A 57,671-nucleotide genomic window follows, 5' to 3' on the forward strand; every position below is an offset into this window, starting at 1 on the left:
GGCCGGGGACGGGGCGCCGGAGGGAAGCGTGCTGGTCACCGAGCTGCAGACGGCCGGGCGGGGGCGGCTGGGACGGACCTGGACGGCGCCGCCGCGGTCGGGGCTGATGTTCTCGATGCTGCTGCGGCCGCGGGTGCCGGTGCCGATGCTGGGATGGGCGCCCTTGCTGACGGGCGTGGCCGTCGCGACCGCCGTCCGGCGTATGACCGCGTGGTCGCAAGAGGGTGAGCGGTTCCTCGGCGAGGGCGGCGACGCGGCCGTGGACGCGCGGCTCAAGTGGCCGAACGACCTGGTGGCCGGGGAGCGGAAGCTGGCCGGGATCCTCGCGGAGAAGATCGACGACGGGCTCGTCGTCGGGGTGGGGCTGAACGTCGGCCTGCGCGAGTCGGAGCTGCCGGTGGACACCGCGACCTCGCTGGCCATCGAGGGGGCGCCGCTGAGCGACCGGGCGCCGCTGCTGCGCGCGGTCCTGCGCGAGTTCGCGACCTGGTACCGGGAATGGACGGCGCTCGGCGGTGATCCGGAGAGCAGCGGCCTGCGTACCGCGTACAAGGACCTGTGCGCCACGCTCGGCCGCCGGGTGCGGGTCGAGCTGCCCGGCGAGGAGAGGCTGACCGGTACGGCACGGGACGTGGACGGATCGGGGCGGCTGGTGGTCGCCGGGACGGACGGGGACCGCGTGGTCGCCGCGGGCGACGTGGTGCACGTCCGGTGAACGGGGAACGTGGATCTGAGGTCCGGACGTTGATCGTGTTGCTGATCTGCAACGATATGTCCCGGTACCGATCCATGGCGCCGGCGTCCCTGGCCGGGGACGGCGGCGGACTGAGGGGCGGATGATGTCGGCCGGACTGCCGGATCCGAAGGAGATCGAAGAGCTCCTGCTCGGGGGCGAGCTGCGCTACACCCGTGTCGACGCCGTGCGGCTGTCGGGGGTGTCGCGGGAGTTCTCCGGCAGGATCTGGCGCGCGTTCGGCTACCCGTCGATGCCGGACGAGACCGTCGCCTACACCGACGGCGACGTCGCGGCCCTCGACCGCCTCCGCCGCCTCGTGGACGACGGCATCCTCGACGAGGACGGGGTCGTCCGCCTGGTCCGGGCGTTCGGGCAGACGATGACGCGCCTCGCCGAATGGCAGGTCAGCCTGCTGCGGAGCATGCTCCCGCAGGACATGAACGAGCCGCCGTCCGCGGAGGCGGTGGAGACGATCGTGGACATCGCCGAGAAGCACATCGGCGAGTTCGAGCCGCTGGTCGTGCACGCCTGGCGGCGGCAGCTCGCGGCGGCCGGGACGCGGGCGCTGGGCGCGGCGGCGACCCGGGAGAACGGCGACCCGGCGGGCCGGCCGATGACCACGGTCGGGTTCGCGGACATGGTGTCGTTCACGCAGGTCAGCCGGGAGCTGGAGGAGATCGAGCTGGCCCGGGTGGTGGAGTGGTTCGAGGAGACCGCCGCCGACATCGTCGCCTCGCTGGGCGGGCGGCTGGTGAAGACGCTCGGCGACGAGGTGCTGTTCAGCGCGGAGACGCCGGAGATCGGCGCGGAGATCGCGCTGACGGTGGCGTCGGCCATCCAGGACGAGACCGAGGTCCCGGACGTGCGGGTCGGGGCCGCCTACGGGCCGGTGCTGCCGCTGATGGGCGACGTGTTCGGCACGACCGTCAACCTCGCCGCCCGGCTGACCTCGCTGGCCCGCCCCGGCTCGGTCGTGATCGACGCCGAGCTGGCGGCCCGGCTGGACGGCCGGCCGGACTACGAGGTGACGCGGATCGTGCGGCGTCCGGTCCGCGGCCTCGGCATCATCCAGCCGTACGTGCTGCGCCGTGATCGCAGGCCGAGGCCCGCGGAGCCGGAGACGCCGTAGCGGCTCAGACGGGTTTGGGGCCGTCGTCGCCGGGCGAGCCGGTGAGCCGCTGCTTGTAGTTCTGCTCGCCGAGCTCCTGGACGAGGCTCAGCTCGGTCTCCAGGTAGTCGATGTGCTCCTCCTCGTCGGCGAGGATGTCCTCGAAGATCCGGGCGGAGGTGATGTCTCCCCGCGAGCGCATCAGGTCGATGCCGGGCCGCAGCCGGGCGACCGCCTCCAGTTCGATGGCGAGGTCGGCCTCGAGCTGCTCGACGATGGTCTGCCCGATCCGCAGGGTGCCGAGCTTCTGGTAGTTCGGCAGGCCCTCCAGGAACAGGATCCTGTCGGTGAGCCGCTCCGCGTGCCGCATCTCGTCGAACGACTCGTCGCGGGTGTGCTTGGCGATGCGGGTGAAGCCCCAGTTCTCCTGCATCTTCGAGTGCAGGAAGTACTGGTTGATCGCCGTGAGTTCCGCGGTGAGCTGGTCGTTCAGCAGCGCGATGATGTCCTTGTCGCCTTCCATGCCCCCATGCTTGCACGACCACCCTGTTCCGGACAGCACTAACCCCCGCGATGGCGGCTTCCGCCCTGGTCGGCGGCGCCATGCGGGTGTCCGGGTCCGGATCAGGCGGCGGTCTGCGGAGCGGCGCCCCCTTCGCTGGTCTCGGGGCCGGGGGTCTCGGGAGCCTCGGGGACGGCGGTCAGCGTGGCCGGGCCGCCGGTGAGGGCGTCCGCGAGTTCGCTCGCGGTGCGGTACTCGCTGACCATCGTGTGGATGCGCTTGGTGCACATGCCGCATCCCGGCTTGAAGCCGCAGGCGGCCTTGACCTCTTTGGCGGTCGTGCAACCGTCCGCCATGCAGCCGTGAACGTCGTCCTCGGTGACGACGTTGCAGATGCACACGTACATCGGCTGGCGGACCTTCCGTGCGGCTACCGTTGCTCCATATGCCTGACCAGGGAGCTTAGGGCACCCTCATTAAGGTTAGGCTCCCCTAAAGTAGCTCAGGAATGTTCGATCTGGCCAGAGCCCTCCCATTCGGGACCGGTGTGATCTAAACCTCACGGGGAAGGGCATGGGCTGTGCGTCGCCGCGCCCGCACACCGGTCCCGTGCGCACGGCGGCGCCGCGGGACTGGAGGGTCGGGACGGTGGCGCAGATCTGGCCGGGGGAGGCCTACCCCCTCGGGGCGCGGTTCGACGGCGCGGGGACGAACTTCGCCGTCTTCTCCGAGGTGGCCGAGCAGGTCGAGTTGTGCCTGTTCGACGGGCCGGCGGGCGACGGCGAGGAGACGCGGCTCGCGCTCCCGGAGGTGGACGCCTTCGTGTGGCACGGGTACCTGCCGGGCGTGATGCCGGGGCGGCGGTACGGCCTCCGGGTGCACGGACCGTACGAGCCGCGCCGCGGCCTGCGCTGCAACCCCGCGAAACTGCTCCTCGACCCGTACGCGCAGGCGATCGAGGGGACGGTCGACTGGGACGAGTCCTGCTTCGGCTACGACTTCGGCGACCCGTGGTCGAGGAACGACGCCGACTCGGCGGGGCACACGATGCGGTCGGTGGTCGTCAGCCCGTACTTCGACTGGGGCGACGACCGGCCGCCGCGCATCCCGTACCACGAGACGGTGATCTACGAGGCGCACGTCAAGGGCCTCACCGCGAGGCATCCGGACATCCCGCCGGCGCTGCGCGGCACCTACGCCGGGCTGGCCCACCCGGTGATCATCGACCACCTGCGCTCGCTCGGGGTGACGGCGGTCGAGCTGATGCCCGTCCACCAGTTCGTCCACGACGACGCGCTGACGGGCCGCGGGCTGCGCAACTACTGGGGCTACAACACCATCGGCTTCTTCGCGCCGCACAACGAGTACTCGTCCTCCGGGCAGCGGGGCGAGCAGGTGCTGGAGTTCAAGGCGATGGTGAAGGCGCTGCACGGGGCGGGCATCGAGGTGATCCTCGACGTCGTCTACAACCACACCGCCGAGGGCAACCACCTGGGGCCGACGCTGTCGTTCCGCGGCATCGACAACCCCTCGTACTACCGGCTCACCGAGGACGACCCCCGCTACTACATGGACACGACGGGCACGGGGAACAGCCTGCTGATGCGGAGCCCGCACGTTCTGCAGCTGATCATGGACTCGCTGCGGTTCTGGGTGACCGAGATGCACGTGGACGGGTTCCGCTTCGACCTCGCGGCGACGCTGGCCCGCGAGCTGCACGCGGTCGACCGGCTGTCGGCGTTCTTCGACCTCGTCCAGCAGGACCCGGTCGTCTCGCAGGTGAAGCTGATCGCCGAGCCGTGGGACGTCGGCGAGGGTGGCTACCAGGTCGGCAACTTCCCGCCGCTGTGGACGGAGTGGAACGGCCAGTACCGCGACACGGTCCGGGACTTCTGGCGCGGGGAGCCGGGCGCGCTGCCCGACTTCGCGTCCCGGCTGACGGGCTCGTCCGACCTGTACGCCGACGACGGCCGCCGCCCGATCGCCTCGATCAACTTCGTGACCTGCCACGACGGGTTCACGCTGAACGACCTGGTCTCCTACGACAGGAAGCACAACGAGGCCAACGGCGAGGGCGACCGGGACGGCACCGACGACAACCGGTCGTGGAACTGCGGCCATGAGGGGCCGACCGACGACCTGGACGTCGTCTCCCTGCGCGAGAGGCAGAAGCGCAACTTCCTGACCACGCTGTTCCTTTCGCAGGGTGTGCCGATGCTGCTGCACGGCGACGAGATCGGCCGGACGCAGGACGGCAACAACAACGCCTACTGCCAGGACAACGAACTCTCCTGGGTCGACTGGACGGGCCTGAGCGAAGACCGGCCCCGGACGTCCGGCCGCTCCAGGCCCGGCCATGACGAGCGCGGGTTCATGCTCGACTTCGTCCGGCAGCTGTCCACGCTGCGCACCGAGCATCCGGTGTTCCGGAGGCGGCGCTTCTTCCTCGGCGACCAGCGGACGAAGAAGGCCCGCCGCTCGGCGAACGCCAGGCCCGGGGGGAAGGCGAGACCCGAGGATTTGCCCGACCTGGTCTGGTTCACCCCGGACGGCACGGACATGGGCGACCGCGACTGGTCCGCCGGCTTCAGCAAGTCGCTGAACGTGTTCCTGAACGGCGACGCGATCGGGGAGCCCGACCCCAGGGGACGGCAGGTCAGGGACGACTCGTTCCTCCTGCTGATCAACGCGCACGACGGGGGTCTGGCGTTCACGCTTCCGCCCGCCGCATACGGGCAGATGTGGATGAAGGTGCTCGACACCGCGGACCCGCTGCTCCCCGAGGAGGAGTCGCCCGTCGTCAAGGCCCGCGAGATCGTCCAGGTCGCCGACCGCTCGATCCAGGTTCTGCGCCGTGTATGAGGAGATCGACGAGGCGGAGGCCGCACCCGCCCCCGAGGAACCGCTCCCCGACGACCCCCCTGATGAGGAGACCGTGTCCGAGGAACACCAGGCCGAAGAGAACCTGTCCGGAGCGCCCGTCCCCGCCGACGACGGTTCCGGCGCGCCTCCGTCCGGCACCTACCGGCTCCAGCTCCGCGGGACGCCGGAGGAGCGCTTCGGATTCGCCGAGGCCGCCGCGCTGGCCCCCTATCTCGCGTCGCTCGGCGTGTCCCACGTCTACCTGTCGCCCGTCCTCCAGGCCGCCCCCGGGTCCACGCACGGCTACGACGTGGTCGACCACTTCCGCCTGGCGGACGAGCTGGGCGGCGCCGAGGCGTTCGGGGCCATGGCCGCCCGGTTCCGGGCGCACGGGCTGCGGGTGCTGGTCGACGTCGTCCCGAACCACATGGCGATCCCGGAGCCGAGGGAACTGAACATGCCGTTCGGCTCGGTCGCCGCGGAGGGGCGGGGATCGCCGTACGCGACGTGGTTCGACATCGACTGGGAGGCGGGCGGCGGCCGCGTCGTCCTGCCCGGCGAGGGCGAGCCCAACTACCGCCGCTTCTTCGACATCTCCGGGTTGATCGGGGTGCGCCAGGAGGACCCCGAGGTCTTCGAACGCACGCACGCCCTGCTGCTCGGCCTGGTGGAGGAGGGCATGGTGCACGGCCTGCGCGTCGACCATCCGGACGGGCTCGCGGACCCGCGCGGCTATCTGCGGCGGCTGTCGGAGGCGGCCCCGGGCGCCTGGCTGCCGGTCGAGAAGATCACCGAGGGGGAGGAGCGGCTGCCGCCGGACTGGCCGTGCGCGGGCACCACCGGGTACGACTCGCTCGGCATGGTCGGCGGCCTGTTCCTCGACCCGGCCGGGGGGAAGCCGCTCACCGACCATTACGTATCGTTCACCGGCGGCCCGCGTGACTTCGAGGACGTGAAGCATGAGGCCCGCCGCCACGCCGCGACCCACAGCTTGAAGCCCGAGATGGACCGGCTTCTGCGCGTCCTCCACCGTGTCGTGGGCGAACCCCGTCCCGGCCTGGAGCGGGCCTTGGTCGAACTGCTCGTCGCCATGCCCGTCTACCGTGCCTACGTCGTGCCGGGGGAGGACGCGCCTCAGGCGGCCGTGGACGTCCTGGAGGAGTCCGCTCGCCGTGCACGAGCGCATCTCCCAGAGGAGGCGCACGACGACCTGAAGACCATCGTGGACCTCGCCCTCGGGCGGGGTGAGCAGACCGCCGCCGAGTTCATCGTGCGGTTCCAGCAGACGTCGGCCCCGCTCGCGGCCAAGGGCGTGGAGGACACGGCCTTCTACCGGTGGAACCGCATGGCCGTGCTGAACGAGGTCGGCGGCGACCCGGGGCGGTTCTCCGTGACCCCGCAGGACTTCCACGCGCACTGCATCCGGCTCGCCCGCGACTGGCCCTTCACGATGACGACGCTGTCCACGCACGACACCAAGCGCGAGGAGGACGTGCGCGCCTCGCTGGCGGTCCTGTCGGAACTGCCGGGCGAGTGGGCGGAGGCCGTGGACCGCTGGCGGCACTGGGGTTCCGGTGGACAGGGCGGTTCCGGTGGACAGGGAGGTCCCGGTGAGTCGCCCTTGGAACCCGACCTCGAATACCTGCTGTGGCAGACGATCGTCGGCGCGTGGCCGATCACCGCCGGCCGCCTGGAGGAGTTCCTCACCAAGGCGATGCGCGAGGCCAAGACCCGCACCTCGTGGACCGCCCAGGACCCCGCCTACGAGGAGGCCGTCCTCGCCTACGCGCGCGGCGTGCTGGCCGACCCTGACCTCATCACCGACCTGGCCGCGTTCGTGTCGAAGCTGGCTCCCCACGCCCGCGTGAACTCGCTCGGGCAGAAGCTCGTCCAGCTGGCCATGCCGGGCGTCCCGGACGTCTACCAGGGCTGCGAGATGGCCGGCCTGGCGCTGGTCGACCCCGACAACCGCCGGCCGGTCGACTACGGGCGCCGCCGGGAGCACCTCCAGCGGCTGGACACCGGCCGGCTGCCGAAGGAGGCCGACGACGAGAAGCTGCTGGTCACCTCGCGGACGCTGCGGCTGCGCCGGGCGCACCCGGAGTGGTTCGGCCCGGGGGCCGGGCACGAGCCGGTCGCCGCCCGCGGCCCCGCGGCCGAGCACGTGGTCGGGTTCGCCCGCGGCGACGCGGTCGCGCTGGCCACCCGGCTGCCCGCGGGGCTGGAGCGCCGCGGCGGCTGGGACCGGACCAGGGTCGACGTCGTCCGGCAGGGCTGGCGGGACGTGCTGACCGGCTGCACGCACATGGGCCCGATCCTGGACGCCGCACGCGTCTTCGAGCACCTGCCCGTCGCGCTGCTCGTCCCGAGGGAAATCGATCGGTGACCATGGGGTTCGAGGTGTGGGCACCCGCCGCCGGCCGCGCGGACGTCGTGGCGGAAGGCACCCGGCATCCCATGGAGCCACTGGGCGGACGTCCGGGCTGGTGGGGGGCCGAGGTCACGGGCCCGGCACACGGGACCGACTACGGCTTCGCCCTGGACGGTGCGGACGAGGTCCTGCCCGACCCGCGCTCACCATGGCAGCCGAACGGCGTCCACGGCCGGAGCCGCGTCTACGACCACGACCGGTTCGCATGGACGGACCAGCACTGGCATGGACGCCCGCTCCCCGGAAGCGTCCTGTACGAGCTGCACGTAGGCACCTTCACGCCGGAAGGGACGTTCGACGCCGCCGCCGAGCGTCTGGACCATCTGGTGGCGCTGGGCGTAGACGCGGTGGAGCTTCTGCCCGTCGCCGCATTCCCCGGTCACCACGGATGGGGGTACGACGGTGTCCATCTGTGGGCGCCGCATGAGCCGTACGGCGGTCCGGACGGGTTGAAGCGCTTCGTCGACGCCGCCCATGCGCGCGGTCTGGCGGTCGTCCTGGACGTCGTCTACAACCACCTGGGGCCGGACGGGAACCGCTTGGCCGCCTACGGGCCGTACTTCACCGGCGCCCACACCACGCCATGGGGCGACGCGGTGAACTTCGACCAGGAGGGCTCGGACGAGGTCCGGGCGTTCGTCGTCGAGAACGCGCTGATGTGGCTGCGCGACTACCACTTCGACGGGCTCCGCCTCGACGCCGTCCACGCCATCACCGACCACAGCGCCGTGCACATTCTGGAGGAGCTTGCACAGTCGGTGGCGGGCCTCTCCGCGACCCTTGGGCGCACTCTGTTCCTCATCGCGGAATCCGATCTGAACGACCCGCGCCTGGTGACGTCCAGAGAGGCGGGCGGATACGGGCTCGACGCGCAGTGGAGCGACGACTTCCATCACGCCCTGCACGCCGCGCTCACCGGCGAGCGCCAGGGCTACTACTGCGACTTCGGCTCCCTGGGAACGCTCAAGAAGGCACTCACGAACGTCTTCGTCCATGACGGGACCATGTCGACCTACCGGGGACGGCACCACGGGCGCCTTGTCGACACGCAGAGGCTCCCGGCACACCGCTTCCTCGGCTTTCTGCAGAACCACGACCAGGTGGGCAACCGGGCTGCGGGCGACCGGATCGGCACCGTCCTGGCGTCCTCGGAGATCTCCCCGTCGATGCTCAAGGTCGGCGCGGCGCTGCTCCTGCTCGCCCCCTTCACGCCCATGCTGTTCATGGGCGAGGAGTGGGGCGCGTCCACCCCGTGGTGCTACTTCACCGACCACCAGGACCCCGAGCTCGCCCGCGCGGTGAGCGAGGGACGCCGGCGCGAGTTCGCGCGGCACGGCTGGAGCGGCGGAGTTCCCGATCCACAGGCTGTGGACACTTTCCGGCGCTCCATCCTCGACTGGTCGGAGTGCGACCGTCCTCACCATCGCGACCTGCTCGAATGGCATCGGGCCCTGCTCGCGCTGCGCCGGTCCCGGCCGGATCTGAACGATCCCCGCCTGTCCGAGACGGCCGTCGAGGTGGACGAGGGAAAGATGCGCTGGCTGATGATGTGGCGCGGTCCGGTGTGCGTCGCGGCGAACTTCGGCTCTCTCCCGGTGGTGCTCCCGGTGGTGAAGGCTCCGGGGAGGGCCCGCCCCCGGCTGCTGCTCGCCTCGGATCCGGCAATAAGCCTGGACGCGGACACCTCGGGCGAATCCGCATCGGGCTCCGTGGGGCTGCCGGGGGCCGCCGTGGCCGTGTTCGAGTGACCGCGCGGGCCCCGTCGGCCGGGCGTGATGAGAAGTGCATCCCGATTAAGTCTGATAAGACGTATTCGCGGATGTACTACGAGTGGCAAACCGCAGGTCAAGAGCGCGGCGCACGCCGGGCAATGTTCAAGAATCGTCATACGATCGGTCCATGACCTCAGTACTGCTCGCCGAGGACGACACGTCCATCTCCGAGCCTCTCGCCCGCGCGCTGCGTCGCGAGGGGTACACCGTCGAAGTCAGCCTGGACGGCCCGCAGGCCCTGGAACGGGCGCTCGGCGGTGGCGTGGACCTGATCGTCCTAGATCTCGGCCTGCCCGAACTGGACGGCCTTGAGGTGGCCCGCAGGGTACGGGCCGAAGGCCACGGCGTGCCCATCCTGATCCTCACCGCCCGGGCCGACGAGGTCGACACCGTCGTCGGGCTCGACGCGGGCGCCGACGACTACGTGACCAAGCCGTTCCGGCTGGCCGAGCTGCTCGCCCGGGTGCGGGCGCTGCTGCGCCGGGGCAGCACCGAGACGCCGATCGTCCAGGGGGTGCGGATCGACGCCGAGTCGCGCCGCGCCTGGATGGGCGAACACGAGCTCCAGCTGACCACCAAGGAGTTCGACCTGCTCCGCGTCCTCGTGAGGGACGCGGGCAAGGTCGTGACCCGCGAACAGATCATGCGCGAGGTGTGGGACACCAACTGGTGGGGTTCCACCAAGACGCTCGACATGCACATTTCCTGGCTGCGCCGCAAGCTCGGCGACGACGCCGGCAGCCCCCGCTACATCACGACGGTGCGGGGCGTCGGCTTCCGGTTCGAACGCGGCGACTAGCTCCGGCCGCCACGGCCGCGCGACACGACCCGGGGCCTTCCCGAGGGGCCCCGGGCGCGATGCCGCATGTTCCGTGGCCCCACCCTCGAAGGAGCCCTGATGAGGCGCCGACTCCTCCTGTCGACGCTCGCGGTGGCGGTGGTCGCGATCCTTTTGCTCGGCATACCCCTCGCCTACACCGCGCACAAGCTCGTCTACGACGGCGCCGCCCGGTCCCTGGACCGTGAGGCGTCCTCCATCGCCGGCGGTGTCGGCCTCGACCTGGAGAGGCACCGGCCGGTCACCGGCGACGTCATCGCGCGGGAGTATCCGGAGCGGCACATCTCGATCACCATGCCGGACGGCCGGACGCTCACCGCCGGTCCCGGCAGGGCGGAGCGGTCGCTCAGCGCCACCGCGTCCCAAGGCGGGGTACGGGTGCGGGTGTCGCGCCCCGAGGCCGCGATCCGGGCCGACGCGCTGCGGCTGCTGCTGCTCATCGCCAGCCTCGCCCTGCTCGGCGTCGCCGTCACCGTCGGCCTGGCGATGGTGCAGGCCCGCAAGCTGACCCTGCCGCTGGTCGACCTCGCCGAGACCGCCGACCGGCTCGGCAGCGGCAACGCCAGGCCGCGCCGCCGCCGCTACGGCATCCCGGAGGCCGACCGGGTCGCCGAGGTCCTGGACCGCAGCGCCGTCCGGATCGCCGACCTGCTGGCCAACAGCCGCGAGTTCGCCTCCGACGCCAGCCACCAGCTCCGCACGCCGCTGACCGCGCTGTCCATGCGGCTGGAGGAGATGATCGAGGCGGCCGACTACCCGGACGTCGTCCGGGAGGAGGGCGCCGCCGCCGTCGCGCAGGCCGAACGGCTCGTCGCGGTCGTCGAGCAGCTGCTGTCGCGCGCCAAGCACGACCGGACGGGCACCGCGGCCGCGTCGTCCATCGACGAGATCATCGCCCAGCAGGTCGAGGAGTGGCGGCCCATCTTCGGCCGGGACGGCCGGGACGTGCGGGTCGTCGGGGAGCGGAGCCTGGTCGCCATGACCAACTCCGAGGGCCTCTCCCAGATCGTCGCGACGCTGCTGGACAACTCGCTGATGCACGGCGCCGGCACCGTCACCATCCGCACCAAGCCGACCCTGAACCACGTGGTGGTCGAGGTGGGCGACGAGGGCACCGGGATACCGCCCGAGCTGGTCCCGCGGATCTTCGAACGGAGCGTCAGCGGCGGCCGCGGCACCGGGCTCGGGCTGTACCTGGCCCGCTCCCTGGCCACGGTGGACGGAGGACGGCTGGAGTTGTTCCAGGCGCGGCCGGCGGTGTTCGGCGTCACGCTCCGCCAGGCCGCCGAGGTGCGTCTCGCGGCGCAACCGGTCGTGATGGGACCCGCCTGACCGGCGGGCCCGGATCCGGGCTCTAGATCTCGGCGTAGTCCTCGGCGGCGCGGGAGCCGAGAGGGCGGCCGAGGCGCGCGGACGGGGCCTCGTGGCCGTTCGCCCGGTGGACGCCGGGCCCCTCCGTGGTCAAAGCGTCCGGGATGGGCGTGTCCTCGGCGGGCGTGTCCTCGGCCGGCGTGCCGGGCGCCTCCGGCAGCCCGGACGCGGGGTCGACGCGCGGCGCGCTCGCGGGCAGGAACACCCACTTCTTGTACGACCAGAAGCGGAACAGTGACGCCACGCCGGTACCGATGATCAGTGCGGCGTTGTAGGAGAGCGGGCCGGACAGCCCCAGCACGTAGTGCGTGAAGCCGATGAACAGCTCGGTGATCACGAGCCCGACGCCGTTCAGCGCGAAGAACAGCACGTATTCGCGGCCGAGCCCGGTGCGGTCGCGGTGCCGGAACGTCCAGTAGCGGTTGGCCAGGTACGAGAACGTCGTCGCGATCAGCGTGGCGACGCCGTTGGACGTCAGTGGCCCCACCCCCATGCCGGTGTGGAGGACGTTGCCGATCGCGAGCGTGATGACGAACGCGATCGCGCCCACGCTGCCGAACTTGGCGAGTTCGCGCACGAGATGCTCGAACCGCCGGTGGAGATTGGCGACCAGGCTCACGAAGGGGAACCGTCCTTCCGGACTTCGGCTGTTCGCCACGACACGAGCGTGGCGGCTGTGGCGGGGGTATGACGAGAATAGACGCCCGTGGCCTCTGGGACGTCCGAACATGAACGTTTCACTTCGCCAGTGCGTTCCTTGCCCATTGTCCGATACCCCACACACGGGTACGACGCAGGGCGCGGATGACGGGTTCGCGCGGATCGCCCGATAGCCTTCTGACGTGACAGAACGAGCGCAGCGCCGGGAGGCGCCCGTCGTCGGGATGGCGGGCGGTGGACAGCTGGCCCGGATGACGCAGCAGGCCGCGATCGGGCTCGGCGTGTCGCTCCGCGTGCTCGCCGGGGCGCCGGACGAGTCGGCGGCCAGGGTCGTCTCCGGCGTCCGGGTCGGCGACGACCGCTCCCTGGACGATCTGCTGGCGTTCGCCAAGGGCTGCGACGTCGTGACGTTCGACCACGAGCACGTCCCGGGTCCGCACATCCGGGAGCTTGAGGCTTCGGGTGTGCCGTGCCGTCCCGGATCCGCGGCCCTGGCCCACGCCCAGGACAAGCTCGTCATGCGCGACCGGCTCAGCGCGATGGGCGTCCCGTGCCCCGCCTACGCGCATGTGCCGCCGTCCGCGCCCCTGGCGTTCCTGGAGGCGTTCGCCCGCGAGCACGGCTGGCCCGTGGTCCTCAAGGCGACCCGCGGCGGCTATGACGGCAAGGGCGTCTGGATCGTCGGGGACCTCGACCGCGAGGCGCACGCCCTCGTCCAGCGGCTGCTGTCGGAGGGCGTCGACCTGATCGCCGAGCGGCACGTCCCGTTCCGGCGGGAGCTGGCGGCGCTCGTCGCGCGCTCCCCGCACGGGCAGGGGGCCGCGTACCCGATCGTGGAGACCGTCCAGGAGGGCGGCATCTGCACGGAGGTGATCTCACCGGCGCCCGGCCTGGACGAGGACACCGCGGCCGAGGCGCAGCGGCTCGCGCTGACCGTCGCGGGCGAACTCGGCGTCGTCGGCCTTCTCGCGGTCGAGCTGTTCGAGACCGATGACGGGCTGCTGGTGAACGAGCTGGCCATGCGTCCCCACAACTCCGGGCACTGGACGATCGAGGGCGCCCGGACGTCGCAGTTCGAGCAGCACCTGCGTGCCGTCCTCGACCTGCCCCTCGGCTCCACCGAACCCACCGCCCCGTACACGGTCATGGCCAACGTGCTCGGCGGCGACGACCCGGACGTCTACTCCCGCTACTTCCACGTGATGGCCCACGACCCGGGCGTCAAGGTGCACATGTACGGCAAGGAGTCGCGTCCGGGCCGCAAGATCGGCCATGTGACCGCGCTCGGCGACGACGTCGCGGAGACGCGCGAGCGCGCCCGCCATGCCGCCGGCTACCTGCGGTGGGGAACCGATATGAAGGAGCACAAAGAATGAGCGAAGCGAACCGGGGGGTGTGGGGGGTCGTCCCCCCACGGAGGCGCGCATGAGCGAGCCGGTGGTCGGCGTGGTGATGGGCAGCGACTCGGACTGGCCGGTGATGGAGGGCGCCGCGCGGGCGCTCACCGAGTTCGGCGTCCCCTACGAGGCCGACGTCGTCTCCGCGCACCGGATGCCGCACGACATGATCAACTACGGGGAGACCGCGGCGGCCCGCGGGCTCAGCGTGATCATCGCGGGTGCGGGCGGGGCCGCGCATCTGCCGGGCATGCTGGCCTCGGTCACGCCGCTGCCGGTGATCGGGGTGCCCGTCCCGCTGAAGCACCTGGACGGGATGGACTCGCTGCTGTCGATCGTCCAGATGCCCGCCGGGGTGCCCGTCGCCACGGTCGCGGTCGGGGCCGCCCGCAACGCCGGGCTGCTGGCCGTCCGCATCCTGGCCGCGTCCGACGACGACCTCCGGGCCAAGATGAAGGTCTTCCAGCAGGACCTCTACGGTCAGGCCAAGGCGAAGGGCGCGCGGCTCCGCGAGAGCCTCTGAGGGGCCGTCAGCGCCGCAGGGCCCACTCGACCGCCGGGCAGCGGTCCATGACGACGTCGAGCCCGGCGTCCAGCGCGCGCCGGGCCGCCGCCTCGTCGATCACCTGGAGCGGCAGCCAGACCGCCTTCGCGCCCGCCGCGATCGCCTCGTCCACCGCCTGCCCGGCGTGCTCGGCGCGCCGGTAGACGCCCACCACGTCCACGGAGGACGCGTCCGGCACCTCGGCCAGGGACGCGTAGCCCTTCTCGCCGAGGACGTCCCGCGCCGCGGGATGGACGGGGATGATCCGCTTGCCGCGCTGCTGCATCAGCCTGGCCTGGTCGTAGACCTCGCGTGCCGGGTTGTCGCCGAGCCCGACGAACGCCCACGTCCTGGACTCGTTCAGCAGCCGGCGGATGACGCCCTGATCGGCGAACACATCAGACATGCCCACGACAACAGCGCCTGCGGCCCGTTCCTTCCCCGGTTCAGGGGCGTCCGAGGGCCCGGTAGTTCCAGTCGGCCGCGCGCCAGCGCTCCGGGTCCAGGGCGTTGCGCCCGTCCACGATGTTGCGTTCGGCGACGGCCTCGCCGAGCGCGAGCGGGTCCATGTCCCGGAACTCCGCCCACTCGGTCAGCAGCAGCACGACGTGGGCGCCGTGCGCCGCCGACATCGCCGACTCGCCGTACTCCAGCGAAGGCTGGGCGCGGCGGGCGTTGCGCATGGCCTGCGGGTCGTACACCGTCACCGCGGCGCCCTGCGCGCGTATGGACGCGGCCACGTCCAGCGCGGGGGAGTCGCGGACGTCGTCGGAGTTCGGCTTGAACGACGCGCCCAGCACCCCGACCGTCCGCCCGGCGAACGAGCCGCCGAGCATCTGCCGGGCGAGGTCCACCATCCGGATCCGCCGCCGGATGTTGATCTCGTCGACCTCGCGCAGGAACGTCAGCGCCTGGTCGGCGCCCAGCTCCCCGGCGCGGGCCATGAACGCGCGGATGTCCTTCGGGAGGCAGCCGCCGCCGAAGCCGAGGCCGGGTCCGAGGAACTTGCCGCCGATCCGGTCGTCGTAGGACAGCGCCTCCGAGAGCTTGGTCACATCGGCGTGCGCCGCCTCGCAGACCTCCGCCATCGCGTTGATGAAGGAGATCTTGGTGGCGAGGAACGCGTTCGCCGACACCTTGACCAGCTCGGCGGTCGGGTAGTCGCTGGTGATGAACGGGGTGCCGGCGGCGATCATCGTCCGGTAGATCTCCCGCAGCACCTTCTCCGCGTGCCCGGCCGCGCCCTGGTCGGCGGGCAGCCCGGCGACGATCCGGTCCGGGTGCAGGGTGTCCTGGACGGCGAAGCCCTCGCGCAGGAACTCGGGGTTCCACGCCAGCAGGGCGTCGTCGCCCACCGGCGCGAGCCGCGCCATCGTCTCGGCCAGCCGCGCGGCCGTCCCGACCGGCACGGTGGACTTGCCGACGACGAGGCACGGCCGGTGCAGCAGCGGTGCGAGCGTGACGATCGCGTCGTCCACGTAGGTGAGGTCGGCGGCGTACTCCCCGGACTTCTGCGGGGTGCCGACGCACAGGAAGTGCACCTCGCCGAACTCCGCGGCCTCCGTGTAGGACGAGGTGAAGCGCAGCCGCCCGCTCTCCAGCCCCCGGCGCAGCACGGGCTCCAGACCCGGCTCGAAGAACGGCAGGTCACCGGCCGAGAGCCGGGCGATCCGCTCCTCGTCCACGTCGAGACCGAGCACTTCGAAGCCGAGATCGGCCATGCAGGCCGCGTGGGTGGCGCCGAGATAACCCGTTCCGATGACCGTCAGCCGGTTGGACAAGGCCCGCTCCTCTCGCTCCGCTCTCGCCGACTCGCGGCCTCTACTCCAAGGTGCCCGCAAGGGGCCGCTCCGTACGCCGGCCGCCTTGCAGTACCGGCCGGTAGTTTCCGGGTCGCGTGATGCACGGTCCCGAATCGTACGGGGAGGCGGGTGCGGATGGGGCGCCGGAGGCGATCGCGATCGCGGAAGGGCCGTTCCGTGACCCGGCCTGGGGACGGGCGGCGGCGCCCGTCCCCAGCGGCCTCGGTCAGCTGTGGGAGATCTCGAGCATCAGCTTGCCGTCCGCGCCCCTGTGCGGGTGGAGGGTGAGCCCGTTGAAGTTCGCGGTCGTGTGGTGGCCGTCCGTCGGCATGCTGGTGACGGCCCGCGACTTCCCGTTGCGGACGGTGAAGGTCACGCGCGTGCCCTTGAGCTCGACGCCGATCGACTCCGCCCCGTGGCCCTTGTCGAGGGTGATCGTCTGGCCGTCCTTGATCTCGATCTTGCAGTCCGCGTCGCGGCACTCCTCCAGCGCGGCGTCCGCCTTCACGTCCTCGTCCTGCGCGGCGGGCTCCTTGCCGGGCGCGGCCGTGCCGGACGGCGAGGCGGGCGTCGAGGCCGGCGACGAGGGCGACGCGGCCGCCGGGGGCGACTCCGCGGGCGCCAGGGCGGACGGCTCCGGCGCCGGCGGTGGCGCGGCGGGTGCGGCGTTCGCGGCGGTGATGCCGCCGGCGAGGGCGAGCGCGGAGGCGGCCGTGGCGAGCAGGGCGAGGATCCTTGTCGACATCCTGTGAACTCCTGATGAGTGACTACTCTCGGTCACCCTGTTGTTACCCACAGCATTCGATCAAGAACGTGGTGTCACCCGGAAGGGCGCTCGTCGACGAGGAGCGTCTGCCACGCCCGGCCGAAAACGCCGGACGCGTCGGCGAGCGACGCCTCGCACAGGGCGCTGCCGCCGGGGCTCGCGTCCAGGGACGCGGCCATGCACAGCCACGCGCCGGCCGGGTCGCGGTGCAGCGCGACGGTCAGGTCCGTGTTGATGATCAGCCACTTGGACAGATCGAGCTGGCTTCCGATGCCGGACGCGCTGTCCGCCAGCGTCAGGGCGCGCACCAGCGGAGTGTCGGACTCGCCGGGAACCAGCGGGATCCGGGGCCGTGCCCAGGTGGTGCCGGGGCCCGGCTCACCGAAGGTGCCGTGGACGATCCGCCACTCCATCGCGGACAGGTAGCCGCCGACGTGGACGCCCGGCCAGTCCGGGAACCGCGGGGTCGTCCCGGGCAGGGGCGGTGGAGCCGGAGCGTGGACGACGGGCTCCAGGTGGGGCGGGGCCTCCATGATCCGCCAGGCGGTGGCGCGGACGACGGTGCGGCCCTCGTGGGTCATCTCCGCTTCGAGAAGCGTGATCCGCCTGCCGGGACGGACGACGCGGACGGAGATGTCCAGCACCGCCACCGGGACGGGGCCCAGCAGCTCGACCGTGACCCGCGCGATCCGGGTCCCCGGGACGGGGCCGTGCCGCTCGAAGGCCCGTCCGATCAGGCCCGAGACGGGGCCGCCGTGCTGGAAGCCCGGCGACCAGGGTCCGGCGGTGGCGGGCGTGGCGGCGAACCGCCCGTCGCCGAGCGGCTCGTAGAAACTCCCGGCGGCAGCGCCCTCGGTCATGGGACTCTCCTCCTGGCTAGAACAAAATTCTAGGGCTAGAACAAAATTCTAGCCAGGGAGTCAACCGCAGAGCTTCTGGGTGGCGCTGTCGGTCTCCAGGCCCGTGGACGGCGACGGGCTCGGCGAGGCGGTCGTGACCTCGACCTTCTTCACGCCGTCCCAGTTCGCGCCGACCATGACCTGCACGCCCGTCCCGAGGGAGTTCACCTTCTTGAGCTTGGCGCCCGGGATCGCGGCGGCCAGGGTCTTCGCGGAGTCCTCGCGGTCGGGCCCGTACCGGACCTGCGTCTTCTGGAGGCCCCGGCGCGCCACGCCAGGGGGGACGGTGACGTCGAAGCCGATGTCCTCCAGTTGCCCGCCCGCCTTCGTCGCGAGACCGGGTGTGCCGATCGCGTTCAGGACGCGGACGGAGATGTCCTCCGGCGGCACCGTCAGCTCGTTCTCGGGCTTCTGGCTCGGCGTCGCGCTCGGCTTCTTGGCCGGCTCCGCGAGCGGCTGGTCCCGCCGGATCTTGGTGAACAGGTCCTGGGCCTTGCCCCGGTCCCACCGGACGGTCGACTGGGGTGCCGTGGCGTTCCACAGGACGGACTGGTGGTCGGGGTCGGCGAGGGGGATCTTCGCGAACGTCATGTCGTCGGTCGACAGGTTCTTCATCTGGTCGGCCAGCTCGGGCAGGTCGTCGGCGAGTTCGTCGTCGACCCGCACCGACTTCAGCGCCGCGTTCAGGAACTTCGTCGACTTAACCGGGTCGCCGAGCGTCTTGGTCGACAGCGCCTGCTTCAGCATCGCCGCCATGAACTGCTGCTGCCGGTCGATGCGCCCGAGGTCGCTGCCGCCCGTCAGCGTGTAGCGGGCGCGGGCGAACGCCAGCGCCTTCATCCCGTCGACGTGCGAGGTGCCCGCCGGGAGCTTCAGCCCGCTCTTGACGTCGTCGATCGGCTGCTCGGTGCACACGTCCACGCCGCCGAGCGCGTCCACCATGTGCACGAACCCGTAGAAGTTCACCTCGACGTAGTGGTCGATCGACAGGCCCGTCGCCTTCTTGACGGTGCTGACCGCGAGGTCGGGCCCGCCGAACTGGTACGCCCAGGTCAGCTTCCCCGGACGGGACGGTACCTTCGCCCCCTTCTCCCCCTCCGAGCCGTTCGACTCGTGCGACGGGATCGTGACGAGGGAGTCGCGGGGCAGGTTCACGATCGACACGCGCTTGTGGTCGCGGGAGATGTGCAGGAGCAGCATGGTGTCGGACCGCTCGCCCTCGTGGTGCCCGAGCTTGGCCGCCTTCTGCTGCGCCTTCGTCAGCCCGTCGCGGCGGTCGACCCCCGCGACGAGGATCGTCATCTCGCCCTCCGAGTCGCCGTCGCCGAGGCCGCCGACCGACACCTTGTCGATCACGCCGGTCACGTAGTTCTGGAACGCCCAGGCGCCGCCCGAGGTGAGCAGCACGAACGCCGACATCGTCGCGGTCACCGTCAGGAACCGCTTCTGCCGCCGCGCGCTCACCGCGGCCCGCGGGCTCAGCCCCCGGCCGGGCCGGCGCGGGCCGCGCGGGCTCTCCACCGGCACCCGCGGCGCGGGCATCCCGTCGATGGTCACGCCCTCGATGTCGCCGTCGTCACCGTCGCCCGCCGCCGCGTGGGAGCCCGGACGCGGCCGGAAGTAGCGCTCCAGCGGATCGGCCCCCGGCGAGCCGGCGTCGCCGCGACCTGAGTCGTGCCCGTCTGTCATTGCGGCCGCCGCCTCCCGATGTCCTCGTTCCGACGCGAGTCGACACCACTCTAAAGTGGGGGACACCCGTCCGTCGGCTACCTGGACCTCGTGTCCTTGGAGTAACGTGGCGCCGGTCTCGACCACACCCCGGCGGCCCGCACGCGAACTGGGTGGCGTGGGCTGCGTCAGACGAGCGAGCAAGAGAGGAATGGGGCGCTCATTCCGGTCCCCGGGCCGGGGCGCCCACGAGCCCACATGAATCCGTCTCCCCATTTCCAGCGCGTCACGAACCAGGAAACCCAGTACGCCGTGAAGCCCCGTTCCGACTCCGGTGAACGCACCTGGCCCGCCGTCTCGGTGGTGATGCCGGTCCTCAACGAGCAGCGCCATCTGACCGAGGCCGTGCGCGGCATCCTGTCCCAGGACTATCCCGGCGAGCTCGAACTCGTGCTCGCCGTCGGGCCGTGCCGCGACCGCACCGAAGAGATCGCCCAGCGCCTCACCGCCGAGGACCCGCGCGTCCTGATGGTCGCCAACCCGACGGGACGCACCCCGCAGGGCCTCAACATCGCGATCAAGGCGTCGCAGTACTCGATCATCGTCCGGGTGGACGGGCACTCGCTGCTGCCGGCGGACTACGTCCGCGCCGCCGTCGAGACGATGGAGGAGACCGGCGCCGACAACGTCGGCGGGATCATGGCGGCCGAGGGCGTCACCCCGTTCGAGAAGGCCGTGGCGCGGGCGATGACGTCCAAGCTCGGCGTCGGCAACGCCCGCTTCCACACCGGCGGCGAGGCGGGCGAGGTCGAGACCGTCTACCTCGGGACGTTCCGGCGCAGCGCGCTCGACCGCGTCGGCGGCTACGACGAGACGTTCGTCCGCGCCCAGGACTGGGAGATGAACCACCGCATCCGCGAGACCGGCGGCCGGATCTTCTTCACCCCGCGGATGCGGGTCACCTACCGCCCGCGCCCCAACCTGCGGGCCCTCGCGAAGCAGTACTTCCACACCGGCCGCTGGCGCCGCGTCGTCGGGCGCGAGCACCAGGGCACCCTCAACCTGCGCTACCTCGCGCCGCCGATCGCCGTCGTCGCGATCACCGCGGGCACGGTCGCCGGGCTGTTCGGGTTCTGGCCCGGCTGGCTGCTGCCCGGCGGGTACGCGGCCGCGATGGTCGCGGGCGCCGCCGTGGAGGGACGGGGGCTGCCCCTGTCCGCCTGGCTGCGGCTCCCGCTCGTCTTCGCCACCATGCACCTGACCTGGGGCGTCGGCTTCCTGACCAGCCCCCCGCGGCTCGGCCAGCCGACACCGGTCAAACCCGGCCAATCCGTCCACTAGCGGCGCTGAGCGGGAAACCACCTGCGACCCCCTGCCGTCCCACGTCGTGTCAGGGTTAGGTTGGGCGGACCGCTGCCGCCCGGCTCGGTTTTGGAGGTGGCCATGTCCAACGGAGCACGTCACGGCCTCGGCGTCCTGGTCGGCGTGGTCGTGACGCCGATCATCGCCGCCTGCCTGATGTACGGCGCGAACAAGCTCGGCATGAGCGTGCGGACGTTCAGGTTCGAGGGGGGCGACCGCTGGCTCGGCGCGGCGGTGATCCTGGTGGCGGCCGTGCTGACGGGCCTGCTGGCCGGTTCGCGGTTGTCGCCCGTCGCCTCGCTCGTCCCCGGCGTGGTGTACTCGCTGATCGGAGCGCTGTGGATCGTCTCGCCGCGATGGACGTTCAGCAACACCGGGCGTGACGTACTGCCCTCCGAACTCGACCGTGGCTACCTGCTGCTCGGCCCCTACGGCATCTTCCTGCTGCTCGGCATCGCCCTCCTGGTCGCGTCCGTCGCGCCGTCGCGCTGGAAGGCGTCCAGCGCGACCGGAGCCGGGCCGCGCTTCGGCGGGACGCCGCCGCCCGCACCGATGGGGCCGCCTCCCATGCACGGCGCCCAGCCGCCCATGGGGGCGCACCAGCCGCACCAGCCGCCGCAGGCGCCTCCCGGGCCGGGACAGAGCCCGCCGTGGCAGGGCGCGCCCCAGTACGGGCAGCCGCCCGCTCAGCAGGGCACGGCCAACCCGCCTCCGCCGCCGTCCGGTCCTCCCGCCGCGCCCGCGGCTCCCGCGCCGCCCGCCGACGACAGGCCGGAGTCGTCCCCCCGAGGCGGCTCGAACGACGACAACCCTGGTGAATGGACCCAGGTGTACGGCGGCAACCGCCCGCAGTGAGCCGCCGGCTCGACGATCAGCGGTCGTCCGCGGCGGCGAGGTGCTCGGCGACCACGACGTCGAGCGGCTGGGTGACCTTGAGGTTGCGCTCGCTGCCCGCGACCACCCGGATCGGCACGTCCGGCAGGTAGCGGTGCACGATGCCGCAGTCGTCGGTGGCGCGCAGCGCCGGATCGGCGGCCGCCAGCTCGTACGCCTTGCGGATCGTGCCGAGGCGGAAGCCCTGCGGGGTCTGGAAGCGGCTCATCGTCTCGCGCGGCGGCATGGCGGCGACCACGCCGTCCTCGACGACCACCATCGTCTCGGACGCGGGCAGGCCGACGGCGACGGCCTCGTGGCCGTCCAGGGCGTCCAGGACGCGGCCGATCACATCGTGGTCCACGAAGGGGCGGGCGGCGTCGTGGAACAGGACCCGGGCGTCGGCGGGACGCCCGGACAGCGCGCGCAGCGCCGCGACCGTGGACGCGGTGCGCGTGTCGCCGCCCTCGATGACGGCCGCCGTCTTGCGGAACGGCGCGGCGATCGCGGCGGCCTCGCGCAGGTGCCCGGCCGCCATCACGACCACGACCTCGCCGATGTCCGGATGCGAGTCGAACGCGCCGATCGCGTGCGCCAGGATCGGGCGCCCGCCGACGTCGACGAGCTGCTTGGGGCGTCCCGCGCCCATGCGCTCGCCGGTCCCTCCGGCAAGGACCACCGCAACGGTCGGCGTCGCCATTCCACCTCGACTTCCAGGACACACGGTCACCGGGCAACTACGCTGTGCACCTGCCCGTGATTCCCGAACGGCCGGAGGGCCCCGATGGATCAGGCGCTCCGGTGCGACCGTCCGGTCACGCTCAACGTACCGGACCACCCCGCGAACATCCGCCCGGACCGAGAGGCGGTCGAAGCCGTGGACGACGGCCGCGCCGGCGCAGGCCTCATCGGCGCGGGCCTCATCGACGCCTGCGTGGTCGGCCCGTGCGCGCCGTCCGTCGCGCGGTGGGCCGCCCGGCGCGGGCTCACACCGGACGCCGTCTCGGCGCTCTCGCTGGTCGCCGCGATGCTGGCGGCGGTCTGGTTCTCCGCCGGCACGCGCGGCGGGCTGGTCACCGGGGCCCTGCTGCTGTGCGTGTCGTTCGTCCTCGGCGAGGTGGCCCAGGGGCGGGTGGACGGGGAGGGCGCCCACCGGAGCGGCTCGTCCGGCGGCTGGGCCGCCGGTCTCCTCGACCGTGTCAAGGAGACCGGTGCCTACGCGGGGCTGGCGGCCGGGGCCGCCGCGGGGAACCTGTGGTGGGCGGCGCTGGGGGCCGTCGTGCTGCTGTCCGTCCGCGACACGGCCGAGGCGTCGTTCTCGGCAAGCGGCGCCTACCCGGCGAGGAGAGCACCAGGGGGGAGCGAGGCCGGGCCGTCCCGCCGGGACGTGTTCCTGCGGCGGGCCGGGCGCAGTCTCGCGCTGCCGTTCGGCGAGAGGGTCGCGCTGATCGCGGTCGTCGCCGCCCTCGGCGGCCCCCGGCCGGTGTTCGCGGTGCTTCTGACCTGGGGGTCGATCGTCGCCGCCGTCATGCTCGTGCGACGCCTGGCGAGGTCCTTCGCGTGACGGCCGGCACTCTGCGGGGGTACCGCGACGACGGCCCGGCGAGCCGCGCGCTCGGCCGGATGGCGCGGGGACGGCTCGCGCCGCTGCCCGCCGCCGTCGCGGCGGCGGCCCTGACCGGCGTCCTGCTGGCCCTGCCGCCGCGGGGCGGGCCGGCTCCCGCCCTGTTCGCCCCGGTCATCGCCCTGCTGCTGGCCGGGCCCGCGTCCGCGCACCCGCACGACGGGCGCCTGGACTGGCTCGCACCGCCCATTTCGCGCGGGATCGAGTATGGTTACCTCGCCGTGCTGGGGTTCGCGCAGGCGGTTTCGGCGCCGCTCGTCTACGTGCTGATCGCGGTTCTCGCGCTCCACCACCACGACATCGTGTACCGCACCCGCCAGGGGCGCCGGCCGCGGGAGTGGGTCCTGCGCGCCGGGCTCGGCTGGGAGGGCCGGATGCTGTTCGCGGCCGTCGCGGGCCTTTCCGGTCTGCTCCCGTTCGCGTACGCGGCGCTGGCCGCCTACCTTGGCGTGTTGTTCGGCGCCGAGGGCGTCGTCGCGTGGGCGCGCGGTCGCGGCAGCGGCGTGATGGTCGACCTGAAGGAAGAGGAAGCATGATCGGCATGGTGCTGGCGGCAGGGGCGGGCCGGAGGCTGCGGCCCTACACCGACACCCTCCCCAAGGCCCTGGTCCCCGTGGACGGTGAGACCACCATCCTCGACATCGCCCTGGGCAACCTCGCCGAGGTCGGCCTGAACGACGTCGTCATCGTCGTCGGGTACTGCGCGGGCGCCGTCGAGGAGCGCAAGGCCGCACTCGAGGAGCGGTACGGCGTGAACATCACGCTGGTTCACAACGACAAGGCCGAGGAGTGGAACAACGCCTACTCCATGTGGCTGGCTCGGGAGCATTTCTCCAAGGGCGTCCTCATGGTCAACGGCGACACGGTCCATCCGGTGAGCGTCGAGAAGACGCTACTGGCCGCCCGTGGGCCGGACATCCTCCTCGCCGTGGACAATGTGAAAACTCTCGCCGACGAGGAGATGAAGGTCATCCTCGACGGGGAGGACCACCTGAAGACCATCACCAAGCTGATGGACCCGTCCACCGCCGGCGGCGAGTACATCGGCGCCACGCTGATCGAGCCCGCAGCCGCGGAACCGCTGGCCGACGCCCTCAAGGCCACCTGGGAGCGCGACCCCGACCTCTACTACGAGGACGGCTACCAGGAGCACGTGAACCGCGGCGGCCGCATCGGCGTCGCGCCGATCGGCGAGGTCGACTGGGTCGAGGTCGACAACCACGACGATCTGGAGAAGGCCCGCCGGATCGCCAAGGGCTACTAGCCCGCCCCCGACAGCGCGGACGACGAGGAGGCCCATGCCCCTGCTGACGCGGATGCTGAACGCGCCGCTCTCCATCGATGTGCGGCGCGGCGCGGTCGCCGCCCTCGGCGACCTGCTCGCCGACAGGCGCATCGCCACCGAGGGACGCGTGGCGATCGCGGTCGGCCCCGGCCAGGGCGACCAGATCGCCGACCACGTCCGGCCTTCCCTGTCGGCCTGCGAGGTGTTCCAGGTGGCGGGCGGCACCGTGGACGCGGCCGTCGATCTGGCCGGCAAGCTGCGCGCCGGATCCTACGAGGCCGTCGTCGGGATCGGCGGCGGCCGGACGATCGACGCGACCAAGTACGCGGCGACGCTGTCGGGCATCCCGATGGTGTCGGTCGCCACGAACCTGTCCCACGACGGGATCTGCTCCCCGGTCGCCTCGCTCACCCACGACAACGGCAAGGGCTCGTTCGGCGTCGTGATGCCGCTCGCCATGGTCGTCGACCTCGACTACGTGCGCGCCGCGCCCGAACGGCTCGTCCGCGCCGGAGTCGGCGACGTGCTGAGCAACTTCTCCGCCGTGGACGACTGGCTCCTCGCCGCCGCCGAGTGCGGCGAGCGGGTCGACCGGATGGCGCTGACCGTCGCGCGGACCGCCGCCGAGGCGCTGCTGCACCAGCCGCAGTCGATCGAGTCCGACCGGTTCCTGACCGTGCTGGCCGAGAGCCTGGTCCTGTCGGGGATGTCGATGGCGTTCGCGGGCGACTCCCGTCCCGCGAGCGGCGGCGACCACGAGATCCTGCACGCCATAGACCACCTCTACCCGGACACCGCGAACCACGGCGAGCTCGCCGGGATCGGCACCGCGTTCTGCTACCACCTGCGCGCCACCCACCTCGGGGAGGGCGCCGACCGGCTGGAGGAGATCATGACGTGCCTCGGCCGGCACGGCCTGCCGCGCCTGCCCGGCGACGTCGGGCTGTCGGTCGAGCAGTTCGCCGACGCCGTCCTGTACGCCCCGCGGACCCGGCCGGGCCGCTATACGATCTTGGAGTACCTGGGCCTCGACAAGGGTCAGACTCTCAAGGCGGTGGAACAGTATGTCCAGGCCCATGGAGGCTGAGTCCCCCCGGCGAGACCGCCCCCCGGAGCCCGCAGCCGACGAGCACCGGCCGCACCGCAAGGGCGCCTCCGTCGCCGACGTGCGCCGCTACGGCCAGCCGCCCGGCCTGAAGGACCGGCGCAACGAGGAGCACTGGGCCGGACGCCTCTACATGCGCGACCTGTCCCCGTACTTCGCGTGGGCCGCGCTGCGCCTCGGGTTCAGCCCCAACCAGCTCACCTACCTGATGATGGCGAGCGGGGTGCTCGCCGGCGTCGTGGTGTCGCTGCCCGTGTCGGGCACCGCCGCGCTGTGGACGGCGCTCGGCGGCGCCGCGCTCATCCAGGTGTACCTGCTGCTCGACTGCGTGGACGGCGAGGTCGCCCGCTACCTGCGGCGGACCTCGGTCGCCGGGGTGTTCCTGGACAGGATCGGCCACTACCTGTCGGAGGTCGCCCTCCTGATCGGCCTCGGCTTCGCCGCCCAGGGCGGCTGGGAGAGCGGCGGCTGGGTCGAGCTCGGCCTCCTCGCCGCCCTCGGCGCCGCGCTGATCAAGGCGGAGACCGACAACGTCGTCGTCGCCCGCGCCAAGTCGGGCCTGCCCGCCGACCCGGCCGGCGGCGACCGCGCGCTGCGCCCCCGCTCCTCCGGCATCGCCCTCGCCCGGCAGGCGGCGTCGATGCTGCGCTTCCACCGCATCATCGGCGCGGTCGAGCTCTCGCTGCTGATCCTCGCGGCCGCCGTGATCGACACCGTCCTCGGCGGCGACTCCCCGGCAGCGATGCGCGTCCTCATGGCCGCGGTCGCCGCCGTCGCGGTCGTCCAGACCGTCCTGCACCTGGTCAGCATCCTCGCGTCGCGGAGGCTGAAGTGACCTCAAGCCTGGACGAGGACTCCTTGGACGGGGACTCGGTGGACCCGCTCGAACAGCCCCCCGGCACTCGCGCGGACGGCGGCGTCGCGCTCAGCGTCGTGGTCCTGACCATGGGCAACCGCCCGGAGGAACTGGCCCGCGCGGTGCGCAGCGCCTTCGACCAGGAACACGTCGGCGTCGAGGTCGTCCTGGTCGGCAACGGCGTCGCGGGCGACTGGCGTCCGGGCGACGACCCCGTCTTCGACGACGAGCGCGTGACCCTGCTCCGCCTGCCGAAGAACGTCGGGATCCCCGCCGGGCGCAACCGCGGCGTGGCGGCGTCCTCCGGCGACGTGATCCTCTTCCTGGACGACGACGGCTGGTACCGCTCCACCCGCCTCGGCACGTACCTGCGCGACCGGTTCACCGCCGAACCCGACCTCGGCGTCGTCTCGTTCCGCGTCCGCGACCCCGAGGGCGGGCGCGGCGAGCGCCGGCACGTGCCGCGGCTGCGCGCCGGCGACCCCGAACGCTCCTCCGCCGTCACCACGTTCCTCGGCGGCGCCTGCGCCGTCCGCCGCACCGCCTTCGACGCCGGCGGCGGCCTCCCCGAGGACTTCTTCTACGCCCACGAGGAGACCGACCTCGCGTGGCAGATCCTCAACGCCGGCTACCGGATCGTGTACGACGCGTCCGCGGTCATGTTCCACCCGGCCGTCCTGCCCACCCGGCACGACATGTTCTACCGCTACAACGCCCGCAACCGCGTCTGGCTGGCCCGCCGCAACCTCCCGTGGCCGATCGCCCTCACCTACCTCGCCGTGTGGGTCGCCATGACCGTCCTCCGAGAGCGCAAGCCGAGCGCCCTCAAACCGTGGTTCAAGGGCTTCGCAGAAGGCTGGCGCAAACCCGCCGGCCCCCGCCGCCCCATCACCTGGCGCACCTCTTGGCGCATGACCAGAACAGGCCGCCCGCCTGTTATTTAGCAGTTCCCTTGGCGGTCGGGCCTTGAAGGCCCTCCCTTCGGCGGGCACTGCGTGCGATCGCTGCTGTGTTTGCTTGCAGTTCCCTTGGCGGTCGGGCCCTGGAGGGCCCTCCCTTCGGCGGGCACTGCGTGCGATCGCTGCATCGCTCCGAACTCGCCTTGCGGCTCGCTGCGCGATCAGGTTTCTTGCTTCGCTTGAAACCTGCCTTCGGACGCGATCGCAGGGGTTTGGGTCGTTGCGGGGTTGGGGTGGTGGCTGGGCTTCTGGGGTCAGGTGTCCTCGGGCGCCTGACGCCCAAGGGCACTGCAGATAAGCGCCGTCAGCTCGGCGGTGATGTCGTCGAGGGGGATGTCCTGGCCGCGGGCGGACCAGTGGTGGACGAGGTTGTTGACGGCGCCGATGATGGCGATCATGGTGAGGCGGTAGTCGCGGTCGACGGCCTCGTCCCGGGCGGCGGCCTCGGCGGCCAGCTCGACCAGCGTGTCCTCCCAGCGGGCGCGCCAGTGCAGGCGGTGCTGCTCCAGGCCCGCGCTCACGCCGATGACCTCGACGAACGCGATGCGGGCCCAGCGGGGATCGCGGGCGGTGACGGTGACGAACGCGCGGACGGCCCGTTCGACGCGGGCGGGCAGGTCGGCGCCGGCGGCCTCGGCGTAGGCGGTGGCCAGGGCGTCGGCCGCGCGCTCGTTGATGTCGCGGTGCAGGGCGAGCAGCAGTTCCTCGCGCCCGGAGAACTCCTCGTAGAAGTTGCGGGTGGACACGCTCGCCGTCGCGCAGAGCCGCTCGATGGACGTCGCCGCGTAGCCGCGGGTGCCGAACAGTTCGAGGCCGGCGGCCAGCAGGCGCCCCCGCCTCTCGGCGCGGCGCTCCTCGGCCGAACGGCCGCCGTAGCTGCGCCGGGGCGCGGGGTTTCGGCCGCTCATGGCTCTCCGTCCACCCGTGCGAATTGGGGCAGCGTCAGCCTAACCGCGCACCCGCGCACTTTTCACGGTCGCCGCGACGCGGCCCCGCGTCGGCCGGTGAGGAGCGTGTCGCGCCATTCCGGGTCGCCGGTGAGGACGGTCAGGCGCTGCGTGGCGCGGGACACGGCGACGTAGAGGACGCGCAGGCCGCGCGGAGACTGGGCGGCGATGGTCTCCGGCGCCACGATCACCGCGGCGTCGAACTCCAGCCCCTTGGCCTCAAGGACGTCGAGCACCTGGACCCGTTCGGGCAGCCCGGTCGCGAGACGCTCACGATCGGCCGCGGTCCAGGCGGGCCCGCCTCCCGGCGCGGGTTCGCCGGACGGTGCGGGGCCGCCGGACGGCACGGGTTCGCCGGACGGCACGGGTTCGCCGGGCGGCGTCGGCTCGTCGAACAGGGTCGGCTCGTCGAACAGGGTCGGTTGCGCGGCCGGTTCGGCGGGCCGCTCCTCCGGCTCGCAGGGACGCGTGTCCAGGGGGAGCGGGACGATCAGGCCGATCGTGCCCTCCACCTGGCCGAACAGTTCCTCCGCGGCTTCCCGCGCGGTGGTGAGGCCCAGGTCGGGGACGACGCGGACGACCGGGTCGATGCCGGACGTGCGGACGGCGCGGGCCGGGCGGGCCTCGGGCAGCGCGAGGGTGAGCACCCGCGCGGACACGGCGGCGATCTCGGTGGAGTTGCGGTAGTTCGTCGTCAGCTCGTACTCGTGCCGGGCCCGGATGGGAGCGGGCTTGCGGGGCCGGCGGCGGCCCCGGGAGGCGGGCCGCTCGCCGCCGAGCGCCGCCTCCATGGCCGCGCGGGCGGCGGCGAGGTCCTCCCAGGCGCTCTGGGCCGGGTCCTCCACGACCGTCCAACTGGCCTGGCGCCCGCGGCGGCCGAGCATCCGCCACTGCATGGGGGAGAGGTCCTGCGCCTCGTCCACGACGATGTGCGCGTACTCGGGACGCTCCTCCACCACGCCGTCGTCCACGCGCCGGGACTGCTCAAGCCGCTCGATGGACGTGGTGAGCTCCTGCATCTCGGGCTCCCACGTCTCGTCCGTCACCACGTCCTCGCCGGTGAGGATGTTGACGCCGTCCACGACGAACGGGTCGTCCTCGTGCGCCGCCTTGCGGCCGCGGGACGGGCGGGGCGGCGAGCCTAGCAGCGCGTCGATCTCGTCGAGCAGCGCGACGTCCTGGTAGCTGAGCGGTGCGTCCTCCCCGGCCCAGGACCCGGCGAGCGGCTCGACGTCGGCGCGGTCGAGCTCGCGCCCGGCGGCGCGGCGCAGCCGGGCGGGGTCGCCGAGCGAGCGCAGCACGTCCAGCGGGCGGCGGATCGGCCACCAGGCGACGAGGAAGTCGGTGAACGCGCGCTGCTCCCGGACCCGCGCGTCGAACTGGTCGCGCTTCGGGTCGCCGCCCTGGCCGCCGCCCTGGCCGCCGCCCTGGCCGCCGGAGGCGCCCGCGGGCCCCTCGTCGATCTCGGCGAGCCCGTCCGCGGCCAGGATCGCGTTCCACAGCCCGGTCTCGGCGCCCTCCGCCTCCTCGGCCGCGTCCGGGCCCCCGATCTCGGTGAAGCGGTCCCAGAGGGCGTCCAGGAGCGCCTCCGAGGCCCGGCCGCGCGCCGCGTTGACGCTGCCGCGGCTGCGCCGGTGGACCTCGCTCCTGATCCGGTCGAGGACGCCCCGGTCGAGCGCCACGACGACGCCCTTGAACACCACGCGCAGTTCGTCCGGGGCGCCGGGCGCGTGGTCGGTCACGGCGCGCCGCAGCACGGTCGTCATCGCGTCCGCGCCCTTGACCCGGGCGAGGCGCGGCGGGTCGTGGACGGTCGCGGTCACGCCGTCGACGAGGTCGCCGAGGGAGCGCAGCGTCGCCGAGCCCTCGCCGAGCGAGGGGAGGACCCGCTCGATGTAGGCGGTGAACCGGCGGTTCGGGCCGATGACCAGGACGCCCCGGGAACCGAACCGGCGCCGGTGCCGGAACAGCAGGTACGCGACGCGGTGCAGGGCCACGGCCGTCTTGCCGGTGCCGGGCGCGCCGCGCACCAGGACGGTCCCGTCGGCGGGCGCGCGGATCACCTCGTCCTGCTCGCGCTGGATCGTCGCGACGATGTCCCGCATCTCGCCCTCGCGGGTGCGGGCGAGCGAGGCGAGGAACGCGCCGTCGCCGACGATCGTCATCCCGTCGGACGCGTCCGGGTCGAGCAGGTCGTCCTCCAGGTCGACGACCGTGTGCCCCCGCGAGTGCAGGACGCGGCGCCGGACGACGCCGCGCGGGTCCTCGGGGGTGGCGCGGTAGAAGTCCTCGGCGGCCGGCGCCCGCCAGTCGATCACCAGGGAGTCGTGCTCGCTGGTCCGCACGCCGATGCGGCCGATGTAGCGGATCTCGCCGGATTCCTGCTCGCCGGGGGCGAGGTCGAGCCGGCCGAAGACCAGGCCGTCGTCGGCGACGTCGAGGGCCTGGGCGCGCAGGGCCGCCTGGTGGACCATGGCGTCGCGGTCCACCAGCGAGCCCTTGGTGCCGGCGAGCGACTGGCGGTAGCCCTCCTGGATCATGGCCTGGGCGTCCGTGCGCATCTCCTCCAGGCGCGCGTAGGCGATGTCGACATAGCGCTGCTCGGCGGCGATCTCTCGCTCCTTCACCGTGCCGCCGGGACCGGTCGGCCGTCCGGTGACCTGGGACGACATGCAGGCAGCTCCTCGCACGTGTGTCACCCGGGGACGTCCCCCGGCACCCCGAAGGGGCGAAGGAGACAGCTTATTCGGTCCCGGTGACCTTCAGCGTGGCGCGAGAGCCCCCGCGGACGGGCGGCGTGCCAGGCGGCGGAGCGGGCCGCCGCCGTCCTCCAGCGGGACGTGCGGTTCCCCGCCGGGGCGCGCGAGCGAGCGGTCGATCGCGTCGAGGACCACGCGCGGCGGCGTCCCGAGGGCGGCGCGTGCGCAGCGGAACGTCACGCCCTGCCCGCCGTGCTCCGCCCAGAGCGCCTCGGTGTAGGCGGCGACGGCCGCGGAGGCGGCGGCACCGGCCGACGAGCCCGGTGACGAGCCCGGTGAGGAGTCCCGGTCCACCGCGACCGGGCAGAGGATCATCTCGCCGCGCCCGCGCTCCAGCATGCCGGGCAGCGCCGCCCGCACGACGTGGACGGTGCCGAGGACGTCCGTCCGCAGCGTGTCCTCGATCTCGCCGAACGGCTGCTCCAGCGCGGGGGCGGCCGGCGAGATCATCGCCGCGTGCACGACGCGCTGCACGGGACCGCTCACCGCGAGCACGTCCGCGACGGCCTCGGGGTCGGTGACGTCGCACGTCCGCACATGCATGTTCGGCGAGCGCAGCGCCGTCCGGGCCAGGCCTTCGGCGTCCACGTCCACCGCGACGACGTCCCAGGCCGCCGCCGCGAGCCGCCGTGCCGCCAGCGCGCCGAGCCCGGACGCGGCACCCGTCACCAGCGCCGTCCGCCTCATCCGCGCACCTCCTCGGCCGCCTCGAAGCTCATCGCCAGATGCCCGACCGTGCTGCTGCTGAGCGCCCGCGCCCGGTCCAGGCCCAGCCCCCGCAGCTCCTCCGCGACCGGGTGGTCGCCCAGGACGACCTTCGCCCCGCCCGGACGCATCCGCACCTCGGACGGCGTGACCGTCCACGGTGTCCGGCGCGTGACGCCGTCCAGGCACGAGTAGGCCTCGACCCTGGGCGCCCCGGACCCGCCCGGCATCGGCGCGCCCGGCCTGACCGCCACCTCGATCGCGGTCCGGCCGCCGAACTTCACCGCGCAGCGCTTCACGCGCCCGGCCAGGTCCATGGGGATGTCGGCGAGCTCCTTCGGGAACCCCCAGATCGTCCGCCCGGCCTCCAGCGTGAACTCCTGGTTGACCGGCAGCCAGTGGATGAACGCGCCGACGCCCGCCAGCCCGCGCAGGCGCCCGAGCGTCCCGGAGGGCGGGGCCGAGCCGGGCGGCCGGACCAGGAACGCGACGGCGAACTCGTGGTACGGCCCGAGGTCGCCGTCCGCGTACCGGACGAACGCCAGCGAGCAGACGGCCCGGCCGGGGAGCGGCTCGGCGATGTCGAGCCCGGAGTAGGCGATGACGGCCTGGGCGGCGCCGGCGGGGACGGCGAACATCGCCGACGCCACCGCGGCGTCGCGGATCCGCACCGGCAACCCGACCCGCTCGCCCTGGATCGCATGGGCATCTACGGCACTTGTCACACCACTAAGTAGAACAGGTTCTCGTTTTCCTGCCAACGCCCCACCCCGTTGACTTGCGGCGTGTTGTTGTTTGGGAGCGCTCCATAACAACAACACGCCGCAAGTCAACGTTCGGTGGCGGTCTTGATGCGGTTGAGGGTGGCTTTCATGCCTTCGCGGTTCACGGCGGCGCGGCGGTCGGCGCGGACGCCGGTGAACAGCCTGCCGAGCAGGGAGACGAACGCGGCGCCGCGGGTGTCGCGCCGCTGGTCCTCCCAGTACTCGGTGAGGCGGGTCCGGGGTGCGGCGTCGCCCGTGACGTCCTTGCCCGCGGCGTCCTGGCCTGCGTCCTCGCCTGCGGCGTCCTCGCCCGTGACGTCCTCGATGCGGTACCCCCAGAGCGCCACGGGGATCCCGAAGCTCGACACGCGGAAGGCGAACGCCTCTCCGGGCACCGCCGCCGTCACCTGGCAGGTGGTGAACCACACGCGCCAGCCGATCCGGTTGAACCCGACGAACCTCGTCCCCGGCGCGACCGTCCGCCCGCGCACCCACGCGGCGAACACCTCGGGGCTCCACTCGCGCATCCGCCGCGGATCGGCGACCGCCGCGTACACGTCCGCCGCGGACGCCTCGACGGCCACGCTCTCCTCGACCACCCACTCTCGTTCCATGGCCGGATCCTCCCACTTCATGACCGCATGGTCACGTGCCGGTCACCTCAGATGGGCGAAGTGCCGTCGCCAGGACGCGTACCACGCCTCGAACCACGGCTCCGGCTCGGCGAGCGGGACGATGTAGGTGAGGGTCTCGGCGTAGTAGCGGCGCTGGAAGTCGGGCGGCATCCGGTCGAGGGTCTGGACGTTGCTCGCGCGGTCGGCGAGCTTCACGAGCATCGCCTCGCGCGGCGCGTCGCGGAGACGGCGCAGGTAGGCGGCCCTGGCGGCGCGCTTGGCCTGCCGGTCGGCGCCGGCCGCGGGCGGCTTGGTCACCCAGTCGACCAGCTCCGCCACCTCGGGGCCGAACTCGTCCTCCACGTCGGCGACGGTGGCGGAGGTGTCCTCGACGACGTCGTGCAGGAGCGCGGCGCACAGGACGGCCTGGTTCGTCACACCGGGACCGCACGCCAGCACCTCCAGGGCCTCCAGCAGATGCACGATGTACGGCTCGCCGGTCGGACGCCGCTGGTCACCGTGCCAGCGCCGGGCGGCCTCCGCGGCCCTCCCGAGGCCGTCCAGATCGATCCCCGCGCCGGACCCGCTCCCGGCGAGGCCCGCCCTGGCCTCGTCCCAGGTTCGCCAGTGGGTGAAGAGCTCCACGGTTCCTCCTCCTTCTGTCGCGCGCACGCCCCGCACAAGGCATGGTGGGTGTCGTCCAGAAAGCACGGTACGCGGAGGGAGGCGGCGCGGTCGTGGGCGGAAGCCGGCAGCGGTCCGGCGGCCGGCCGGAGTCCGTGGGCGGGGTCCGCGTGGCCTTCGGCCTGGTCTCCGGAGTGGTGGCCATCGCGCTCGTCGCCGTGCTCGTCGACCGGTTCGTCCTCGGCGCGGAGTGGTGGCAGGTGCGGCACACCGTGACCGCCGAGCCCGTGACGCCGCAGCGCGAGGTGGGGCCGCCGCCGGGGCCGCTCGCCGTGAGCTGGGAGCACACGACCCGGGCGCACCACGGGCCCGTCGCGGGCTACGACGGCGTCGCCTACGCGGTCGCGCAGGGGCAGGTGGTGACGGCGTCCGGACGCGGGCTGGAGGTCCGCGATGCGCGGACCGGCGCGGACCGCTGGAGCTACCGCCGCTCCGGCTGGACGCTGCTCGGCTGGACGTCCACGCGGTCCCGCCTGCTCGGCTACTTCGAACGGGACGGCGACCGCGGCGACCGGCTGGTCATCGCCTTCGACGCGCTGTCGGGCGGGCTGCTGTGGCAGCGGGAGGGGACGCGTCCGGCCGCGGTCTCCCGGACCACGCTGCGCTGGCCCGCCGGGTCGGACGTACTGCTCACCACCGACGAGGACCGCCGGACCCTCTTCGGGCTCTCGGCCGTGACGGGGAACCAGATGTGGCGGCTGCCGCTGCCGCGCGGCTGCCGGCTGTTCGAGGGGAGCGCGCAGCCGTCCGGCGGGCGGGAGGACCTCGCGGCGCTGGCCCTGGACTGCGCCGGGGACGCGCGGCCCGGTGAGAAAGGGTCCGGTCAGAAGGGGCCCGGTGAGAAGGGGCCCGGTGAGAAAGGGCCCGGCGGGAAGCGGCACAACCGGCTGCTGGCGGTCGAGCCGGGCGAGGGCGAGATCCGCTGGAACCGGCGGCTCGGCTCCACGGAGTCGCCCGAGGTGTCGATGCTGGACGGGGCGACGCTGGTGCTGGACGGGACGGCGCTGCGCGCGTTCGACGAGGAGGGCGAGCAGTTCGGCCTCTGGGAGGGCGACGGGGTCTGCGGCGACACCATGTGCCCGGCCGTGCTGAGGTCCGGACGGCTCCTGATCGTCTACCACCCGGGCGGGAAGAGCGGCGAGACCCGCATGGAGGCCGTGGCGACGCGGTCCGGCGAGGTCGAGTGGCGGCGCGAGGACGCCCCCGGGTACGCGGCGCTCGCGCAGGCGGGCGAGCACGTGTTCGCGCTGCGCCCGCGGCTGTCGGAGCGGCTGCTGCCCGCCGGAGTGGACATCGTCGATCCGCGCGACGGGGAGACCACGACCGCCCCCGCGCCGATCTCGATGAACCTCGACCTGCCCGGCCCGCGCCCGTGGCTGGCGGCGGCGGGCGGGCTGCTGTACGCGGCCGTCCCGCAGGCGGCGCCGCGCCCGGACGGGGCGGCGCGCCTCGTCGCGCTGCGCGGCGGTCTCGCGGGCACCGGCCCCGCCGAGCTCGGCGGGGTGCCGGAGGAGGACTGGCCGGACGCCTGCTCGCTGCTGGACGAGCCCGATCTGCTCGCGGCGCGCGTGGACGGCCACACCACCGAGCCCGCGCGCACGGCCGCCGGAGCGGTGCGGCTGCCGCGCCCGGTGTCCTGCCGGTACACGCCGCCCGCCGGGGAGGACGAGCCGGACGAGCGCGACGGGAGGAAGCCCGGACGGGAGGAGCCGGAGGGCGCGTCCCCCGAACCGCCGGAGACCGGGTCCGCCGGCCCGGAGCCTCCGCCGACGGCCGATCCGAGCGATCCCGGCGTCCCCGGCATCCCCGGCGAGGACGGGGACGGCGAGGACGGGGACGGCGCGGACGGGGACGGCGAGCGGGAGCGGACCGTGGGCGGCTTCACCGTCAGCGTCCGCTGGGTCGGCAGGACGGAGCACGCGGCCTCACAGATGCTGGACGCCCTCCAGGCCACGCAGGCCAAGGCCCGCAAGCGCCGCGACATCGGCGCGGACGAGGCGTACGAGATCGGCCCGGCCGCCGGCATGATCGCCCTGCGCGTCGGCCGGCACGTCGTGGTCGTCGAGGCGGACCGGCCGCCCGGCGTCGCCGCCCGCCTGGCCCGCTCCGTCGCCTACCGCCTGCACCACGAATCCTGAGCACGCGTCCCGACCACGGGCCCTGAGCACGGGTCAGAACTCAGGGACGGGTTCGGGGACGAGAACGGGCTCGCGCCCCGCCCAGGCCTCCAGTTGGGCGACGAAGCGCGCGGCGTGGACGGGCCAGTGGTACCGCTCCCGGGCGGCGTGGTAGCCGCGCTCGCCGAGGCCGGTGCGCAGCTCCGGGTCGTCGCGCAGCCGCAGCACGGCCTTGGCCGCGGCCTCCGGGTCGCCGAACGGGACGATCAGCCCGCAGTCGGCGGGTTCCACGATGTCCACGGCCGGCGGGTTCGGGGTGCAGACGACCGGGACGCCGCGCGCCATGTACTCCACGATCTTGGTCGGCATCGAGTGCCGGTAGTTGGGCTCGTCGTGCAGCAGCGCCAGCCCGGCCATCGCCCCCTCGGCGATGCGCAGCGCCCGGTCGTTCGGGACGAACCCGTACCAGCGCAGGGTCCCCTCGCGCTGCGCGTCGCGGAGCGCGTCCTTGACGTCGCCGTCCGCGGCGCCGATCAGCTCGACCAGGACGCCCTCGGCGGCCAGCGGGCGGGCCATCTCCACCATGTCGAGCGCGCCGCGCGCCCGGGACAGCTGGCCGACGTAGACGACGCGGCGGCCGTCCGGCGGACCGGGCTGCCGGTCGGACACGTAGGTGGTGTTGGGCACGACGGGGTGCCGCTCGCGGAACCGGTCCCGGTAGCCCTCCTCGGCGAGCAGCAGCCGGTGCCGCCGCTCGCTGCGCCGTTCCAGGCGGTGGACGGCGGGCCGCAGCACCGGACGCGCGGGGGCGGGCACCCAGCCCTTGGCACCGAGGGCGGCCGCGGTGTCCTCGTGGACGTCCCACACGACGGTCCGCTCGCGCACCTCGCGGGGGAGGGACACCAGCAGCTCGGGGTCGTGGAGGAGGATCACGTCGGCGTAGGCGGCGTGCTCGGTGAGGGCGCGGTGGGCGGCGCGCAGCGCCCGGATGCGCCGCCGCCCGGTGGCCCGCGGGACGTCCACGGGGCTGACCTGCCGCCACGGGGTCGCGTTGCAGGCCCGGAACGGCGCGATGTACGTGACTTCGTGGCCGGCATCGAGCAGCGCGCGTATCTGCCGGTGCAGAATGCGCGCGTCCTCCGGGTGGTGCACCACCGTGCAAACGCAGACCCGCATTACCTCACTCCATGCCGAATCTGTGACCGGATTTCAGCCTCGGTCCGCCCGCGGGTGCGGGCGTCTGCCGTAGGAAGTAGGAAAATCAGTCGACTTCTGCGACCGAGTCTCGGATCCCGATGGAAATTGCCGATGAATTCCCGCTGTCCCCGACGTGGACGCTCCCGGGCGAATCGCCCCCGTGTGGTACGGGGGCGGGCCGATCAGAGGAGCTCCACGGTGTCGTGCTCGGTGTTCCGCGTGCGGCCACGCGTGTCGAAGAGCAGGCGGGCGTGGCGGGTCAGCGTGCCGGCGTCGTAGGGGGCGTGGTCGGCCAGGACGATCGCCAGGTCCGCCGCCTCCAGGGCCGCGGCCAGGTCCGTGCCCGCGTTCGGGACCGAGGTCCCGTCCACGTCCCAGGACGCGATGAACGGGTCGTGGAACGACAGGTCGGCCCCGAGCCGCGCCAGCCGCCGCGCCACCGGGCGGGCCGGCGACTCGCGCTGGTCGGCGATGTCGGCCTTGTAGGTGACGCCGAGGAGCAGGACCCGGGCGTCCTTCAGCGCGCGTCCCTCCCGGTTGAGGAGCTGCTGCGCGCGTTCCGCCACGTAGCGGGGCATCCGGTCGTTGATCTCCTGGGCCAGTTCCACGAACCGGAACGGGTAGCCCAGCGAGCGGACCTTGTACGACAGGTAGTTCGGGTCGATCGGGATGCAGTGCCCGCCGACGCCCGGCCCGGGGCGGAACGCCTGGAACCCGAACGGCTTGGTGGCCGCGCAGTCGATCGCGTCCCACAGGTCGATGCCCAGCTCGTTGCAGAACACCGCCATCTCGTTGACCAGCGCGATGTTGACGTGCCGGTAGGTGTTCTCCAGCAGCTTGGCCATCTCGGCCTCGCGGGTGCCCTTGGCCTGCACGACCTGGTCCACGAACTTGCCGTAGAACGCCGCCGCCGCCGACGCGCACGCCGGGCCGAGCCCGCCGACGATCTTCGGCGTGTTGCGGACCCCGTAGACGGGGTTGCCCGGGTCGATCCGCTCCGGCGAGAACGCCAGGTGGAACTCCTCGCCGGCGACCAGGCCGGACGTCTCCAGGATCGGCCGGACGACCTCCTCGGTGGTGCCGGGGTACGTGGTCGACTCCAGCACCACCAGCGTCCCCGGCTCCAGGCGGCGGGCGACCGTCTCGGCCGCGCCGCGCACGGCGGTGAGGTCGGGGCCGCCCTCCGGCGACAGCGGCGTCGGAACGCAGATGACCACGGTGCGGGCGCCGTCCAGGACGTCCTCGTGCAGGCTCGGGGTGAACCCCGCCTCCAGCATCTCCTCTATCTCGGCCGGCGAGACGTCGTCGATGTGCGACAGACCGGCCTTGAGGCCGGTGACCACGCGCGCGTCGCGGTCGAGGCCGCCGACCCGGAGGCCGGCCCGGCATGCCTCCCGCACGAGCGGCAGTCCGACGTAGCCGAGTCCGATGACCACAAGATCCACGTGACCGGCTCCCTTCGCAGTCCGGGGATTTATGTGCGCGGGTAGGCGGTGCGATATCCGGTCGTCACGGCGCGCCAGGTGCGTTCCGCACGGACCCATTCCCGGGCCGCCTGCCCGATTTTCTGTCTTCTTTCCGGACTGTAAGCCAGGTCTTCCAGACAATTCGCCCATGCTTCCGGGTCTTCCGGAACTGTTAACGCGCCGGTCACGCCGGGTTCCACGATTTCGCGAAGTGCCCTGACTTCACTGGCTATGACGGGGATTCCCCCGGCCATCGCCTCGATCGGCTTGAGGGGCGTCACCAACTGGCAGACCCGGTCCGCCCGGCGCGGAACCGCGAACACATCGAGGACGGCGTGGAATCGGCGAACGGACTCCATCGGCACCCGGCCGGTGAACACGGCGTGAACGCCGTGCCCGGCCGCGCGCCGTTCGAGCGCCGGGCGTTCGGGGCCGTCGCCGACCAGCAGCAGCGTGACGGGCGCGCCGCGGTCGCGCAGCAGCGCCGCCGCGTCGATGAGCGTGTCGATCCCCTCGTAGCCGTAGAACGACGACGTGAGGCCGACGACCGTGGCGTCCGGGGCGATACCGAGGCGTTCGCGCAGGTCGCCGGGGTCCGGGAGCGGTTCGAGGAACGCCTCGTCCACGCCGTTCGGCACGACGGCGATCTTCTCCTCCGGGATGCCGCGGGACGCGATCTCCGCCCGCATGGCCTCGCCCAGCGTCACGACCGCGTCGGCCTCGGCCATGCGGCGCGTCTCCAGCTCGCGGGTCAGCCGGTAGAACTCGTCGGTCTCGCTGTGCGCCGGGTCGCGCGACAGCCAGGAGTCCTCCAGGAAGCCGCGCACCTCGTACACGACGGGCAGCCCGTACCGCCGGCCCAGCTCCAGCGCGACGGCCGCGTTCAGGTGGTTGCTGACCGCGTGCAGGACGGACGGCCGCAGCTCCTCGACCAGGCGTCCGGCCAGATCGGCGCTCGTGCCGACGGCCCGGAGCGGATCGCCCGGCGGCAGCCACGGAAGCAGCCGGTGGTACGGGACGCCCTCGACGTCCACGCGCGTCCGGGCGTCGCCGACGCCCTGGCTGAGCGGGTACCCGAGCCGCGTCACCACGTGGGTGTCGAGCCCCGCCTCCCGCTGGGTGGCGGCGATGCGGTGCGTCCGGACGGTGTAGCCCGCGTTCGTGCAGGGCAGTGCGTTCGTCACGAACTGGAGCACGACGCCCGCGGACGGCGCGGCCCCCGACACGGACTCGCGGGGCGGCGGCGCATGGGCCAGCAGGCGGCGCAGATCGGCCGTCTCGCGCTCGACGTCCCGGGGCTTCGCGACGGCGAGACGGGAGCGCCGCAGCCGGGCGCCGGGCGGGGTCCCGGCGAGCAGCCGGACCGCCAGCCGGGACGCCCGGCCGGGATCGTCGCGGACCTGCCGCCAGGCAAGTCCGGCCAGGTAGACGGGCTTTTTCGGGATCACGGCGGGCGAGCGTAGGCAACCCCGATGAACAGAAGGGAAATTGTGTTGGCACCCATCGTGCACGTCCTCGGGGCGCGGCCGAACTTCGTCAAGGCCGCCCCGGTGATCAACGCGCTGCGCGCCGCCGGCGCGGAGCAGACGGTGGTCCACACCGGCCAGCACTACGACGCGCGGATGTCGGAGGTCTTCTTCGACGAGCTGGGGCTCCCCGAGCCCGACGTCAACCTCGGCGTCGGCTCCGGAGGGCACGCCGAGCAGACGGCCGCGCTCCTCGTCGGGCTGGAGAAGGAGTTCACGAGCCGTTCACCCGCGCTCGTCATCGTGTACGGCGACGTGAACTCGACCATCGCCGCCGCCCTCGTCGCGGCCAAGCTGCAGATCCCCGTCGCCCATGTGGAGGCCGGGCTGCGGAGCTTCGACATGTCCATGCCGGAGGAGGTCAACCGGCGGGTCACCGACCAGCTCTCCGCGCTCTGCCTGGTCACGAGCCCGGAGGGGATCGGGCACCTCGCGCACGAGGGCGTCCCGGTGGAGCGGACGCACCTGGTCGGCAACCCGATGATCGACACGCTGCTGGCGAACCTCGGCTCGTTCGACACCGGCGCGGTCCGGGAGGCGCACGGGCTGCCCGAGCGGTACGTCCTGGCGACCATGCACCGGCCCGCGAACGTGGACGAGCCCGAGACGGCGGCGGCGCTCGTCCGGCACCTGCACGGCGTCGCCGACCTCGCCGACCTGGTCATCCCCGTCCACCCGCGCGGCCGGGCGACCCTGCTGGCCGCCGGGCTCGACGACCACGCGGGCGTCCACATCCTGGAGCCGCTCGGATACATCGACTTCATCGCCGCCGTGCGCGGGGCGGCGGCGGTCGTCACGGACTCGGGGGGCCTCCAGGAGGAGACGACGATCCTCGGGGTGCCGTGCCTGACCGTCCGGCCGAACACCGAGCGGCCGATCACGATCACCCACGGCACGAACCGGCTCGTCACGTTCGAGGAGCTGGTCCCGGGGGTGCGTAAATGCCTGGACGGGGGGTCAGGGGGGTCGTCCCCCCTGAGCGGCACGGTACTGGAGTCGGGCGCGCAGGCGGGCGACCGCAGGCCGCCGCTGTGGGACGGCCACGCCGGCCCGCGCATCGCAGAAGTGATCATGGAGTTCCTGAGTGAGTGACGATGCCGAGGCCGCCGCGCGGCAGGAGGCGAAGGCGTACCAGCAGCTCGGACGGCTGAAGTCCACGCTGCGGGAGCGCGAGGCGCGGGTCGAGGAGCTGGAGAAGCAGCTCGCCGCGCTGGAGCGCTCGACGGCGCTGCAGTTCGGGCGGCTCGTCGCGGGTGCCGCGCGCAACCCCAAACGCGGCCGGCGCCTGCCCAAGGACCTGTACCGGCTCTGGCGCAAGCGGAACGCGCCCGTCGCGGCGTCCGGCTCCTCCCGGGGCGGCGGCGTCCAGCCCGACCGCGTCGACCGTCCCGAGAACCGCCTGCTCGTCGCGGGCCCCTGCGACCGGCTGATCATCGCGGGCGTCCTCGGCCCGCGCACGGCCCCGCTGCTCGCCGAGCACGCCAAGGTCGTCCCGCTGTACCCGCACGACGCCGCGATCGTCCTCGACGGGGCGGACGTGGACATGGTCGTCGTGGACGCGGAGGCCGGCGAACCCGGCGGCCCCTGGGCCTACCTGGGCGTTCCCGGCATGTACGACCGGGACGCCGCGCTGCACGGCATCCGGGAGATCGCCGCCGCCCGCTCGCTCCCGCGCGTCCTGATCGGCGCGGAGCCGCCCGCCACCCTCGCGTCCCTGACCTGGGACGCGGTGCTCCCGGACGGCGCCACCGACCCGGACCGGCTCGACGCGCTCCTCGACCCCGGGGGGCCGCCGGGGGGCGCGGGGGACCGTCCCACCACGAGCGACACAGTCCGTTGAAAGGAACCACCGTGCGACCACGTGCCCTCGTCTACGGCGACGTCGATCTCAACATGATCGACGGCTCGGCGATCTGGGCCCAGGGCATGGTCCAGGCACTGGCCCGGGCCGGCTGCGAGGTGACCCTGGTCCTCAAGGCCCCGATCGAGACCGGACGCCTCGTCGACCCGCTGCGCGCCCTGCCCGGCGTCACCGTCCGCAGTCCCCACGCCGAGGGCCTGTTCGACGGCGCCATGGTCGCCAGGCACGCCGCGACGATCCTCGCCCGCATCGACGCCGAGAACCCGCACGACCTGGTCGTCGTCCGGGGCCGCCGCCTCGCGGGCAAGCTCTCCATGGGGCCCCTGGCCGGACGTCTGTGGACGTACCTCACCGACGTCCCGCAGTCCGCCGCCGAGTTCGCCGCGTCCGCCAAGGGCGAGCTGCGCCGGATCGCCGACGCCTCCCGCGTCCTGCTGTGCCAGACCGAGGAGCTGCGCGGCTTCCTGGAGGCCGCCGTGCCCGCCACGGCGGGCAAGAGCGTCCTGTTCCCGCCCGTGGTCGTCCTCCCGGACGGCCTGGAGCCCCGCCCCGCCGGGTCACCGGACGGCCGCACACTCCGCCTCGTCTACACCGGCAAGTTCGCGCCGCGGTGGAACACCTACGAGATGACCTCCCTGCCGCGCCTGCTCGCCATCCGCGGTGTGGACGCCGAACTCCACATGGTCGGCGACAAGATCCACGACGACCCCGCCGACCCGGGGTTCGCGGCCCGGATGCGGACGGCGCTGGAGACCGGCGAGGGCGTCGTCTGGCACGGCGGCCACCCGCGGGCCGAGGCGATGCGGCTGACGGCCGCCTCCGACGTGGGCGTCTCCTGGCGGAGCGCCGACATGGACGCGAGCCTCGAACTGTCCACGAAGGTCCTGGAATGCGGCACGCTGGGCGTCCCGGTCGTCCTCAACCGCACACCCATGCACGAACGCCTCCTCGGCACCGACTACCCGTTGTTCGCCGCCAGCGAGAACGACGTCCTGGACGCCCTCACCCTCATCGGCAAGAACCCGGACGTCTTCGACCTCGCCGTGGACCGCTGCCGCTCCGCCGCCGCCGAATTCACCCTGGACGCCGCCGCCGACCGCCTCCGCACGTACCTTTCCCAGGAATTCCCGGAGCCGTCCGAGGCGGTCCTCTCCGTCAAGGCGCGCCGTCTTCGCGTCGGCGTGGCAGGCCATGACCTGAAATTCTTCACCCGCCTCCTCGACTACCTGCGTTCACGTCCCGACCTGGAGATCCGGGTTGACCACTGGGCCGCGCTCAAGGCACACGACGAGAAACGCAGCCAAGACCTGGTCGACTGGGCCGACGTCGTCATCTGCGAATGGTGCGGCCCCAACGCCCTCTGGTACGCGAAGAACAAGCGCCCCGACCAGCGCCTCGTCGTCCGCCTGCACCGCTTCGAGCTGTACGCGCCCTGGCCGAAGCAACTGAAGATCGACGCGGTGGACGAGGTGATCTGCGTCAGCCCGCACTACACCTCCCTGACCCGCGAGATCACCGGCTGGCCCGCGGAGAAGGTCGTCACCGTCCCCAACTGGGTGGACGACGCCCAACTCGACCGCCCCAAGCTCCCCGGCGCCGAACACCACCTGGGCATGATCGGCATAGCCCCCGCCCGCAAGCGCCTCGACCTGGCCCTGGACGTCCTCGAAGAACTCCGCCGGGACGACCCCCGCTTCACCCTCTTCGTCAAATCCAAACTCCCCTGGGAGTACTGGTGGATCTGGCAGAAGGAGGACGAGCGCGCCCACTACGAGAAGGTCTTCCGCCGCATCCGCCGCTCCCGGTTGCTGTCAGGCGGTGTGGTCTTCGACTCCTACGGCCGCGACGTGGCCTCCTGGCTGCGCCGAATCGGCTTCGTCCTTTCCACCAGCGACGACGAGAGCTTCCATCTGGCCCCCGCCGAAGGAATGGCCTCCGGCGCCATCCCCGCCCTGCTTTCATGGCCGGGCTCCGACACCATCTACGACTCCCGCTGGATCCATGAGACCCCCTCGGCAATGGCGGCCTCGATCGCGGCGACCGTTTCCGAGGGCCGCTGGCAAACCGAAGGAGCCCTGGCCCGCAGCCAGGTCATAACCACCTACGGCCTGGACGAGGTATGCCGCCAATGGACGGACGTCCTCACCAGGAGGTCATGAGACCCGCTCGGGCCGGGGCACCGAGGCGAAACGCGACAGCCTGAGCCACTCAGGGGCCGTCCGGCGGAGCGCTTCAGGTCCTTGGACCTCGACCGCACCGGCCCGCACCGCGTCCTGCCACCGGATGTCGCCCCGCCATATCAGGACCATGTGCCGCAGATCGGCGATCACCGTCACCGACACCTCGTAGCCGGGGTCGACGTCGCACACGTCCGCCCCGCCGGGCGTGAGGACGAGCCACCAGTGGCGGTCCCGGGCGGGCACGTCCCGGAAACTGAAAAGCACGACCGTCCGCCCGGCGGGAACGGCATCGCAGTCGATGTTGCGCCGCACGTCCCACATCAGCAGCTTGGGATCGAGGTCGCGATCGCCGAGTTCCCCGACCCAGCGGACGCCCCACACGGCGAGCGCGTCGACCACCGGCCGCAGCTCCTCACCGGCCGGGGTCAGCACATACCGGTCGGCCCGCTTGTCCACGACACCCGCGCGAACCAGCTGGTTCAGCCGCTTCGACAGCAGCGTCGGGGATATCCGAGGCACGCCCCGGCGCACCTCGTTGAAATGCTCGCTCCCGGACAGCAGCTCACGAATGATCAATAAGGTCCAGCGCTCATCGAGCAGTTCCATCGCCTTGGCGACGGGACAGAACTGGTAGTACGAAGCCCCCATGTTCCGCAGGCTAGAGCGCTCCCGCCCCTCCGACCAGCCTCCGGTACAGATCCTGGACTAGGAGCGGCGCCCAACGCGTCCATAACGTGGCTACCAGGACACGAGGGGAGCCCGTCATGGGGGACATCAAGACCAAGCACCGCAAGATGTGGGCATTGGGCGACTACCCGGCCCTGGCCAGCGAGATCATCTGGGACCTGGGCGGCGTACTCGCCCGGGCGACGGGCGTCGGAAGCGGCGACCGGGTCCTGGACATCGCGGCCGGTTCCGGCAACGCGGCGATCGCCGCCGCGCGGGCCGGCGCCACCGTGGTCGTCAGCGACCTGACACCGGAACTGCTGGAGGCGGGCCGCAAACAGGCCGCACGCCACAACGTCACCCTGAAATGGCAGGAGGCCGACGCCGAGGCCCTGCCGTTCGCCGACGCCGAGTTCGACGCCGTCATCTCCTGCGTGGGCATCATGTTCGCCCCGCACCACCAGGCGGCCACGGACGAGATGCTCCGCGTCTGCCGCCCCGGCGGCACGATCGGCGTCCTCAACTGGACGCCGGAAGGCTTCATCGGCCAGATGTTCGCCACGATGAGGCCGTACGCCCCGCCGCCCCCGCCGGGCGCGCAGCCGCCGCCCCTCTGGGGCGACCCCGACCACGTCCGAGCCCTGCTGGGCGACCGCGTGACCGACCTCCAGGCCCACCGCCAGAAGATCCGCATCACCGGCTTCGAAACTCCGGAAGCCTTCCGCGACTACTTCAAGGCCCGCTACGGCCCCACCATCGCCGTCTACAACCACATAGCCGACGACCAGGACAGGGTGGCCGCCCTGGACGAGGCCCTGGCCGACCTGGCCCGCCGCAACGACCAGGGCACCTCGAACCTGACCGTGGACTGGGAGTACCTCCTCCTGACCGCCCGCAGGCACCCCTGATCGAACTCGGAAACGCCCATGGCGACTTGACCTCAACCGCGGTCGAGGTCCAAGGCTTGGTCGCGGACGAGGGCGCCGGCCCGACCGCCGATCTTGAGGAGACCGCCCGTGGCCATCGACGACGGCTTTTATTCGATCATCGACTACACCGTCGACGGCGTTGACACCCAGAAGGAGCTCGTGGCGGCCTTCGCCGAGATCCAGGAGCGTTGGGTGCGCTTCTATCCCGGCTACCGATCGGCCCGCTTCCACGTCAGTACCGACGGCACCCGTGTGTACAACATCGTGCACTGGGCCAGCGAGGCCGACTACCGCAACTTCGTGGAGACGTCCGACACCGAAGGCCGGATGGCCGCCATCACCGAGGCCCTGCGGAGCCTGTCGGGCACGGCGGAACCGCGCATGAGCGGCATCCCCACCTACACCGTGACCGCGGAGGTCGGCCCCGGACCACAGCGCCTGGACCCCTGACCGAACCCGCGGCCCACGTCGAGGGCCACAGTTCGGTGTCGAACAGCGGGTCAGCCGGAGCTGGTGGTCACCGGGGTGGGGTGGGCCTCGTACAGGTCGGCGGGAAGTTGGGCGCGGTAGTCGTCGATCTTGGCGTTCAGTTTGGCCAGGTTGCGACTGTAGTCGCGGCTGGCCAGCCAGAACTTGTAGATGATGACCAGTTCGAAGGCGACCAGGCCGGCGCCGCTGACGGCCACCACCGGGATGATGGCGCCGGAGATGATGGCGGCGGCGATGGGGGCGATGATGAAGACGCCCATCTGGAACTCGATGCCGCTGATGAGGTGGGGGCGGATGCGGCCCGCCATCAGGACGTTGCGGATGCGGGCGTACCAGGGGAAGCGGCGGTCGAAGCCCTGCTGGAGGGTCCGGGCGGCGGGGTCGTCGCCGATGACGCGGTCTTCCATGTCGGCTTCGGGGTCGTCCGCGATGGCCTCTTCGGCGGAGAGCAGGTCGTCGTCGGGGAGGCCGCCGTTGGCGCGTTCCGCGGCGGCCAGTTCCAGGGAGTGCGCCTCGCGGCGGGCGGCGTTGAGGGTGGAGCGCATCTGGGAGCGGACCTTGTAGATCTCCAGCGCGTCCATGTAGCGGAGCATGTCGAGGAACACGACCGCCAGGGCCGTCCAGACGTAGGCGACGTTGCCGGTCGCGGCGTACTGGCCGCCCATGAGGGCGATCGCGCAGGCCAGGACGCGGACGCGGTCGAAGATGTAGTCGAGCCAGGCGCCGAAGACCGAGCCGGTGCCCTTCAGGCGGGCGACCTTGCCGTCCATGCAGTCGAGCGTGAACGACAGGTGGTACAGCAGCGCGCCGACGAGCAGCCACGGCCAGGACGCCACGGCGAAGCACGCGCCGGCGGCGAGGCCGAGGACGAGGGCTCCCACGGTGAGTTGGTTCGGGGTCACCCGCGTCCGGTTGGCCGTGAACCTGACCAGCCTGGAGGCGAGCGGGTCTACCAGGAGAACCGTCCACCAGGCGTCACGCGCCTTGTACGTCCGTTGCCGAACGTCCTCGAGCGTGAAGTTCGCCATGGAGATCCTTTCCTTGTGGGAAGCCGTTCGATGTTATCGGCTGTCCGGTTCGCCTCCGGCATTGTCTCCGAGTCGTGATCGTGTCTCAGGATTATTGCCAACACTGTGGGTAGTTTTTGCTGGTGCGCGCCCGACCTGTGCTGATTCATCTGCCCTTGGCCGTCGTGCTCGTCCCGGCGATCCTGATCCGGGTCGTGGCCGTGCTCGGGTATCCGGCGCCGATGTGGTTCGGGGACTCGCCCGAGTACCTGGAGGCGGCGATCGAGGGGCGGCCGGGCAGGACGCGTCCGTCCGGATACTCGGTCCTGCTGTGGCTGATCAAGCCGTTCCACAGCTTCACGCTCATGGTGTCGGTGCAGCATCTCATCGGCGTCCTGACCGGTGTGCTGGTGTACGTGCTGGTGTGGCGTGCCGCCCGGGCGGTCTGGCCGGACGGGCGGCGTGTCTGGGTGCCCGGGGTGCTCGGGGCGGTGCTGGCGGTCCCGGTGCTGATCCCGGTGCATCAGATCGCCCTTGAGCACATGCTCATGTCGGACGCGCTGTTCACGTTCCTGCTGCTCGCGGCGGTCGCGGCCGTTCTGTGGCGGCAGCGGATGACCTGGTGGCTGGGGGCGCTGGCGGGGCTGTTCGCGGCGGGCGCCGCGTTGACCAGGTCGACCGGGCTGCCCTTGATCGCGGTGCTCCTGGTCGCGATGCTGCTGCGGAGGGCGGGCCGGCGTGCCTGTGTCAGCGCGGCGGCGGTGTTCGTCCTCCCGGTCGCCGGGTACATGCTGGCGTTCCAGTACGTGTACGGCGAGTTCAAGCTGGCCATGGCCAACGAGATCTGGCTGTACGGGCGCACGGCGGACTTCGCCGACTGCCGGGTCATCGAGCCGCGGCCCGAACTCGCCGTGATGTGTCCCGAGCACACCGACTCGCGGGTCTCACCGGCGTTCGCCTCCATGTGGACGGAGGATTCCCCGTTCCGGGACATCCCCGGCTGGATCTACAGCGAGCAGGCAAGCTCGCTCTCGGGCGAGTTCTCGCGGGAGGCCATCAAGGCGCAGCCCGGCGACTACGCGCGGGTGGTCGTCCGCGACACGTTCCGGGCGTTCGAGTGGGAGCGCGAGCCGTACCCGACGCCGTGGACGTGGTTGCAGTACGAGTTCCCCGAGGGCGAGGAGTGGAGCGACGAGCAGAAGCGGCTCGCGGCGAGATACGACCCGGGGGGCGGGGGCGAGACGCGGGTCGTCGATCCGTGGAGCGGATGGATGCTCGCCTACCAGGACCATGTCGTCATGCCGGGCACGATCCTCGGCCTTCTGCTGCTCGGCGGGCTCGGGGGAGCGTTCCTGCATGTCCGGGTGCGCGGCCGGTGGCGGCCGATGCGGCCCGTCCGGCACTGGGCGACCGGTGCCCTGCTGCCGTGGGGGACGAGCCTGGCGCTGCTGGTCATCCCCGCCGCGACGGCCGACTTCGACTACCGCTACGTCCTGCCCGCCGTCCCCTTCGCCTGCGTGGCGCTGGCTCTCGGCGTCCTCCCGCCATCGCGCCGCCACACCCCGGAACCCGCCGAGCCGGAAGCGCACACGGAACCGGAAGACGTCCTGGAACCGTCCTGACCAGCCGGGCTAGCGCCCCGACTTCCGGCGGGGCGCGGCGCGCAGCTGGGCGAGCATCTTCTCCCACTGGCCGGCCACGACCGTGATGTCGTACTTCTCCGCCGTGGCGCGGGCGTTACGGGCCATCTGGTGCCGCAGCCTCTCGTCGTCGATCAGCCGGATCAGCGTCTCGGCGAACGCGTCGGGGTCCTCCGGCGGGACGAGCAGCCCGTCGTGGCCGTTGCTGATGATCTCGCGGGGGCCGCGCGGGCAGTCGAAGCCGACGACCGGCAGCCCGCACGCGAACGCCTCGATGATCGTCATGCCGAACGGCTCGGCGCGCGACGACATCGCCAGGATGGACGCCTTGGCCAGCTCTCCCTCCATGTCGTCGGTGGGCTCCATGAGCAGGACGTTGTTGTACAGCCCGAGCCGGGTGGCCTGGCGGAGCAGCTGCTCGCGCCGCACTCCCCGGCCGTAGATCCGCAGCTGCCACTCCGGGTGCTTCTCCACGACCTTCGTGAACGCGCGGAGCAGCAGGTCGTACCCCTTGATCCACACCATGCGCCCGGCGGCCACGACGACCTTGTTCTCCTGCCGGGACCGCGGATACACCCCGCTCGGGAGGCCGTTTCCGATCGTGTAGACGGGGCACGTCCCGTCCGGGAACCCGGCCTCGTAGTCCTCGCGGTCGGCGACCGTCAGGCAGGTGAGGGCGTCCAGGCGCGGGTACCACTTCTCGATCTCGGCCAGGATCCCGGGCTCGTGGATGCCGAACTGGAGATGCTCCTGGCCGACCACGACGACCCGGCGCGGGGTGAACCGCGCCGCCGCGATGTTGAGCCCGGCGCGGGTGGCGACCAGCACGTCGGTGCGGAGCCGCTGCAGGAAGCGGGTGATCCGCACGTCGGTCCAGGCGGAGAACTTGGTGTAGCTGCGCTCCTCCGGGTGCACCATCGCGGACGGTTCGGCCATGAGCCGCTCCGCGCGGGCGGTGTTCGGCCACGGCACCTTCGCGCCCGGCCGCAGGTCGACCAGGGAGCGCAGCCGGACACGGTCCGGCAGCGGGAAGGCGGGCAGGTCCGCGTTCCGCAGCACGCTGACGATCTCGACGTCGTGGCGGCGGGCCAGTTCGCCGGCGAGGGTGAACGTGCTGCGCACGGTGCCGTCGATGGCGGAGGCGTCCAGCAGCATGAACGTGATCTTCACGCGGCCTCCCCGTTGAGGAGGTGGGCGGCGACCGACAGTTCGTCCTTCAGCGTGTAGTACGGCCGCACCGACATCTGCCGACCGCCCGCCTCGGTGGTCTGCCGCGGGAAGGACACCTTGCCGCGCTTGCCGGGCGCGTCGTCCAGCCGGGTCGCGAGGCGGGCGTGCACGTCGGCCACGTCGAGCCAGAGGTCCCAGAGCGCGGGCTCCTCGGCGGCGAACACCTCCACGGGCAGGCAGACCTGGAACTCCATCCCGTCGAGCCTGAGGTCCCGCGTCAGGGTGTCGCGCGTGTCGCGGGCGACTGCGACGAGCCGTGCGTCCTGCCCCGGGCGCGGGCCCGTGTAAGCGAGGCGTCCCGTCACCCTGATCTCGCCGTCGCCCGGGTACACCGCTTCCACCTCGGCGTGCGGGGACACCTTCCGGACGCGGAGCGAGACCTGCCCCTCCGGGGAGCGGACGACGCGCACGGCCCGGTCGCGGCGGATGCCCGCATAAGTGCGGGCCTCGTCGTAGGAGAACCCGGGGTCGTCGGTCAGCAGCGGACGGTCGCTACTTCGGCCGTAGGCGCCGCCCGCCCCGGTCAGCACGTCCCACCTGCCCGTGGCGATCCCGTCCAGCGGGAGGGTGAGCGACGTGCGGTCGCCGCGGACGGGCTCCTCGCGCGTCTCACCGGACGCGCGGTGCCGCAGGATGACCAGCTCACCGTCCGGTAAGGGCGTCGACCACCGGATCACCAGGTCGTCGTCAACGCCGACCCTGAAATGGTTCGCCACCGCGTCCAAGGCCCGTGCCTTCCCCCAAAAAATCCCATATGCAGGCGCGAAGCCTACCAATGGCCCCGCGGTGCACGACCGCCGAACCGGCCCCAATGGTCTCAGTCGTCCGTTCCGAAGACACGGTCCACGGTGCGGGCGGCGGCGTGGCCGTCGTCGAGGGGGCAGAAGCGGGCTACGAAGTCCTTGTAGCGGGCCGTGTGGCCCGCTGTGACCGAGTCGACGTCGCGGATGGCGTCGATCAGGTCGTCGGACGTCTCGACCAGCGGTCCCGGGGATTCCGCCTCGAAGTCGAAGTAGAAGCCGCGCAGGCGGTCGCGGTAGTCGGCCAGGTCGTAGGTGAAGAACAGCATGGGACGGCCGGTGTTGGCGAAGTCGAACATCACCGACGAGTAGTCGCTGATCATCATGTCGGAGATCAGGTACAGCTCGGTGATGTCGGGGTAGAGGGACACGTCCCGGACGAAGCCGTGCTCGTCCTCGGTCACGCCGTCCACGACGTTGGTGTGCAGGCGGATCAGGAGGACGTGGTCGTCGCCGAGTGCCTGGCGGGCGCGCTCCAGGTCGAGGCGCATGTCGAACTTGTAGCGGCCGCGGCTGTAGTACTGGTCGTCGCGCCAGGTCGGCGCGTACAGCACGACGCGCTTGCCCTCGGGGATGCCGAGCCGCTCCTTGACCCGCTTGGCGACCGCGTCCGCCTCCGGGCTGTGCATCAGGTCGTTGCGGGGGTAGCCGACCTCCAGCATCTCGCCCTTGAACCCGAACGCGCGACGGAAGATCTCCGTGCTGAACGGGTTGGGCGACAGCAGGTGGCTCCACTCGGGGACGACGGGCCCGGTGGACTTCGCCTGCAGCGCCTTCTTCATGCCGGGCGTGTAGGCGAAGTGCACCTCCTTGATGTCCTTGCCGATCTTCTTCAGCGGGGTGCCGTGCCACGTCTGCAGGACGATCTGGTCCGGGTGCCGCTGGAAGTCGTCGCCGAGACGGTGGTTCGTCACGATGTAGCGGGACGTGGCGAGCGCCTCGTTCCACTCCTTGCCGTTCAGCCGGACGGGCTTCAGCGTGCTCGGCAGCTCCACCTGCGCGTCGTTGACGACCCAGAGCTGCTCCAGGCCGGAGCCGCGGCGCAGCAGCTCCTGGTGGATCGACTTGGGGCTGTCGGAGTACTGCCGGCCGCTGAAGCAGGAGAACAGGACGGTGTCGCGCAGCCCGTCGCGGTCGACGCGGCGGCGTGCCTCCTCGCGGTGCTTCTTCCAGGCGTTCTTCTCCTCCGCGGAGACGTCGCCGGTCACCGACACGACCAGCCGCCCGTCGCGCCCTTCCAGCGCGTAGCCGCGCCGCGCCACCTCCAGCGGCTCGGGGAGGTTCTTGTGCGCGGGCTCGGACAGGCGGACGGTCAGCGCCCGCTCCCCGGGGGGACGGAACAGCACGTCCCAGCGGCCCGGACGCAGCGGCAGCACGCCCGCGACGCCCGGCATGGCCGCCACCGGGATCTCCGCGCGCAGCACGCCGGAGGACGCGTCGGTGACGAGGTCGAAGGCGTACTCCTTGCGGCGGCCCCGCCCGCGCAGGACGATCTGCCCGCCGGTGTGGGCGCTGTGCGTCGCGGTCAGCGCCAGTGCGCCCTCCGGCCGCCAGGTGCAGTCGCCGACGACCAGCCGGGTCGTGGTGCGCCGGACGCGCAGGTAGCCGCTCGGGCCGCGGCCCGCGGTGACCTCCAGGGGACCGAAGGCCCGCTCGATGTCGTCGATGCCCTCCGCGAGCACCAGCGGACGCCCGCCGGCGTCGACCGTCCAGTCGCGGGTGTCGTCGATCTGGTCCGGCGGCATCGGGGACCCCTCGAGCGCCTGCGGGTCGACGCGGGCGGTGAGGCGGCCCTCGGACTCGGTGACCGGGACGGTGACGTGGTCGTCGCCCAGCGTCAGGACCAGCTCGTCGGGCGCCTCGCCCGCGGCCTTCAGCTCGATGACGAGCGCGTCGCCCTTCCACCGCAGGGCGGTCGCCTTCACGCCGACCTTCTCGACCTTGATGACGAGGTGGCCTTCCTCGATCCGCGGGACGACGCGCACGTCGTCGGCGACGTAGTGGTACGGCGGGTGGGCGCCGGTGCCGGAGCTGCCGCCCCGCAGCGCGCCCTGCCGGAACACGCCCGCGTTGAACACCGACGCCTGGACGTCCCAGTCGCCCTCGGCCCAGGCGCCGTGGTCGCGGAGCCGCCGCACGTCGAAGGTGAACTCGAACCCCGACCAGCCGGACTTCTTACCGGGTTTCGGGGTCTGCCTGGCCTTCGCGACGATCTTCCGCTTGCCGGACCGGAGCGTGATCGTCTTCACCGACGTCCAGCGGCGCCGCATGCTGACCGAGTTGATGTACGCCTCACCGGTGACGGTGAGCCTGTCGCCCTCCCAGCTCACGGTGTGGACGCGCCCGCGCATCCTGACCTCGTCGCGCGCCCGGTAGATGTCGCGCGGGATGTCGAGCGAGGAGTCCTTCCAGTACGGGTAGACGACGTACCGGCGCAGCGGGTCGCGGACGATCGACGGCTGCGCCTTCCCCCGCTGGTACCGGACGACCTTCACCAGCTCGGTCGTGTGGCCGGTGGTGGCGAGGTGCCACTTCAGCCGGGTCAGCGCCTTCGTGCCGGCGAGCAGCTTCGCGGGGATTCCCGACGCGTACGCGGCGGCCTGCGCGACCACCTGGTCGCGCTCCTCGGCGGGGATGTCCGGCAGGGCGTCCAGGAACACCCGCAGCTCGTCGTTGACGGCCATGAGCTGGAGCTGGTGCCGGGACTTGGCGTGCCCCTCCTCCTCCAGCCAGGACGTGGCGAGCGTGACGGCGCCGAACCCGTCCGCGATCTCCTGCGCCTCCGTCGTCGGCTCGAACAGGTCGCTCTGGCGGTGCAGCACCACGTCCGCGAGTACGTCGACCGCCGCGGCCCGGTGCAGGGCCTGGACCACCAGGGGCAGGTCGTCGTAGCGGCCGAGGTCGGGGAACTCCAGCTCGTTCGCCGTCCAGAACGAGCGCCGGAACAGCTTCCCGGACACCTTGCGGTCCTCGATCAGCTCCGGCGTGCGGCCCAGGTCCGTTCCGGTGACCGGTTCGGCGGCCGGCTTGACCGGACGCCACCGCGCCACCTGGCCCGTCCACCTGCGGACGGCCGCGCGGCCGAGCGCGACGTCCGACCCGGACTCCCGCAGCGCCGCCGCCAGCGTCGCCACCGCGTCCGCCGGGAACTCGGCGCCGCCGTCGGCGAACAGCAGGAAGTCGCCGTCGCTCTCGTCGACGCCCAGGTTGCGCGCCGCGCCCCGGCTCAGCGCCCCCTTCCGGATGACCCGGAACCGGTCGTCGGGGACGACGGTCTCCGCGGTCGCGCCGGTGCCGTCGTCCATGACGAGCACGTCCAGATGCGTGTGCGTCTGGGCCGCGAGCGACTCCAGAGTGCCGGGCAGTGTCTCCCCGGCTCCGTGGGCGAGCACGATGACGCTGATCCGGGGGGAGGGCAAGCGACCACTCCTTCGAGCACTCGGCGGCCCGGCGCCTGTGCCGGGTCGTGGGGGACGGCAATACTGCGCAGCGGCGTGCACCCGAGGGGGCGGGCACGGCGGGGGAGCACCGGAGCGTCTGGGCGGATGTTACTGCGCGGCGGGGCGCCGCGTGGCCTGTCTTGCGCCTACTGCGGCGGGTTCGAGACCTTTTCGCCGAGGAACATCCGGCGGACGGCGCGCTCGGCCGCGTGTCCATCGTCCCACGGGCAGAACCGGGCCTTGAAGTTCGCGAGGTCCTTGGCGGCGGCGTCGCCCCACGGCGACCGCGAGACGAACGCGTCGACCAGCTCGGCCTCGGTCGAGGCGACGACGCCGGGCGGGGTCGCCATCAGGTCGAAGTTGACGCCGCGGGTGAGCTTGTAGGTCTCCCAGTCGTTGGCATAGATCACGATCGGCTTCTCGAGGTTGGCGTAGTCGAACATGATCGACGAGTAGTCGGTGAGGAGCGCGTCCGAGGCGATCGCGACGTCCTCGACCGAGGGGTGCTTGGAGACGTCGATGACCCGGCCCTCCGGCCAGCCCATGTCCGCCGCCATGTTCGCGATCTTGTAGTAGTAGTGCGCCCGCAGCAGCAGCACGTGGTTCTCGCCGAGCTGCTCCATGACCCGGCCGATGTCGAACATCGGGGTGTAGCGGCGCTGGTAGTCGCGGTGCGTCGGGGCGTACAGGATCGCGGTCGACCCGGCGGGGACGCCCAGCTCGGCGCGCAGCCGCTCCCGCTCGTCCTCGCCCGCGGTCACCAGGCGGTCGTTGCGGGGGTAGCCGATCTCCAGCATCTCGTACTTGCACGGGAACCCGCGCTCCCACGCCTCGGTCGACAGCGGGTTGGACGAGACGAGGTAGTCCCAGCGGTCCGATCGGGCGATGAGGGCCTTGAAGTCCATGTCCTTGGCGCCGACCGGGAAGTCCATCTGGTCGAGGCCCATCTTCTTCAGCGGGGTGCCGTGCTGGGTCATCATGTGCACCTGCCCCGGCCGCTTCACGTACTCGTCGGGGAAGTTGACGTTGTTGACGAAGTACTTCGCGCGGGCGATCGTCCGGTAGTACTCGGCGGACCCGAAGACGACGTACTCCACGCCCTCCGGCATGGTCTTGCGCCCGCCCCGCTTCACCACCCAGACCGGGCGGATGTGCGGCGCCAGCTCCCGGACCTTCTCGTAGATGGCCGCCGGGTTGCAGGCGTAGCCGCGGCACCAGTAGGCCGCGAACACGGCCAGGTTCTCGTCGATCGGCCGCTGCCGCTGCATCCGGTAGTAGGGACGCTCCTTCGCGAGGTCCTTCGACATCCGCACGCCGCGCCGGCCGGCACGGGTGATCTTGCGGCCCCTCCGGCGCGCCTTGTGCTTGGTGTCCTGGGCGTGCACCCGCTGGTAGCCCCGGTAGTCGTTCGCCTTGATCATCCGGTGCTTGTCGGCGAGGAACGGCTTGTCCTCCGGCGCCGGCGGGACGTGCCCCTCGGGCTCGTACCTGTTGTACGTCTTGGACATCTCGGCGAAGAACCGCTCGTTGTCCGCCTCGTGGACGCGGTCGCCGCGCTCGATGATCACGAGCAGGTGCCAGATCGTCCGGTCGAACATCAGCGAGCGGAACGGGTCGGCCTTGGGGCCCATCCCGTCCATGAACTCGAAGATGCGGTCGTACTGCGCGAACGCGTCGAAGTGCTTGGCGCCGGTCGTCCTGGTGATCGCCCCGCGGCGGCGCTGCCGGTAGATGTAGCAGACCCGGTCCAGCAGGCTCAGCCGCTCGGCGGCCATGAGGATCGGGTAGGTGACGTTGAGGTCCTCGTAGAAGCCGCCGCTGAACCGCAGCCCGAGGTCGAGCAGGAACTCCCGGCGGATCGCCTTGTTCCACGCCGTCATCATCATCTCGAGGACGCTCGGGCGCTCCTCGAGCGTGAACACGTCCGGCGCGGGCGGCTCGCGGAACAGGTGGTTGATGATGCTGCGCTTGACCCGGCCGTTCCAGTAGGCGCGCGCGTAGTCGAAGACCAGCACGTCGGGCCGGGTCTCCTCCAGCCGCTCCACGATGGCCCGGACGGCGCCCTCGGTCGCGTAGTCGTCGCTGTCGAAGAACCACACGTAGTCGCCGGTCGCCATGTCGAGGCCGATGTTGCGGGCGTGGCCGAGCCCGACGTTCTCCTCGAGGTGGCGCACCCGCACCCGCGAGTCGCGCTCGGCGAACTCGTCGAGGATCTCCCCGCAGCCGTCCGGTGAATGGTCGTCGACCGCGATGACCTCGAGGTTGGGGAGGTCGGGATCGAGGATGGAATCCAGGCACTGCCGGATGTACCCCTGCACTTTGTGCACGGGCACGATGACGCTCAAGGAGATGTCGTTTTCACTGCTCACACGTGGGCCAATCAGCTACTCGGTGAATCTGGACTATACCCGCAAGTGGTAGGTAAATCTTATGTCCTGCCATGCGTGGGCTTGAGCAGCCACTTGGCCTTGGGCTCGACCGCCCGGTGCGTCAGGCGCTGGACAGGCGCGGTGGCGAGGACCACGCCGAGCGCGACCGCCGCCAGGGTGACGCACACCAGGCCGAGCGGTGTGTGCAGGACCGGCTCGGCCAGTACGCCGGTGTAGTCGAACGTCTTCACGATGAGCCCATGGAGCAGGTACACGTACATGGAACGCGTCCCCATCCGCGTGTACCAGCTCGTCTCACGCGGGATCACCGCGAGGAACGCGGCCCCCAGGAACACGGCGAACGCGAGCGCGAGAAGGCGGTAGCCCGACCCCTCCAGGGCTCCGTACCCCATGTCGTCATAACCCTTGTTCCAGAGGATGAAACTGCGGTGGATGTCCGGGATGACCGTGCCCTTCTCCCAGACGTAGGCGACGGGCAGGGCGATGACCAGCACGGCGAGGCCCGCCCAGCGGGCCCAGGAGCGGCGGAGCCACTGGATGTGCCTGGGCTCGATCGTCAGGCCCAGCACGAAGAGCGGCAGCAGCCCGGCCGTGCGGCTGAGCGTCGAGTCGGCGGTGAACGCCCAGGACCCGGCGACGAGGCTCAGCGCCACCGAGGTCAGGACGGGGTAGCGGAGGTGGCCCCACAGCGGGACGCTCAGCCGCCAGAAGACCATGGCGACCAGAAACCACATCAGGAAATGTGGTCGGAAGAGCTCACTCACCTTGAAATCGACATCATTGATGAGGATGAGCTGCGCCCGATATAGCAGGATAAAAATTACATAGGGGACGATCAGC

Annotated in this window: 49 protein-coding genes (1 of these 49 running past the window's edge); 24 read left to right on the forward strand and 25 right to left on the reverse strand. The window is 72.1% G+C overall.

Features of this window, described 5'->3' with window-relative positions; genetic code table 11:
* Both E1281_RS02800 and E1281_RS02805 read left to right on the forward strand, forming a co-directional pair.
* Window positions 1-715, forward strand: a 715-nt coding sequence (locus E1281_RS02800) for a biotin--[acetyl-CoA-carboxylase] ligase (RefSeq protein ID WP_131875525.1), incomplete at its 5' end; no start/stop codon positions are given.
* 124 nt (window positions 716-839) lie between these two features.
* Entirely contained in the window at window positions 840-1,865 is a 1,026-nt protein-coding gene (locus tag E1281_RS02805) for an adenylate/guanylate cyclase domain-containing protein (RefSeq protein ID WP_131875566.1), read from the forward strand.
* A 4-nt stretch (window positions 1,866-1,869) separates the two neighbouring features.
* Here E1281_RS02805 and bfr read toward each other — a convergent pair whose 3' ends face one another.
* Window positions 1,870-2,367: a bacterioferritin gene (gene bfr / locus E1281_RS02810; protein ID WP_131875526.1), complete on the reverse strand. Its 498-nt coding sequence runs from the start codon at window positions 2,365-2,367 to the stop codon at window positions 1,870-1,872.
* 101 nt (window positions 2,368-2,468) lie between these two features.
* The gene (locus E1281_RS02815) at window positions 2,469-2,753 is read right to left on the reverse strand and encodes a (2Fe-2S)-binding protein (protein WP_131875527.1); all 285 of its coding nucleotides are present in this window, start codon (window positions 2,751-2,753) and stop codon (window positions 2,469-2,471) included.
* A gap of 241 nt (window positions 2,754-2,994) precedes the next feature.
* Here E1281_RS02815 and glgX point away from each other — a divergent pair, with 241 nt between their 5' ends.
* The 5 genes from glgX (at window position 2,995) to E1281_RS02840 (ending at window position 11,581) form a co-directional block, all read left to right on the forward strand.
* Window positions 2,995-5,208: a glycogen debranching protein GlgX gene (gene glgX / locus E1281_RS02820; protein WP_207943069.1), complete on the forward strand. Its 2,214-nt coding sequence runs from the start codon at window positions 2,995-2,997 to the stop codon at window positions 5,206-5,208.
* Window positions 5,201-7,594 (forward strand): malto-oligosyltrehalose synthase, encoded by a 2,394-nt coding sequence (treY, locus tag E1281_RS02825; protein WP_243716509.1) that lies wholly within the window; start codon window positions 5,201-5,203, stop codon window positions 7,592-7,594. The genes glgX and treY overlap by 8 nt, the downstream gene beginning before the upstream one ends.
* A 2-nt stretch (window positions 7,595-7,596) precedes the next feature.
* The gene (gene treZ, locus E1281_RS02830) at window positions 7,597-9,387 is read left to right on the forward strand and encodes a malto-oligosyltrehalose trehalohydrolase (RefSeq protein WP_131875568.1); all 1,791 of its coding nucleotides are present in this window, start codon (window positions 7,597-7,599) and stop codon (window positions 9,385-9,387) included.
* Window positions 9,388-9,538: 151 nt separating this feature from the next.
* Window positions 9,539-10,210: a response regulator transcription factor gene (locus tag E1281_RS02835; RefSeq protein WP_131875529.1), complete on the forward strand. Its 672-nt coding sequence runs from the start codon at window positions 9,539-9,541 to the stop codon at window positions 10,208-10,210.
* 99 nt (window positions 10,211-10,309) lie between these two features.
* On the forward strand, window positions 10,310-11,581 hold the full coding sequence (locus tag E1281_RS02840; RefSeq protein ID WP_131875530.1) for an ATP-binding protein: 1,272 nt from the start codon (window positions 10,310-10,312) through the stop codon (window positions 11,579-11,581).
* A 22-nt stretch (window positions 11,582-11,603) separates the two neighbouring features.
* Here the strand turns inward: E1281_RS02840 and E1281_RS02845 are convergent, their stop codons facing one another.
* Entirely contained in the window at window positions 11,604-12,239 is a 636-nt protein-coding gene (locus E1281_RS02845; protein WP_243716510.1) for a GtrA family protein, read from the reverse strand.
* 223 nt (window positions 12,240-12,462) lie between these two features.
* Here E1281_RS02845 and E1281_RS02850 point away from each other — a divergent pair, with 223 nt between their 5' ends.
* Window positions 12,463-13,656, forward strand: a complete 1,194-nt coding sequence (locus E1281_RS02850; protein ID WP_207943070.1) for a 5-(carboxyamino)imidazole ribonucleotide synthase — start codon at window positions 12,463-12,465, stop codon at window positions 13,654-13,656.
* A gap of 49 nt (window positions 13,657-13,705) precedes the next feature.
* A complete protein-coding gene (gene purE, locus E1281_RS02855) occupies window positions 13,706-14,200 on the forward strand; it encodes a 5-(carboxyamino)imidazole ribonucleotide mutase (RefSeq protein ID WP_131875532.1) in 495 nt (164 codons plus the stop codon).
* A gap of 7 nt (window positions 14,201-14,207) precedes the next feature.
* Here purE and E1281_RS02860 read toward each other — a convergent pair whose 3' ends face one another.
* From E1281_RS02860 to E1281_RS02880, 5 genes are all read right to left on the reverse strand, one after another.
* Window positions 14,208-14,627, reverse strand: coding sequence for a CoA-binding protein (locus E1281_RS02860; protein ID WP_131875533.1), 420 nt, complete (start codon window positions 14,625-14,627; stop codon window positions 14,208-14,210).
* Window positions 14,628-14,667: 40 nt separating this feature from the next.
* Window positions 14,668-16,002 (reverse strand): UDP-glucose/GDP-mannose dehydrogenase family protein, encoded by a 1,335-nt coding sequence (locus E1281_RS02865; RefSeq protein WP_131875534.1) that lies wholly within the window; start codon window positions 16,000-16,002, stop codon window positions 14,668-14,670.
* 247 nt (window positions 16,003-16,249) lie between these two features.
* Window positions 16,250-16,768 (reverse strand): hypothetical protein, encoded by a 519-nt coding sequence (locus tag E1281_RS39935; RefSeq protein WP_165958762.1) that lies wholly within the window; start codon window positions 16,766-16,768, stop codon window positions 16,250-16,252.
* Between the two features lie 74 nt (window positions 16,769-16,842).
* The gene (locus E1281_RS02875) at window positions 16,843-17,649 is read right to left on the reverse strand and encodes a thioesterase family protein (protein WP_131875535.1); all 807 of its coding nucleotides are present in this window, start codon (window positions 17,647-17,649) and stop codon (window positions 16,843-16,845) included.
* A gap of 60 nt (window positions 17,650-17,709) precedes the next feature.
* Window positions 17,710-19,377, reverse strand: a complete 1,668-nt coding sequence (locus tag E1281_RS02880; RefSeq protein WP_131875536.1) for an LCP family protein — start codon at window positions 19,375-19,377, stop codon at window positions 17,710-17,712.
* A 237-nt stretch (window positions 19,378-19,614) separates the two neighbouring features.
* On the opposite strand from E1281_RS02880, the gene E1281_RS02885 reads away from it, so the two are divergent.
* Window positions 19,615-20,697 (forward strand): glycosyltransferase family 2 protein, encoded by a 1,083-nt coding sequence (locus tag E1281_RS02885; protein ID WP_131875537.1) that lies wholly within the window; start codon window positions 19,615-19,617, stop codon window positions 20,695-20,697.
* 102 nt (window positions 20,698-20,799) lie between these two features.
* Window positions 20,800-21,573, forward strand: coding sequence for a hypothetical protein (locus tag E1281_RS02890; RefSeq protein ID WP_131875538.1), 774 nt, complete (start codon window positions 20,800-20,802; stop codon window positions 21,571-21,573).
* 16 nt (window positions 21,574-21,589) lie between these two features.
* Here the strand turns inward: E1281_RS02890 and ispD are convergent, their stop codons facing one another.
* The gene (gene ispD / locus E1281_RS02895) at window positions 21,590-22,291 is read right to left on the reverse strand and encodes a 2-C-methyl-D-erythritol 4-phosphate cytidylyltransferase (RefSeq protein ID WP_131875539.1); all 702 of its coding nucleotides are present in this window, start codon (window positions 22,289-22,291) and stop codon (window positions 21,590-21,592) included.
* 84 nt (window positions 22,292-22,375) lie between these two features.
* On the opposite strand from ispD, the gene E1281_RS42510 reads away from it, so the two are divergent.
* The 6 genes from E1281_RS42510 to E1281_RS02925 all read left to right on the forward strand — a co-directional run bounded on the left by E1281_RS42510 (window position 22,376) and on the right by E1281_RS02925 (window position 27,405).
* On the forward strand, window positions 22,376-23,155 hold the full coding sequence (locus E1281_RS42510) for a DUF5941 domain-containing protein (protein ID WP_131875540.1): 780 nt from the start codon (window positions 22,376-22,378) through the stop codon (window positions 23,153-23,155).
* Entirely contained in the window at window positions 23,152-23,751 is a 600-nt protein-coding gene (locus tag E1281_RS42515; RefSeq protein ID WP_131875541.1) for a DUF5941 domain-containing protein, read from the forward strand. The genes E1281_RS42510 and E1281_RS42515 overlap by 4 nt, the downstream gene beginning before the upstream one ends.
* A complete protein-coding gene (locus E1281_RS02910) occupies window positions 23,748-24,479 on the forward strand; it encodes a phosphocholine cytidylyltransferase family protein (protein WP_131875542.1) in 732 nt (243 codons plus the stop codon). The genes E1281_RS42515 and E1281_RS02910 overlap by 4 nt, the downstream gene beginning before the upstream one ends.
* 34 nt (window positions 24,480-24,513) lie before the next feature.
* Entirely contained in the window at window positions 24,514-25,587 is a 1,074-nt protein-coding gene (locus E1281_RS02915; protein WP_131875543.1) for an iron-containing alcohol dehydrogenase family protein, read from the forward strand.
* Window positions 25,577-26,440, forward strand: coding sequence for a CDP-alcohol phosphatidyltransferase family protein (locus tag E1281_RS02920; protein ID WP_131875544.1), 864 nt, complete (start codon window positions 25,577-25,579; stop codon window positions 26,438-26,440). The genes E1281_RS02915 and E1281_RS02920 overlap by 11 nt, the downstream gene beginning before the upstream one ends.
* Window positions 26,441-26,550: 110 nt before the next feature.
* On the forward strand, window positions 26,551-27,405 hold the full coding sequence (locus tag E1281_RS02925; protein WP_131875570.1) for a glycosyltransferase: 855 nt from the start codon (window positions 26,551-26,553) through the stop codon (window positions 27,403-27,405).
* Window positions 27,406-27,674: 269 nt separating this feature from the next.
* On the opposite strand, the gene E1281_RS02930 is transcribed toward E1281_RS02925, so the two are convergent.
* From E1281_RS02930 to E1281_RS02960, 6 genes are all read right to left on the reverse strand, one after another.
* Window positions 27,675-28,328 (reverse strand): TetR/AcrR family transcriptional regulator, encoded by a 654-nt coding sequence (locus E1281_RS02930; RefSeq protein WP_131875545.1) that lies wholly within the window; start codon window positions 28,326-28,328, stop codon window positions 27,675-27,677.
* Window positions 28,329-28,390: 62 nt separating this feature from the next.
* Window positions 28,391-31,039, reverse strand: a complete 2,649-nt coding sequence (locus tag E1281_RS02940) for an AAA family ATPase (RefSeq protein ID WP_243716512.1) — start codon at window positions 31,037-31,039, stop codon at window positions 28,391-28,393.
* A gap of 90 nt (window positions 31,040-31,129) precedes the next feature.
* Entirely contained in the window at window positions 31,130-31,813 is a 684-nt protein-coding gene (locus E1281_RS02945; RefSeq protein ID WP_131875546.1) for an SDR family NAD(P)-dependent oxidoreductase, read from the reverse strand.
* Window positions 31,810-32,556, reverse strand: a complete 747-nt coding sequence (locus E1281_RS02950; RefSeq protein ID WP_243716514.1) for an acetoacetate decarboxylase family protein — start codon at window positions 32,554-32,556, stop codon at window positions 31,810-31,812. The genes E1281_RS02945 and E1281_RS02950 overlap by 4 nt, the downstream gene beginning before the upstream one ends.
* 104 nt (window positions 32,557-32,660) lie before the next feature.
* Entirely contained in the window at window positions 32,661-33,230 is a 570-nt protein-coding gene (locus tag E1281_RS02955; protein WP_243716516.1) for an SRPBCC family protein, read from the reverse strand.
* 21 nt (window positions 33,231-33,251) lie between these two features.
* Window positions 33,252-33,854 carry an HD domain-containing protein gene (locus tag E1281_RS02960; protein WP_131875547.1) on the reverse strand — a complete coding sequence of 201 codons (603 nt, stop codon included), beginning with the start codon at window positions 33,852-33,854 and terminating at the stop codon, window positions 33,252-33,254.
* 92 nt (window positions 33,855-33,946) lie between these two features.
* Between E1281_RS02960 and E1281_RS02965 the strand changes: the two genes are divergently transcribed.
* On the forward strand, window positions 33,947-36,031 hold the full coding sequence (locus E1281_RS02965; protein ID WP_131875548.1) for a PQQ-binding-like beta-propeller repeat protein: 2,085 nt from the start codon (window positions 33,947-33,949) through the stop codon (window positions 36,029-36,031).
* A gap of 33 nt (window positions 36,032-36,064) precedes the next feature.
* Here E1281_RS02965 and E1281_RS02970 read toward each other — a convergent pair whose 3' ends face one another.
* The 3 genes from E1281_RS02970 to E1281_RS02980 form a co-directional block, all read right to left on the reverse strand.
* Complete coding sequence (locus tag E1281_RS02970) at window positions 36,065-37,186, reverse strand: glycosyltransferase (protein ID WP_131875549.1); 1,122 nt, start codon at window positions 37,184-37,186, stop codon at window positions 36,065-36,067.
* A gap of 203 nt (window positions 37,187-37,389) precedes the next feature.
* A complete protein-coding gene (locus tag E1281_RS02975; RefSeq protein WP_243716518.1) occupies window positions 37,390-38,652 on the reverse strand; it encodes a nucleotide sugar dehydrogenase in 1,263 nt (420 codons plus the stop codon).
* A 29-nt stretch (window positions 38,653-38,681) separates the two neighbouring features.
* Window positions 38,682-40,121 carry a glycosyltransferase family 4 protein gene (locus E1281_RS02980; protein WP_243716519.1) on the reverse strand — a complete coding sequence of 480 codons (1,440 nt, stop codon included), beginning with the start codon at window positions 40,119-40,121 and terminating at the stop codon, window positions 38,682-38,684.
* Between the two features lie 54 nt (window positions 40,122-40,175).
* On the opposite strand from E1281_RS02980, the gene wecB reads away from it, so the two are divergent.
* From wecB to E1281_RS02995, 3 genes are read left to right on the forward strand one after another with little or no spacing between them, the layout of a single operon-like run.
* Window positions 40,176-41,291: a UDP-N-acetylglucosamine 2-epimerase (non-hydrolyzing) gene (gene wecB / locus E1281_RS02985; protein ID WP_243716527.1), complete on the forward strand. Its 1,116-nt coding sequence runs from the start codon at window positions 40,176-40,178 to the stop codon at window positions 41,289-41,291.
* Window positions 41,284-42,039 (forward strand): enkurin domain-containing protein, encoded by a 756-nt coding sequence (locus tag E1281_RS02990; RefSeq protein WP_131875553.1) that lies wholly within the window; start codon window positions 41,284-41,286, stop codon window positions 42,037-42,039. Before wecB ends, E1281_RS02990 begins: the two co-directional genes overlap by 8 nt.
* Before the next feature lie 53 nt (window positions 42,040-42,092).
* Window positions 42,093-44,219, forward strand: coding sequence for a glycosyltransferase family 1 protein (locus E1281_RS02995; protein ID WP_243716529.1), 2,127 nt, complete (start codon window positions 42,093-42,095; stop codon window positions 44,217-44,219).
* On the opposite strand, the gene E1281_RS03000 is transcribed toward E1281_RS02995, so the two are convergent.
* Window positions 44,214-44,888 carry a helix-turn-helix domain-containing protein gene (locus E1281_RS03000; protein WP_131875555.1) on the reverse strand — a complete coding sequence of 225 codons (675 nt, stop codon included), beginning with the start codon at window positions 44,886-44,888 and terminating at the stop codon, window positions 44,214-44,216. The two genes, E1281_RS02995 and E1281_RS03000, sit on opposite strands and share 6 nt — an antisense overlap.
* A gap of 116 nt (window positions 44,889-45,004) precedes the next feature.
* Here E1281_RS03000 and E1281_RS03005 point away from each other — a divergent pair, with 116 nt between their 5' ends.
* Both E1281_RS03005 and E1281_RS03010 read left to right on the forward strand, forming a co-directional pair.
* Window positions 45,005-45,814, forward strand: a complete 810-nt coding sequence (locus E1281_RS03005) for a methyltransferase domain-containing protein (RefSeq protein WP_131875556.1) — start codon at window positions 45,005-45,007, stop codon at window positions 45,812-45,814.
* A gap of 108 nt (window positions 45,815-45,922) precedes the next feature.
* Window positions 45,923-46,285 (forward strand): antibiotic biosynthesis monooxygenase, encoded by a 363-nt coding sequence (locus E1281_RS03010; RefSeq protein ID WP_131875557.1) that lies wholly within the window; start codon window positions 45,923-45,925, stop codon window positions 46,283-46,285.
* A 50-nt stretch (window positions 46,286-46,335) separates the two neighbouring features.
* Here the strand turns inward: E1281_RS03010 and E1281_RS03015 are convergent, their stop codons facing one another.
* The gene (locus tag E1281_RS03015) at window positions 46,336-47,352 is read right to left on the reverse strand and encodes a CDP-alcohol phosphatidyltransferase family protein (RefSeq protein ID WP_131875558.1); all 1,017 of its coding nucleotides are present in this window, start codon (window positions 47,350-47,352) and stop codon (window positions 46,336-46,338) included.
* Window positions 47,353-47,474: 122 nt separating this feature from the next.
* Here E1281_RS03015 and E1281_RS03020 point away from each other — a divergent pair, with 122 nt between their 5' ends.
* Window positions 47,475-48,953 carry a hypothetical protein gene (locus E1281_RS03020; RefSeq protein WP_131875559.1) on the forward strand — a complete coding sequence of 493 codons (1,479 nt, stop codon included), beginning with the start codon at window positions 47,475-47,477 and terminating at the stop codon, window positions 48,951-48,953.
* 9 nt (window positions 48,954-48,962) lie between these two features.
* Here the strand turns inward: E1281_RS03020 and E1281_RS03025 are convergent, their stop codons facing one another.
* From E1281_RS03025 to E1281_RS03045, 5 genes are all read right to left on the reverse strand, one after another.
* Window positions 48,963-50,141, reverse strand: coding sequence for a glycosyltransferase family 4 protein (locus E1281_RS03025; protein WP_131875560.1), 1,179 nt, complete (start codon window positions 50,139-50,141; stop codon window positions 48,963-48,965).
* On the reverse strand, window positions 50,138-50,926 hold the full coding sequence (locus E1281_RS03030; RefSeq protein ID WP_131875561.1) for a hypothetical protein: 789 nt from the start codon (window positions 50,924-50,926) through the stop codon (window positions 50,138-50,140). The genes E1281_RS03025 and E1281_RS03030 overlap by 4 nt, the downstream gene beginning before the upstream one ends.
* Before the next feature lie 92 nt (window positions 50,927-51,018).
* Window positions 51,019-54,420: a CDP-glycerol:glycerophosphate glycerophosphotransferase gene (locus E1281_RS03035; protein WP_165958763.1), complete on the reverse strand. Its 3,402-nt coding sequence runs from the start codon at window positions 54,418-54,420 to the stop codon at window positions 51,019-51,021.
* A gap of 167 nt (window positions 54,421-54,587) precedes the next feature.
* Complete coding sequence (locus E1281_RS03040; RefSeq protein WP_207943072.1) at window positions 54,588-56,810, reverse strand: bifunctional glycosyltransferase family 2 protein/CDP-glycerol:glycerophosphate glycerophosphotransferase; 2,223 nt, start codon at window positions 56,808-56,810, stop codon at window positions 54,588-54,590.
* A 59-nt stretch (window positions 56,811-56,869) separates the two neighbouring features.
* Window positions 56,870-57,671: the 3' portion of an acyltransferase family protein gene (locus E1281_RS03045; protein WP_131875563.1), read on the reverse strand. It continues 431 nt past the right edge of the window; 802 of the gene's 1,233 nt are visible here — the last part of the coding sequence; its start codon lies off the right edge, out of view — the gene reads right to left on this strand; its stop codon occupies window positions 56,870-56,872.

The organism is Actinomadura sp. KC345 (assembly GCF_004348515.1).
Lineage (GTDB): Bacteria > Actinomycetota > Actinomycetes > Streptosporangiales > Streptosporangiaceae > Spirillospora.

Excerpts from the sequence above, each read along its gene's own strand:
- E1281_RS02925 (WP_131875570.1), top strand. The coding sequence starts at position 26,551 with ATGGGCAACCGCCCGGAGGAACTGGCCCGCGCGGTGCGCAGCGCCTTC.
- E1281_RS02920 (WP_131875544.1), top strand. The coding sequence starts at position 25,577 with ATGGAGGCTGAGTCCCCCCGGCGAGACCGCCCCCCGGAGCCCGCAGCC.
- E1281_RS02815 (WP_131875527.1), bottom strand. The coding sequence starts at position 2,753 with ATGTACGTGTGCATCTGCAACGTCGTCACCGAGGACGACGTTCACGGC.
- E1281_RS02805 (WP_131875566.1), top strand. The coding sequence starts at position 840 with ATGTCGGCCGGACTGCCGGATCCGAAGGAGATCGAAGAGCTCCTGCTC.
- E1281_RS03005 (WP_131875556.1), top strand. The coding sequence starts at position 45,005 with ATGGGGGACATCAAGACCAAGCACCGCAAGATGTGGGCATTGGGCGAC.
- E1281_RS02995 (WP_243716529.1), top strand. The coding sequence starts at position 42,093 with ATGATCGACGGCTCGGCGATCTGGGCCCAGGGCATGGTCCAGGCACTG.
- E1281_RS39935 (WP_165958762.1), bottom strand. The coding sequence starts at position 16,768 with ATGTCGACAAGGATCCTCGCCCTGCTCGCCACGGCCGCCTCCGCGCTC.
- E1281_RS03000 (WP_131875555.1), bottom strand. The coding sequence starts at position 44,888 with ATGGGGGCTTCGTACTACCAGTTCTGTCCCGTCGCCAAGGCGATGGAA.
- ispD (WP_131875539.1), bottom strand. The coding sequence starts at position 22,291 with ATGGCGACGCCGACCGTTGCGGTGGTCCTTGCCGGAGGGACCGGCGAG.
- E1281_RS02890 (WP_131875538.1), top strand. The coding sequence starts at position 20,800 with ATGTCCAACGGAGCACGTCACGGCCTCGGCGTCCTGGTCGGCGTGGTC.
- E1281_RS02885 (WP_131875537.1), top strand. The coding sequence starts at position 19,615 with ATGAATCCGTCTCCCCATTTCCAGCGCGTCACGAACCAGGAAACCCAG.
- E1281_RS02930 (WP_131875545.1), bottom strand. The coding sequence starts at position 28,328 with ATGAGCGGCCGAAACCCCGCGCCCCGGCGCAGCTACGGCGGCCGTTCG.
- E1281_RS03015 (WP_131875558.1), bottom strand. The coding sequence starts at position 47,352 with ATGGCGAACTTCACGCTCGAGGACGTTCGGCAACGGACGTACAAGGCG.
- treZ (WP_131875568.1), top strand. The coding sequence starts at position 7,597 with ATGGGGTTCGAGGTGTGGGCACCCGCCGCCGGCCGCGCGGACGTCGTG.
- E1281_RS42510 (WP_131875540.1), top strand. The coding sequence starts at position 22,376 with ATGGATCAGGCGCTCCGGTGCGACCGTCCGGTCACGCTCAACGTACCG.
- E1281_RS02915 (WP_131875543.1), top strand. The coding sequence starts at position 24,514 with ATGCCCCTGCTGACGCGGATGCTGAACGCGCCGCTCTCCATCGATGTG.
- E1281_RS02910 (WP_131875542.1), top strand. The coding sequence starts at position 23,748 with ATGATCGGCATGGTGCTGGCGGCAGGGGCGGGCCGGAGGCTGCGGCCC.
- purE (WP_131875532.1), top strand. The coding sequence starts at position 13,706 with ATGAGCGAGCCGGTGGTCGGCGTGGTGATGGGCAGCGACTCGGACTGG.
- E1281_RS02835 (WP_131875529.1), top strand. The coding sequence starts at position 9,539 with ATGACCTCAGTACTGCTCGCCGAGGACGACACGTCCATCTCCGAGCCT.
- E1281_RS02945 (WP_131875546.1), bottom strand. The coding sequence starts at position 31,813 with ATGAGGCGGACGGCGCTGGTGACGGGTGCCGCGTCCGGGCTCGGCGCG.
- E1281_RS02875 (WP_131875535.1), bottom strand. The coding sequence starts at position 17,649 with ATGACCGAGGGCGCTGCCGCCGGGAGTTTCTACGAGCCGCTCGGCGAC.
- E1281_RS02970 (WP_131875549.1), bottom strand. The coding sequence starts at position 37,186 with ATGCGGGTCTGCGTTTGCACGGTGGTGCACCACCCGGAGGACGCGCGC.
- E1281_RS02880 (WP_131875536.1), bottom strand. The coding sequence starts at position 19,377 with ATGACAGACGGGCACGACTCAGGTCGCGGCGACGCCGGCTCGCCGGGG.
- E1281_RS02860 (WP_131875533.1), bottom strand. The coding sequence starts at position 14,627 with ATGTCTGATGTGTTCGCCGATCAGGGCGTCATCCGCCGGCTGCTGAAC.
- E1281_RS02940 (WP_243716512.1), bottom strand. The coding sequence starts at position 31,039 with ATGTCGTCCCAGGTCACCGGACGGCCGACCGGTCCCGGCGGCACGGTG.
- bfr (WP_131875526.1), bottom strand. The coding sequence starts at position 2,367 with ATGGAAGGCGACAAGGACATCATCGCGCTGCTGAACGACCAGCTCACC.
- E1281_RS02955 (WP_243716516.1), bottom strand. The coding sequence starts at position 33,230 with ATGAAGTGGGAGGATCCGGCCATGGAACGAGAGTGGGTGGTCGAGGAG.
- E1281_RS02840 (WP_131875530.1), top strand. The coding sequence starts at position 10,310 with ATGAGGCGCCGACTCCTCCTGTCGACGCTCGCGGTGGCGGTGGTCGCG.